The organism is Neobacillus cucumis (assembly GCF_016908975.1).
In the GTDB taxonomy this organism is placed as follows: Bacteria; Bacillota; Bacilli; order Bacillales; family Cytobacillaceae; genus Neobacillus; species Neobacillus cucumis.
Genome location: NZ_JAFBEX010000017.1, coordinates 1 through 57,070, shown reverse-complemented (window position 1 = coordinate 57,070; position 57,070 = coordinate 1). Strand labels below are relative to the sequence as shown.

Here is a 57,070-nt window from a genome sequence, read left to right as displayed (position 1 = left end):
AAAAGGACTTTTGATGCGCCTGTTTGGAACATTCTGGGGAACTGTTGTTGCAGTAGAATTGATGGATATTGCCTTTTCCGTTGACAGCGTATTGGCAGCGTTCGGTGTTAGTGAAAAGGTTTGGGTATTATTCTTAGGCGGTATATTAGGTGTATTAATGATGCGCGGTGTAGCAGGCGTGTTCTTAACACTGATTGATCGTGTGCCAGAACTAGAAACAACCGCCTATATTTTAATATTGATTATTGCCATCAAAATGCTACTTACCGTGTTTCATATTGAAATGAGCCATATTACTTTCTTTATAATTTTATTACTTACTTTTGGTGCTACTTTTATCGTTCACTTTCAGAATAAGAAAAAGGAAGGCAGCAGGGAAAATAATTCATAATGTTTATTAAAGGGTGGGGAGCTGACGATAGTCTGTTTCCCTCTCTTTTTTACCATTTATAGAGGAGAAACTGGTATGGAATTTTTTACATATTTTTATGAGGATGAGATTAAACGGTATTTCTTCCAAAGACCTAGGGCATTCACAAAATACACAAATCGTGAACTTTTGTCCTATGGTTTAGGTGCTACACTCTACATGCCCGCTACTCGGCCTAATATCCATCAGGAGATCCTTTCAAAAAAACACGTAGGTCTAACCTCGCTTGTTATTGATTTGGAAGATGCCATAGGTGACAAAGATGTGGCTTTGGCTGAAGTGTTACTCATTAAGGAATTATTAAGGTTACATGTGGAATGTAGGAAAGGCTTAATAAACCATGAGGATTTACCGTTGATGTTTATTAGAATTCGACATCTAGACCAATTGAAACAATTGTCTGAACAGTTAGGAGATGCATTGAATCTTCTAACAGGAGTAGTCATTCCTAAGTTTAGTGTGGAAAATGGTAGAGATATATTGGAAATGGTTCGTGATATTCATACGGATGCTCATCCATTTTATGCAATGCCTATCCTTGAATCCCCTAAGGTAATTCAGAGAGAGTCAAGGATGGATGAGTTAATCGGGATTAAGCAACTTTTAGATCAATACAGGAATTATATTCTGAATGTTCGGATAGGTGCAACTGACTTCTGTGGATTATACGGAATCCGGAGAAATATGGATACAACGGTTTACGATATTGCGGTTTTAAGAGATTGCATATCTGATATTATTAATGTCTTTCAACGATTTGATAGTCCCTATGTAGTATCTGGTCCTGTTTGGGAATATTTTTCTGCAAAAAAAAGAATGTTAAAGCCTCAGCTTCGGCAAACTCCTTTTTGGGAACGCTACGGGGAGGAAGGGCTCAAATGGAGGGCCAAATTGATTGATGAAAATATGGATGGGCTAATCCGTGAAATCTTAATGGATATTAGTAATGGGTTAACGGGAAAAACCATTATCCATCCCTCGCATATAAAAGTTGTTCAGGCTCTTAATGTGGTATCCTATGAAGAATTTATCGATGCTAGAAATATTGTAAAAGCAAGTGATAGCAACAATGGAGTTATGAAAAGTGATTTTGCGAATAAAATGAATGAAGTTAAGCCTCATTATTTTTGGGCCAAGAAAATATTATTAAAATCACAGATTTACGGGGTGTTACATGAAGAATGCACAAACATTGACCTTATCAGAAAAGAAGTATACGTTCAACATCCTTGAGGCCATAAAGGTGGAAATCGACCGTCTTGAAAACCCATATCATATTCCAATTAACGAACTCTTTACAATGGCAGCGAGAATCAATAAGAAGCGCTCGTTTTTATTTGTAAGCAAGGTCTTAGGCAAACATCTGCCAATCACACCGGAAAAAGGACTGTTGGTTGCTGCTCTCCTTGGGGCCAGATACATAGAAAAGATTAAAGGATTTGAATGTAAAGAAAAAGAGAGATTACTATCTTCATTTCTTAAGGGAGGCCCCTATTCTAGCTGTCCTTTTATACCTGAGAGTATAAATCCCGTTATTATCGGTTTTGCTGAAACTGCTACAGCTCTGGCACATGCCTTTTTTGATTGTTTCAAATCTGCTGAGTTTTTTCATACAACCAGAGAAGAAATTTACAGGGAAAGACCTGTGATAACATTTGAGGAGGAGCACTCTCACGCAACCTCTCATCGTTGCTATGTTCCTTTAGAAATGATTAATCATCAGCGGGAAATTATTCTTGTAGATGATGAACTAACAACTGGTAAAACGGCATTAAATATAATCCAATTTATTCAAGATAAATTTCCGAGAAAAGAATATACAATTATAAGCATTTTGGATTGGCGCTCTGAAGAATCTAAACAAAAGTTTTCAAATCTGGAGAAAGATCTAGGGATTAAGATAAATGTGATTAGTTTATTATCTGGTCATGTTAAGATCCAACAATTAAGAAAGTTAGAGGAACAACAAGTAAACGAAAGAACTGCTGAGAATGGGGTGTTTATTGAAACATTACAGTTGGATTCTTATTTTACTTCTAGCTCATATTTTGCTCAAGATGAATTAAAGACAATTCCATTCATTAAAGAAACAGGTCGTTTCGGTCTAGAGAGCTTAGAAAATATAATCATTCATGATCGAATTTCTGCAGCTGCTGAATTCTTAAGGCAGAAAAGAATCGGGGCAAGAACACTATGCCTTGGTACCGGAGAATTTATGTATATACCAATGAAATTAGCTGCTGAGATGGGAAGCGGAGTTCATTATCAATCTACAACGAGAAGCCCGATATATATAAAAAACCATACAGGCTATGGAGCGCAGTACGGTGTTGGCTTCCCTAATCCTGAGAATAGCAAGGTTCCTCACTTTGTTTATAATATCCCTCTCAACCATTATGATGAATTGTTTGTATTTTTTGAAAGGGAAGTTTCTACAAGACAGTTGCAGCCGATGCTTGAGCGTTTTGGGAAATTAGGTTTTCAATCAATTAAGATTGTTTTTCTTTCAAGAAACAGAGGTGAACAAAATGAAAAAATTACTAAATAAACCTGCGAAAATGGGAAGCTATCGTGAGGATGATGTTTTATTTTTATTAAAGGATTTAAGTGAAATAGCACTAGAGGATACTGCTCTTAACCGGGAATTAAAGATACAATCAGGAGGCCATTATAGTGAATCACTTCCAATCGAATATCAGCCCCCTAAAGAGTATGTGGACCTTTTTTGGGACACTTTGCTGCAATATAAACAAAAAGTAGCGATGTGTGTTGGGATTGTATCTGAGCAGATTTATCAATTAAAGGGCTCTCAAACCGTTTTGGTTTCACTGGCTCGGGCAGGTACACCGGTTGGAATATTAATCAAACGATACTTAATGTTGAAGTATGGAATCAGCTTACCGCATTATAGTATATCTATTATTCGTGATAAAGGTATTGATGAAAATGCGCTTCATTATATTCGTCAAGAACACCCAAATGGTGCCATTCAATTTGTTGACGGCTGGACAGGTAAAGGAGCTATTTCCATTGAATTAACAAAGGCCTGCCAAGCTTATGAAAAAAAATATGGGCTAAAGCTTGATGATACACTGGCAGTTATTGCAGATCCTGGTTGTTGCACCAAATTATTTGGGACAAGAGAGGATTTTCTAATTCCCAGTGCTTGTTTAAATTCAACCGTTTCCGGGTTAGTGAGCAGGACCGTTTTAAATCAAGCTTTTATTGGTACAAATGATTTTCATGGTGCTAAATATTACCGGAATTTACTTGAGGCGGATGTTTCCAATGATTTTATTGAACTAATCACCAAAGAGTTTTCTGCCATTCATTCGGAAGCGAAAGAGATGGCTACGAAACAATTAAATAAGAGATTCGATACTGGATTTTTAGGAATGGAAGATGTGAAAAAAATTCAATTGGATTTTTCAATCGAAAACACCCATTATATTAAACCAGGGGTTGGAGAAACAACCAGAGTTCTTCTCCGCAGGGTACCATGGAAAATATTGCTTCGTGACCCATCAAGCCCTTTTGTTAAACATATTCTCATGCTAGCAAAAGAAAAGGGCGTGGAAGTCGAACTCTATCCTGGAATGAAGTATTTATGCTGTGGTCTAATTAAAAAAGTCAAGGGGATAGAAAAATGATTTTTGCATCTGACCTTGATCGGACAATCATATACTCTCAACGAGCAATTGCTGAATTGGGAAGGCCAGAAGAATTACCCTTAACACCTGTAGAACAAAAGGATAGCAACTGGGTCGCCTATATGACCAAAACATCTCACAGTCTATTGAAAGAGCTTTCAGAAAGATGCTTATTCGTCCCCGTTACAACGCGAACAACGGCACAGTTTAGTAGGTTTGTTATTTTTAAAAAAGATATTCCCATAAAATATGCCATTACTTCAAATGGCGCAAATATTCTTTTTAACGGGAAGCCAATGAAAGAATGGTCCTTTCATCTATACAACCGTCTGAAAATGGAGTCCGTTTCACAGACAGAGTTGGTTTCAATTCTTTTAAAGGAGGGAATCCACCTCGATGGGGAAAAAAAACAGGCTGAGCAATGGTTTTTTTATTATCTGCTAAATTGCCTTCCATCTGATTCTGATAGAATAGCCATTGAACATTTAGCTGACAAATATGGATGGAGGACTTCGCTACAAGGTAGAAAACTTTACCTTGTTCCCAAAGCGATTAGTAAAGGCAACGCACTGAATCAGATCTGTAATCTTGAAGGTTTATATGCGTTTGCTGGAGCGGGAGATTCCATGCTTGATTGGGATTTTCTAAAAGACTGTCAATACCGATTTGTTCCAAACCATGGAGAACTAGCCAGACAACTGATGAGCGTCTCAGGTGAGGAGTATTCAATGATTACAACAACTAGTGGCGTTAAAGCCGGGGAAGAGATTATCCAAAAGGTTTATAAGCTATTGGATTGATTCTATTTTTTTATCATGATTTTACTAACAATAAAATAGTAGAGGCTATAAAAGAAACCATAACTCGCTAAGAAAAATAGAATTTTCATGAATAATGACGGGATGACAGGGGACATGAACATGGTAAAGATTAAGCTAAAAATAAATAAATCTAAATAGATAAACATATCAGAAACCATGACTTCCATTAATGTTTCTAACTCCTCAGAAACAGATTTAGGATTTGGTCGTTTATAAAAGAATCTCATTTGTGTCACCTACTTCGTATGTGTACTCCATTAGTATGTAGGGACATGTAAAAGTGTGAAAAATGTGATGTACAGCTGTAAAATGAAACAAATTTAGCTCTCTTCCGTATAAACAAATGAACCAATGAAATAACTGTGATATGATGATAGGGAAACCTTACATAATTTTCTAAACGTTAACAAAGCGTTGCTTTTAAAGGGAAGGGATTATGAATGTATCCACCATTAAATCAGTTAAACGCCCATCCTCTACCCCTTTCAGTTGAAAATTGGCAGGGCATGCTGAAAAAATCGCTGCCAGAACGGCCCAATTATTCAGTAGAAAATGGAGTCATTCAGATTGGGCAAGTAATTGGAAAGATTTTAGGATTACCAATAGATACGGACGAATATTATAACCAATTGTTTGATTTTGTCCATAATCCAGAATGGAATCTTGTACTATTAAGTGAGGAAAATCTGGATAAAACAATTAACAATGAACACTTTCAAGCCATTCAAAGGGTTATAAATCTTACTAATGAACAAAAGCTTTCAATTAACCGTTTTACAGCGTTTCTGGATGGTGAACAGCTTTTGTTAAAATCAAAGGTGCCGATCATTCATCGAAAACTAAGAGAGGCAATGATTAACACCCTTGAATTATTTGTAAAAAGCGAAACAAATGGATTGAAAAACCATGAACTTAGAAGGGTACTCGTCGATTTAGTTAAATGGTCGATCAATCATTTGCAACCACAGTTAGAAATTGCTGACCCGCAAATGGCGATGCCTAAATTCTTATGGTATGGCGACTTTAAAAAAAGTCATCAATACTTTTTATTTTATTTAGTCAAACTTGGCTGTGATCTGGTTATCTTTCATCCGGAAGGCCGTGATATTTTAACAGGAATAGTCACGGATGAGATATTCACCTATCATTACCCAAAAAAAGAGCCCGCTGAGTCATTTCCAAAGGAAAAACGTAGTCGGAAAACCACCATTGCATACCGTGCGTCAAAAGAAATTGAGACAATCCTAAATCAAGAGGGTTCTGGTCTTTATAAACCATGGCAATTACGGGAGTATTTTCCTTCTTCTATAACGTTAAAGACAACCTATGATGAGTTGTTTATACTTTCGAAGGAAATAGCGATGATTCGTCCTGATTTTGAGGTAAGGAATGGCGAAGTTAAAATCCCTTCGATATTTGCTAAGATCCAAGGAGTTAGTAAAAACCGCAAAGAATATTGGGACCGGCTTCAATCCTTAAGTCAATTAGAACATAGCTTACTGCTAAAAAAGCTGCCTTTGACAAGTCCATTCACTAGTGATTTTCGCTTCCATTATCGAAATGCTCTTGGTAAGGATGGTATGGTAAATGTGGAGAAGGTGATGCAATCACATTATTGGCCCTATTCCTTCTTAGCATCAGGACTGCAAAAAGGAATTGCTCATGCCGTGAGAAAAATTTGTGAAACACCCGGCTTAAAACCACTTTCCACGGAATCTAGCGAGGAAGTGAAGATATTTCTATTTACACAGGCCATGTTTATGCCCAAGAATATCATTCAGTTAATGGAGAAATTTGATTATTCGCAGCATGTTCCTAAATTAATTATTTACAATAACGAGACGACAGGAATGCTATCTAGGTCTGATGCAGCACTGCTTTTGCTTCTTAATCATTTTGGGATTGATCTCATTTTGTATAATCCACCAGGCCATAATGATATCGAAAATTTTGTCGATGAACGATTGTTTGATAAACACTGGCTTGATGAAGTAGTGTTTGACTTGGAGTTTAAAGAGCCTTCACTTTTTAAGAAAGGGCTCATTCAAGGAATCTTAAAAAATTTAAGGGGAGATTAAACAGTGAGTTTATCACCAAATCCATCAAACGGGATGACACCTGTTACAACGGATGATATTCTAACCGAAACTAAAGTATCTGATATAAAACTAGCTTTACGTAAAGAACCAGAAATTCAAAATTTAGCTCGTACAATTGATGAACGAGATCAAATACAAATATTGGAATTTGGAAAAGAGCCTGCTGTACAAATATCGCGGTTTTCTGATCAAATCTTAAGTAATATGCGGACAACGAAAGTTGAAGATTCTGGTGAACTGCTCAAACACCTAGGGCGGATAATGGATAAATTTGATGCTAAGGATTTTCAAAAGACTTCCGGAGGACTATTTGGCAAGCTTTTTAAAAAGGGAGAAAAAATAGTCGAGAAGCTATTTGGCAAGTATCAAACCATGGGTGCAGAAATCGACAAAGTTTATGTGGAAATTTCTAAATATCAACATGAAATGGTCGATGCAACCAATATGCTTGAACAAATGTATGAACAAAATTATCAATTTTACTTAACCCTTGAAAAATATATTGTGGCCGGTGAATTAAAAGTGGAAGAACTAAAAAATAACCAACTTCCACAGCTTGAATCCCGAGCGGCTCAGGGTGACCAGCTTGCCTCAATGCAGTTAGATTCACTTAAAAATGCAATCGAACTGTTGGAGCAGCGGATTTATGACCTTGAAATGGCAAAGATGGTTGCTCTTCAGACAGCACCGCAAATTCGACTCTTACAAAGAGGGAATACAAAGCTCATAGGAAAAATTAACTCTGCCTTTGTGACAACTATACCTATTTTTAAGAATGGATTGATACAAGCTGTTGCAGCAAAAAGGCAAAAGCTTGTAGCCGATTCGATGAGCGAACTTGACCGCAGAACAAATGAAATGTTACTAAGAAATGCGCAGAACATCTCACAACAGAGTACTGATATAGCTCGACTTGCGGGAGGACCTAGCATAAAAATCGAGACGATTGAAGAATCTTGGAACATTATCATTAAAGGAATGCAGGAAACACGTGCCATTGAAGAAGAAAATAAACGACTTCGTCAAGAGGGATCAAATCGGTTAGAACAGCTGCAAGAAAATTTTAAGAAATTAAAGCAATCTTAAGCTTATAAAATATTTTAATGAGGTGAATGGTATGGCAATCAATTTACAAAAAGGTCAACGCATTGATTTAACAAAAGGAAATCCGGGATTATCTAAAATCTTGGTAGGTTTGGGCTGGGATCCAGTACAAAGCAGTGGATCTGGAGGTTTTCTTGGCGGCTTATTTGGCGGCGGTTCTAGCAGTGCAAACGTCGACTGTGATGCTTCTGTTATCATGCTAGGGGAAAATGACAAATTAAAAAACAATAAAGATGTTATTTATTTCGGTAACTTAAGGAGTAATGATGGCAGTGTCCAGCATTCCGGTGATAATTTAACAGGGGACGGGGATGGCGATGACGAACAAATTTCGATTGACCTTAGCCGTGTCCCTGCGCATATCCAGAAACTTGTTTTTGTAGTTAATATTTATGATTGTATAAAAAGAAAACAACATTTTGGAATGATTCGCAATGCTTTTATTAGAGTTGTAAATCCTAATACAAACCAAGAGTTGCTCCATTACAATTTAACTGATAATTATAGCGGACTTACATGCCTGGTGACTGGCGAAATTTATCGCCATGGAAATGAGTGGAAGTTCGCTGCTATCGGCAGTGGAACAAATGCTGCAAGCTTGAGTGAAGTTGTTCGTTCTTATAGTTAACTAAAACTTGAGTGTTTTGGACAAGTACTGATTTGGACATTCTAGAGTAACTTTTCTGCGTATAACTTGAAAAAAGCTTGGCTTGAGGTGATTGATTTGGGAATTAACTTAGCAAAAGGACAAAGAATAGACTTAACGAAAACAAATCCTGGATTAACAAAGGTTGTTGTAGGTCTTGGATGGGATACAAATCGGTATCATGGCGGTAACGAATTTGATTTAGATGCGTCCGCTTTTTTAACGGATTCAGAAGGAAGAGTCAATAAAGAAGAGGATTTTATATTTTATAATCAGTTGATTCACCCCTCAGGAGCAGTTGAACATACAGGCGATAACCGGACTGGTGAAGGGGAAGGCGATGATGAGCAAGTAAAAATTGATTTCAGTAAAGTGCCGTCCCATATAAATAAGATTGCCATAACTGTCACAATCCATGATGCAGAGGCTAGAAATCAGAACTTTGGTCAAGTGTCTAATGCTTTTGTCCGCCTTGTGGACGAGGAAAACGATCGTGAAGTACTCAGATTTGACCTTGGTGAGGACTTTTCAGTTGAAACTGCTGTTGTGTTTTGTGAGCTTTATCGACATAATGGAGATTGGAAATTTAACGCAGTTGGCAGTGGTTTTGCAGGCGGCTTAGCAGCACTTTGTCGAACTTTCGGATTAGAAGTTTAGCCAATTATTAGAAGGAGTTGCCAACATTAATTGGCAGCTTTTTTTTATCATGATAGAATGAAGAAATACGAATGGCAGTAAAAGGAGTGTCTTAAATTGAAACAATATCTACAATTATGCGAACATATACTAAAAAATGGTAATGTGAAAGGTGATCGTACCGGTACAGGGACAATTAGTACTTTTGGTTATCAAATGAGATTTAACTTAGAAGAAGGTTTTCCGCTTATAACCACCAAAAAGCTGCATCTTAAATCTATTATTTATGAATTGCTATGGTTTTTAAATGGAGATACAAATGTTCGCTATCTTCAGGAAAATGGAGTAAGGATTTGGAACGAATGGGCAGATGCAAAGGGCGAATTAGGACCTGTCTACGGTCATCAATGGCGTTCATGGACAGGGGCTAATGGGAAAACGGTTGATCAAATCAGTGAATTAATTGAACAGATTAAAACAAATCCTAATTCCCGCAGATTACTTGTAAATGCTTGGAATGTGGCTGAAATCGACGAGATGGCACTACCACCATGTCATTGCATGTTCCAATTTTATGTTGCTGATGGAAAATTATCTTGCCAATTATATCAACGTTCTGCTGATGTATTTCTTGGAGTCCCATTTAATATTGCATCATATGCACTCTTAACCTATATGATTGCTCAAGTGTGTGATTTAAAACCTGGTGAGTTTATTCATACTTTTGGTGATGTACATATTTATCAAAACCATCTTAATCAGGTTAAACAGCAATTAGAGAGAGAGCCGCGGCCATTGCCAACCTTAAAAATTAATCCAAATGTGAAGGATATCTTTTCTTTTAATTATGAAGATTTCACACTAGAGGGATACGACCCACATCCTCACATAAAAGGAGCTGTTAGTGTATGATTTCCTTTATTGTGGCAATGGATCAAAACAGAGTAATCGGCAAAGAGAATGAACTTCCATGGCATTTGCCAGAGGATCTCAAATTCTTTAAAAGAGTTACAATGGGGCACCCCGTTGTAATGGGGAGAAAGACACATGATTCAATTGGACGTATCCTTCCAGGACGTGAAAATATTGTGATAACTAGGCAATCACAATATAAGTGTGATGGATGCACCGTATTCTACTCAATTGATGAGTTCTTAACGTATTGTCAAAATCAAAAGAGTGAAATTTTTGTGATTGGCGGGGCTGAAATCTTTCGAGAGACATTTCCATTTGCTGATCGCCTTTATATTACCTATATTGACGAGTCGTTTGATGGAGATACTTTTTTTCCTCCGTTTAATCCAGAAGAGTGGATGCTCACCAAGGTAGAAAAAGGAGTTAAAAATGAAAAAAATCCTTACGATTATGAGTTTCGAATCTATGATCGCAATTTAATTAAAGATGCGACATTGACTTAAGCGGTTGTAATTGTTAAATTGTCTATAGTGATAGTAAAAATGATTAAAATGCTAAATGTCACTTTCATTGAATTTTTATCAAATTTTGTGAAATAACTATGAACTATTGGGGATAATTACCGCAAAAAGTACTTTCAATACTATAATCATATTAGTAATAAACAACACCATTTAAAGGGGATGTAAATCCATGTTTTCTAATATCGGAGTACCCGGATTGATTTTAATTTTGACTCTTGCCCTAATCATTTTTGGTCCAAAGAAACTCCCTGAAATTGGCAAAGCGTTTGGACAGACTTTAAAAGAATTTAAAAAGTCGACTCGTGAATTAACAGATGATGTAATAGAAGATATAAAAGAAGAGAAGAAAATTTGACTAAATAAGGTGTGAGATTTTATCTTACACCTTTTCTTCTCGAAGTTTAAACCTATTTGAATACGTATAAACATGTTAATATCCTAATGTCTAGATATAGTGCTAAATATCTTGGATTAACAGAAGTGCTCTTTTTTAACCTTTGAAATTGGCAGGGGAAGTACATGGAAGATAAGGAATTAAACTTAGTAGATCATTTAGAAGAATTGCGCAAACGAATTATTATATCGGCTCTGGCCTTTATTGTATTTTTTATTGTTGGTTTTATTTATGTTGATAATATCTATAAATGGTTTGTTGGAAATACAAAGCTGCTTGTACTCGGCCCAAGTGACATCATGTGGATATATTTCATGCTTGCGGGAGTTGTGGCGGTTGCTGGAACTATACCTGTTCTAGCTTTGCAAATTTGGTTATTTGTTAGACCAGCATTAAGACCGAATGAACGGAAAATAACTGTTACGTATATTCCAGCCCTGTTTATCTTATTTGTTTTGGGTCTTGCATTTGGTTATTTTGTTATTTTCCCAATGGTACTGAACTTTTTAGTAAACATTGGTCAAGATATGTTTGTTACAAATTTTACTGCAGATAGGTATTTTAGTTTTATCTTGAATATGACTCTTCCTTTTGGAGTGTTGTTTGAATTACCTGTAGTAGTTATGTTTTTAACCTCTCTTGGGATTATTAACCCGTTTGTTTTATCAAAAATTCGTAAGTATGCCTATTTTGTTTTAATCATTATCGCGGTTGTGATTACACCTCCAGATTTTATGTCGGATTTTGTAGTTACATTGCCGTTGTTGCTACTCTACGAAGTAAGCATCAATTTATCCAAATTCGTTTATCGGAAAAAATTGAAAAAGCAGCAAGACGAGGAACATGAAGATGAGAAGGAAGAAGTTATAAAAGCATAAAGAAAAGTGGACCTTAAGGCTGACACCTTAAGGTCTTTTTTGTTTTAAACTTTTACTCACCTTAAGTATTGTTGTAATGTTTATTATATTAATAAATTAAAAAATATAATTTTTTTTATTTTATATAAATCCAAAACTTTGTTGATAAATGGTAATAATGTTGATTTAAAGAGGATTTTTGGAGAAAAAAACTCTTTTGATAATCATTTTGTTAATTGAGATAGAAAAAATGAGATAACGCTAGATAATGCTAGAATAATAAATCAAAATAGTCTTAAATGGGGGGAAATGCCTAAATTTGGTATTTTATATGAATTGAAAATTAACTTATACTTACTTCGAAAGGTTCTTTAAAAAGAACAAAATAAACTATTCTTAAATACTTGTGTATTGTCATTTAAAGTAACATAACTTGAAGGATTGTGAAAAGAAGGTGTATAAAATGAGAAAAATCAATAAATGGATCAGTAAAATAGTTTCTTTTACCATTTATGGATTGCTGGTATGTTTAGTAATTACTCTTATCACTTCTAAAATTTCAGGGGGTACACCCACATTTTTTGGTCATGAAATATTAACTGTACTATCAGGGTCGATGGAGCCTAATATCCAAACTGGCTCAATAATCTCTGTGACTCCAATGACTAAGATAAAAGGTCTTAAGAAGGGTGATATCATCACATATAAAGCCGTGGATGCACCGAATACATTGATTACTCACAGGATTATCAAAGTCCAAAAATCAAATGAATCCCTGCAGTTTTTTACAAAAGGTGATAACAATGATGGTTTAGATACCTTCCCTGTTCCAGCAGCAAATATTGTCGCTCAATACGACCATTTCACGATTCCATTTCTCGGATATTTACTGTCATTTGTTAAGTCCAAACTTGGGTCTGTCCTAATGCTAATTGTTCCAGGTTTTCTATTGATCATTTGGTCGATTAGTTCCATCTGGAAAACGATCAAAGTAATGGATGCTAAAAAGGATTATCCAACAAAATAAAAAGTCCAAAATGGTTGATTCTTCTTTTAAAAAAAGAGGTTCAATAAAATTAGAAACTGGCAAATAGATCAGGGATAAAGGAGGAACACTTGATGGGGATTAAACAGAAATTCGGAGGAGCCGTTCTTACATCAGTACTTGGGGCAGCATTAATAGGTGGGGGAACATTTGCTTTATTCAGTTCAACAACATCAAACGCAGGTAATACTTTTACTGCCGGTTTACTGAAAGTTGATGATGTTACTGGTGGAGCTGTATTGAAAGACTCTGTAAATATTGGAAACCTAGCACCTGGAGATAAAGACACAAAAGAATTAACTATAAAGAACACAGGAAATTTAGATGCATGGGTAAAAATTGATTCGTATTCTACTGATGCGGATGATATTGTGAACAATAATATTGGTGACATATTTGAAGGAACTAACAGCGTTAAACTAACATTTGATTCGGCTCCTATCCTTATTCCTGCAGGTGAAACCCATTCATTTAAAATTGGATACAATTTCCCTTCTTCAGCTGGTAACGAATATCAAGGTAAATCCGGAAAGGTAACTTTTAGTGTGAAAGCAGTTCAAGCACGAAACAACACAAATAATGATCAGAATGGTCCTGTAAGTTGGCAATGATCCACGGTTGCCTTAGGTTAATGATTTCCTCTAATTAACGATACAGAACGGAGAGGATTAGTGAATGAAGGTACAAAGAAAACTTATGATCCTATCATTATCTGGGATACTGGGTCTGGGCATAGCCGTTGGTGGTGTAACTTTTGCATTATTTTCAAGTAATGCAACTAATGCTAATAATCAATTTACGGCAGGAACATTAAAAATAACAGCCAATCGAGATGATGTCCCAACCTCCGGACCAATGTTTTACACTAATGTAACTGCGGACATGCCAGGTATCGATCCAACAGGGATTTGGGCTCCAGGAGATAAACAAACCCGTGGGCTTTTCTTAAAGAATGAAGGAACACTGCGAGCCAAGCTTAAAACTGTTTCTGTTACAAATGAAGAAGGCAGCAATATAGGAGAAAATGCTAAATTTTCCAATAAAGCAAAGGTAGTTATTTGGCAGGTAAAATGGTTTAACTCCGTTGGCTTAAATGGGAAACAAACGAATTTAACAGCCACGCAAATGGATAAAATAATGAACTTTCTAAATGATGGGTATAAGGAGTGGGCTACAGAAAACCCTGGGGCTGATCCAACTCAGGATTCGAACTGGAAAAGCCAATTGTTACAAGCTGAAAATTTAATCTTAATGCAGCATATCAATGACATCATGGGTACACCAGGAGCCACAGTTTCTGACGATCTCGTTAAAGTAACTGATCTCTATGGTGCTAATCTAGTAGACTTACTAAGTACAGCAGATGTAAGCAGTTTGAATATTATCGCAGAACCAGGAAAAACGGAATTGCTGGCTTTTACAGTGGAACTACCATTGGATTCAGACAATTCTTATCAAGGCATTTCTGCAAATCTTACTTTTAAAACTTACTGGGAGCAGGTAAGGAACAATTAATTGTTAATGAGCAACAAGTTTATAGAAACGTTTGGCTCGTTAAAAAATTTTTGGGAGAGATGCTGATGCGATATGTATAAGTTCAAAAAAATCAAAGAAACCGGTCGGAAAATTAATATTTGTCTGCTTGTCGGATTGCTTTCAGTAGGGATTGCTCCATTGGAAATGTATTCTTCGATAAAGGTACTTGCGGCAACGGGTGTACCAGGAGGAACTCCAGATTATTGGACAACACCTAACTATGCAAATAGTCAGCTCCCTGAATTTGATTCAACAACAGGTGAACACATTGCAGGTACGGGAATAAGAAAATTTGTTGATTCTTTACCAGGGGTAGGTGAAGCAAATAAAAATAACCTTGGGCAATATCTTCCAGTTGCAGTGCCGGATACGACTACATATCCCGGTTCAGATTACTATGAAATTTCTTTAGTAGAGTATGAAGAACAAATGCACAGTGACTTGCAGCCAACAAAGCTTAGAGGTTATATGCAAACAAATACTACAGATCCAAACGTCAGTAAACCAAATTATCTTGGACCAATCATTGTAGCTAAAAAGGATCGACCTGTTAGGATTAAATTTACAAATAAACTACCAACAGGGAGTGGGGGAGATTTATTCCTTCCTGTGGATGAAAGCTTAATGGGGGCAGGTTTGGGTCCAGATGGAGTAAATAAGTATACTCAAAACCGTGCTACTCTTCATTTACATGGGGGGGTTACTCCATGGATTAGCGATGGTACACCTCACCAATGGATTACACCGGCAGGAGAGAATACACCATATCCGAAAGGTGTAAGTGTTAGAAATGTTCCGGATATGTCTGACCCAGGAGATGGTTCTCAAACCTTCTTCTATTCAAATCAACAAAGTGCTAGATTAATGTTTTTCCATGATCATAGCTTAGGACTGACCCGTTTAAATGTCTATGCTGGTGAAGCAGCCGGGTATCTCCTCAGGGATCAGGTGGAACAGAATCTTATTGACCAAGGAGTGATTCCTAGCGGTAACAGTGAGATTCCATTAATAATCGAAGACAAAACCTTTGTCCCTTCTGATACTCAGTTGAAAGCGACTGACCCGACCTGGGATACAAATAAATGGGGCGGACAGGGTAGTTTATGGTTCCCGCATGTATATATGCCCAACCAAAATCCTTATGACTTATCCGGATCAAACCCAATGGGCAGATGGGATTATGGTCCATGGTTCTGGCCGCCAAATACAGGATTGAAAAATGGACCAGTTGCAAATCAATTGGCTGGCGATGATGGTCAAGCCCCAATGAATCCAGGTACACCCAATATTTCTACAACGCCTGAAGCATTTATGGATACGCCTGTCATCAATGGAACTGCTTATCCAACCTTGACTGTTGACCCTAAAGCTTATCGTTTCCGCATTTTGAATGCTTCGAATGATAGAATGTGGAATCTACAGTTTTATCAAGCCAAGTCTAATGGGGAGATGTGGAAAGCGGATGGTACTTTAAACGATGCAGATGCCGGTGAAGTTAAAATGGTAGATGCAGTACGCAAGACTGGTTACCCATCCACTTGGCCGACAGATGGCCGCGAAGGCGGTGTTCCAGACCCAGCTACAGTGGGACCAGAAATGATTCAAATTGGAAATGAAAGCGGATTCCTTCCAAAGCCAGCAGTCCTTAAAAACCAACCGATAAATTATGAATATGGCAGAAGGAGTATTACAGTATTAAACGTCTCTGATAAAACATTATTATTAGCCCCTGCTGAAAGAGCAGATGTTGTCGTAGACTTCAGTAAATATGCTGGTCAAACACTGATTCTTTATAATGACGCACCCGCTCCTGTACCTGCTTTTGACCCGCGTTATGATTATTACACTGGGGACCCTGATCAGTCAGCAACTGGTGAAAATACGGGTGGAGCCCCAACAACACAGCCTGGTTTCGGCCCCAATACCCGTACTATTATGCAGATTAAGGTTGCAGCAGACCCTAATGCGGTTGACACCACTCAAGCTACATTGAATAAATTAAATGCTGCCGTGCCAAATTCCTTTGCTACAGGTCAGAAAGAACTTATTTTCCCAAATCAGCCAGATGACCCAAATCGTAAGTGGGTAAATATTCAAGATACCTCAACAACTTTCACACCACCAGGAACTACTTCTTCTGTAACGATGGATCTTAAGCCGAAGGCTATTGCGGAAGAATTTGAACAAAATTATGGGCGGATGGATGCAACCCTTGGGGTGGAAATGCCAAATACGAATTTCCAGAACCAAACCACCATAATGCTTGGATATGTCGATCCTTCGACAGAGAACCTGCAGGATTCGATGACACCAATAGGATCGCCTTCGGGTGATGGAACGCAGCTTTGGAAGATCACTCACAATGGAGTCGATACACATGCCATTCACTTCCACTTATTCGATGTCCAACTCATCAATCGAGTAGGCTGGGATGGTTCTATTAGATTTCCGGATGCCAACGAACTAGGCTGGAAAGATACAGTTCGGATGAATCCTTTAGAAGATTGCATTGTAGCACTAAGACCAATCTCACCAAAATTACCATTCGGTCTGCCTGATAGTATCCGACCGCTCGACCCAACCATGCCTTTAGGGTCTACAGGTCAGTTTATGAACATCGATCCTCAGACTGGAAATCCAGTTACTGTTACAAATGTGATGACTAATTTTGCGTGGGAATATGTATGGCACTGTCATCTATTAGGACATGAAGAGAACGATATGATGAGAACGATTAGTTTTAACTTCATTAATACTAAGCCAAGTCCCTCTACTTTAAGTATGACGAGGACAAACGGAGGGCAAGTGGACTTAACATGGACCGACCCTACAAAGGTTACTGTAAATAATGATACCTATGACCAGACTACACTGGGAAAATCCTCTAATGAAATAGGGTTTAATATCATGCGCGCTCCAGTTATAAACGGTACAGTTGGTAAATTCACTAAAATTGGTTCAGTGCTAGCGAATAACACCCAATATACCGATACTACAGTAGACCTTAATACTACTTACTCATATCGAGTAGATGCATTTAATGCTGCAACTGCTGCAAACAAGTTGGACCCCAATTCTTATCTTACAGGTGGAACACCTTCTAACACTGTTAATGCACCTGGTATTCCGCTAGCACCAAGCAATTTAAAGGCTACGCAATCTGGAGCAAATGTAAATTTAACTTGGACCAATAATGCGACAAATGCAACAGGATTTGTAGTTGAGCGTTCAACAGATAGTAAAAACTTTAGTTATGTAGGAAGCTCAACTCAATCAAAGTTTACGGATACAAGCCTCATCGTTGGAACTACTTACACATACCGAGTAAAAGCAATCAATGGAACGCTTTCTTCACAATATTCAAACACATCAAGTGTAACTATAATAGCAGTAGCACCTGCGGCTCCTACCAATCTGACGGCAAGTGTTCAATCTGGACCAAGTGTAAGGCTGTCATGGACAGATCAATCTTTGAATGAGACAGGATTCACGATTGAACGTTCGATTGATGGAGTAAATTTTGCAGTTATAGGTACCCGTGGAGTAAATTCAGGCAGTGGAACAAACGCTACCTATTCCGACACCACTGTACAAGCAGGCAAGAAATATTATTATCGTGTAAACGCGGTTAATGGGAATACACCATCGAGTTATTCCAATACTGTCAACGTGACTATTTCTAATGTTCCGGCAGCACCAACAGGAGTCAGTGCAACCGCAACGAGTGGAACCACAACAGATACAATTAGAGTAAGTTGGACTGCGCCAGCCGGTACGATTAATAGCTACGATGTTCAATTTTCCACTGATTCATCATTTGCGACGAACGTTTCAACCTACAATACTGGCAGTAATTGGACCACCTATTCAAGAACTGGATTTTTGAAGAAAAAAACCTATTACGTAAGGGTTCGAGCCGTAAATCAAATAGGAAACTCTACTTGGTCAAATTCCATTAGCATTTTAACACCATAAAAGGTAGAAAAAACGAAAAATGGCTGCGACTCTATCAAATAATATAGTCGCAGCCTAAATAGAGATTCGTTAAGAATAAAGATTAATATAAATGTTTGCAATAAGGAGGTAAATAAATGAAAAACAAAAGAGTCATGCTTTCTGTCTTTATTGCACTGCTTTTGGTTTTAGCCACAGGAATAATTATATGGCATAATCAAACCGCATTTGCCAAGAGTAAAGCAAAAGCACCTTCTGTAGATGCAAAAGCGATTATGGCCCATTACTCACCGCCAACGACTAAAAATAAAGCAGAGACTACGAAAACTACTATACGAAGAAGCCGTTTAACCCAAATGAACGTGATAACTGAATCAGCAAAAGTATTAAATGTATTACCAATTCATATTATTGATGAAATGAAAAAAGGGAGAACATTAGTTCAGATAGCGAAGGAGAAAGGGTTAACAAAAGCACAATTCTTACAAAAACTAAGTGATGTTGACAGTCAAATAGTTGATAAGGCAATAAAAGAAGGAAGCATTTCGAAAGAACATGGTAATGCCATAAAAGCTGGTCAAAAAGACCGCTTAACAAAAAGTCTTACCCAAAAAGCAGTTGATGTAAGCGAACATCAATCAATGGATATGGGGAATTAACCAATAAAGCCCCGTGAAATAATTAAATGAATAAATGACTCCAGTAACTATTACTGGAGTCATTTAAAGAACGCTTTGTTATTTAAATAATTACGTATATTTTGTATTTTAAGTATCCCTCACTTAGGTAAAGGAGCGTAATGAACATGAGATATACTAGGGTAAGAAAGTTCTCCAAAAATAGAAACTACATAAATCAGCTTTCTGTTATTCAACTATTAGTATTTATTTATATTATTACATTATTAACTTCCTATTTAAGTTCGAATACAAATGCTTTTTATAATGATATAGATAACATAACGGGAAAGATACAGGTAAATACATGGATAAAACAAGAGTAGTAAAATTCTTTTCATTTTCTTTTATCATTCAATTAATTTGATTCTACGACTTCAAGACCGGATTCAACTACTTGATATCCAAGTCTATTTAAATGCTTCCGAATACCGCTTCGCTCCCAGGTTTTGAGAATCGTGTTTTCCAAACTCTTTTTAGGATAAAAGATACCTACATTAGTTAATTCCTCAAAGTTCATCCCCTGTTGTACAAATCTTGAAATCACGTCATCTCGCTCCTCAATCTTTGCAAGAAATATCTCCATAGCCTTACTAAATTCCTGTTTAGAGAAGATACCTTTCTGATGTCCAGTTATATAAGTATCAGCATCTAGAGTCAATAACCTTTTACCTGACGCTATAAAATCATCAATATTACCATCGGTTCCGTTGTACCAAGGTCCAAATGATGTCATGTCATAATCGCCAGTAAAGACAATCCCTAATTCTGGAAAATACGGACAAGATAAGCCGCTCGTATGTCCAGGCGTGTGTAAAAAACGTACTTTTATCGCACCAAATTGATATTCTGTTTCATAATCATAAACACCAGAAATTTCTCCAAGATTATTGACCCATTCTTTTGGTATTGTAGATGTCCACATTTCAACCCCTTTTTGCCCCCATTCCTGATAAACACCGTTCACCCTGGCAACACCTTCAATAGTAAGCGATGTTTTAAACTCAATGGCATTAATTAACTTGTTTACATTTCGGAATAAATGGTTATGCAATGTATGATCAGGATGGTAATGTGTGTTTATTATTAATTGGACTCCATATTCTTGATTGATTTTTTTAAGAATATTTTTTTCAGCACCAGTGTCAATTAGTACCTTTTCCGAACAATCTAAATAAAGACTTCTAGAATAGGGAACTTTACTGAAATTGGCACCTTCAAGGATGATTATTGGACCAATTCGATTCATTTTTCTCACCTCTCATGAAATCATAGTAATAATCATAATCGAGTGAACGCTCATTCATAATACCATAATTTTCTAAAAATTAAAAGGCATGGTTATTCTACATTTCATAATCTCCTAATCTAGAGAGACAGTTTACTTTCAACACGCCCTTAACTTTGCTAAACTATAATAAATGGTGAAATGAAAAAGGTTGTAGGTGATTGAATGAAACCACGCTTTCTGTTCTTATTTGTCCTAATTTTAACTCTCTTTTTAACTGCATGTGGAAAAGAAAAAATTGAAAATGAAGTGAATTGGCCGATTAAGGATTTTTCTGCAACAACACAGCAAAATAAATCAATGGGGCTAAAAGATTTGAAAGGAAAGGTTTGGGTTTCAGCTTTTATCTTTACAAGCTGTGCAGATGTTTGCCCACCAATGACTTCAAATATGGTAACGCTTCAAAAAAAATTGAAAGAGGAAAAGCTAACGAATGTTGAATTAGTTTCCTTTAGTGTTGATCCAACTGTTGATACACCGGAAGTGTTGACGCACTATGCAAAACAATTTGGGGTAGATTTTACTAATTGGACATTCCTAACAGGATATTCTCAAGAATTTATCGAGAAATATGCTGCTGAGAGCTTTAAGACTATTGTGAAGAAACCAAAGGATGGAAATCAGGTGATTCACCAAACATTTCTTTACCTAGTTGATAAAGAGGGTAAAATTAAAAAGACTTATAGCGGTTATAAAGATGTTCCGTATGATGAAATAATTCACGATATTAAAGCATTACAGTAGACCTTAATATGGTCTCTTTTTTTTCAGGGATAGACTAACGCATATATGATTTGAAATTTATTGTCGTGTTATAATAATAAAAAGTAATGGGTTTTAGTCACTTTAGAAGGCAGGTGAATATAGTTGAAAAAGGTTTTCCCCCTTCTAATTCTTTCAATGATGTTTTTATGTTCATGCAGTCAATCCAATTCATGGGTGCTTCATTCTGAAAAGAAAGTGGCTGCACAAGTTTTTGAACCAATTCCTGCTGATTTTATTCCACGAAAGTTAACGATACTATCTGCAGGTGACTCTCTAACACAAGGTGTAGGAGATAGTACTGAGCAGGGCGGTTATTTGCCGTATCTTAAAACCATGCTCGAAAAAGATAAAGGGATACAAGAGGTTGATTTTTACAACTACGGAGTAAAGGGCAATCGGACGACACAGCTTTTTAAGAGACTGAAATCCCCTGAGATGAAGCCTATCTTAAAGCAGTCCGATTTGGTGATACTCACCATAGGCGGTAATGATATCATGAAGATTCTTAAAGAGAATATTTCAGATTTGCAAGTTTCCGATTTTCTAAAGGAAAAAGAAAATTATCGAAAACATTTATCGCAAATTTTTGATGCTATTCTCAATGAAAATCCGAATGCTTACATCGTATTAGTGGGTGTATATAACCCTTTTTCAAAATGGTTTTCCGAAATTGAAGAAATGGATCAAATTGTGTCCGAATGGAATCAGGCAGGTCATAGTGTGGTAAACCAATATTCAAACTCTTATTTTGTTGCTATAGAAGACCTTTTCTTAGGAACAGAAGAAAATCTTTTGTATACAGACAATTTCCATCCTAATGATAAAGGATATGAGCTAATTGCCAAAAGACTGAACACGACATTGGGTAAACAGGTATTACCAGACCTGGTAAATAGGGCTTACACAGTCAGTACCGAGGAGAATTAAATGAAAAACAAATGGAAAATGGGTTTCCTAATCTTAGCGGGGTTTAACCTGTTAGTGGCAATTATCATTTTAACTCTTGTTTCAGCTCCAATAAATGAAAAGAAAATAGAAACAACAGAGGTTTCAAAAGGGGACTATGTATCTTTTCATTTAACATCAAACAAGTATGACCTGAATAGAGTTATAAACCATTATTTAAAACAAGAAGCTTCTGATTCCCCGATTGATTATAAGGTTTTATTAGGGGATGAGGTAGAATTGTATGGAATGCTGCCTTTTTTTAGCGAGAAATTAAATTTGAAATTGAATTTTGAACCCTCTGCGCAAAAAAATGGTGATTTAATTTTAAAGCAAAAATCAATGTCAGTTGGAAAGCTACATCTTCCGATTTCGTATGTACTAAACTTTATTAGTGAAAATTATAAGCTGCCAAAAGGGGTTGAAATTAGACCCAACCGTCATCTTGTCTATATTCATATGCAGCAGTTAAAACTTAAAAGTGATTTGAAAATAAAAGTAGATAAATTTAATTTGAAAAAGGACGATATTGCTTTTACGATATTAGTTCCTGTAAAATAGGTGTCCAGTTGAGGACACCTATTTTTATTCCTCAATACTAATGTATTGTAATTCTGGTTTCTCTGTGGAAGACCCAAGAAAAACAATGGTGTAGCTGACATTTGGTTTAAAATGAGCTTTTGGAAGTGAAAGTAGAATTTCTCGACTGCCCGCTGCCCTTGCCTCTAAATCAACTGTCATTGGAGTTAATCCTAAATATTCAGTAGCTTGTTTATACGAAACTTTAGGAAAAATGACATCGCGATCTTTGACCGCAATATCGAGTTCGGGTGTGTCAGGTGATAAATGAATAAAACGGACCTTTGCTTCATTTACTGGGACTGCTGGGTGGTTTAAAAACACCAACAAGCGCATCTTTTTAACTGAATCAATAGTGGTTAAGGTGTAAGACATTCCTTCCTCTACCGTAATATTTTTATTTAAGACACTATCGACCATATTTCCAGAAGGGTATATATCGATATGGTATTTACCGGCCTTTAACCGTAGGACCTGACTGATTTTTTTAAAAGGTAAATCTTTAATCACACGGTTGCCATTTACATAAATATCGACGTTTGGGGAATCAGGGGAGGTATGAAGGAAACGGATTTGCGCTTCTCCATGTCCAGACTGAACAGGTGAGCGCATAAGGGATAATGCTTTGTTCATATATTTATAATGCTTTAAATAAAAATGCATATGCAGGCTGGGATTCGTATACTTATAGTACTGCGCCAGTAAATCGTAAATCAACGCTTTTTGGAAATAATCAGTTTGATTCCTTTTCTCGGACATGGTATCTACTCCTTACATGGATTACACCATAATTTATTCATCCTCCTATAGGTAGGTGTCTATATTAAAAATCTTAAATCAACATGATGAAAAGAAAATAATCGCATTTTGCAATAAAGTTTATTTTTAAAAGGACATTCGGTATACTTTTATTTAAACAAAAAAGGGGTGGGAAAATGGATAACAATCATCAATTAGCTACGTTTGCAGGCGGCTGTTTTTGGTGTATGGTCAAGCCTTTTGATGAACAACCAGGAATCATTAGTGTTGTCTCAGGTTATACCGGGGGAACAGTTGAAAACCCAACTTATCAACAGGTGTGCTCTGATACAACTGGGCATTATGAAGCTGTTCAAATTACGTATGAGCCAGACATTTTTCCGTATGAAAAATTACTGGAATTATTTTGGCAGCAAATTGACCCTACAGATCCGGGAGGCCAGTTCTATGATCGAGGTCAATCTTATCAGACAGCAATCTTTTACCATACTGAATCACAAAAATCGCTTGCCGAAAAGTCAAAGCAAGCATTAGCCGAAAGCGGTCGTTTTTCTAAACCCATTGTGACACCTATCCTGCCGGCAAAGACGTTTTATCCTGCTGAAGAATATCATCAGCATTACTATAAGAAAAATCGTGCCCATTATGACTCCTACCATGTAGGCTCAGGTCGTGCAGGGTTTATTGAAAGACATTGGGGGGAGAAGCATGCAAAATAAAGATTTGAAAAAAGAATTAACACCCATTCAGTTCGAAGTAACGCAAAACAATGGGACAGAGCCGCCTTTTAGAAATGAATATTGGAATGAAACAAGAGATGGGATTTACGTAGATATTGTATCTGGAAAGCCGTTATTCAGTTCGCTTGATAAATTTGATGCCGGCTGCGGCTGGCCAAGCTTTACGAAACCGATTGAAGAAGAGGAAGTCATTGAAAAGGAAGATTATAGCCATTTTATGATTCGGACCGAGGTTCGAAGTAAATCTGCTAATTCTCACCTTGGACATGTCTTTAATGATGGTCCGCTGCCAACGGGCTTACGCTATTGTATCAATTCTGCAGCACTTAAGTTTATTCCGAAAGAAAAGCTCGAAGAGGAAGGATACGGAGAATTTAAAAAACTGTTTGAAACAAAATAAGAAGCCGCTAATCTAGCGGCTTTATTTCAACAAATAAGAAAATATAAATTTCGACTTCGGGAATTGTCCAGCTCCAGCGCCTAGCCCCTCGAGGTCATAAGCCACTCCCAAAAGGAAGGCAAAAAGCGCCTGCCTTTTGGGAGCGTCTTATGCTTGTCGGGGCTAACCAAGGCGCTTACGCTTTTCTTATTCACTTTTTTCTTTCTGTTTTGAGGATGAAGTCATCCCTCCAGAAAGGACAAATTTCATTGCGTCCTCGGGTTTCACATCGATAATCTCTACTTGTTCCTTAGGAATTAAAAAGGTAAATCCTGCAACCTGGAAGGTTTGAGGGACATAGACAGCAACATGATCCTTTAATGGACTATAAAAATCCTCTACTTGCTCAGAAGTAATAAAGCCAACACTTCTCATCTCCGTCCCCGGAATCACTACTAAAGCCACTTTTGAAAAAGATTTTTTATCACCTAGGAAGGATTGGACGGTATCCTTAATGACGGAATAAATCGTTTTGACAACCGGAATTTTTTCGAGGAGATGGTCAATTAGCTTAATCATTTTCCCTGTAACGTATTTAGTCGACATCCATCCTAAGAGGGTAATTAGGATAACTGTTGTTAAAAGACCAAATCCGGGAATGTAATCATCCTTAAGATAAGGTCTCAAGGAATTCCCTAATAGACTGTCCAAAAAAATAAAGGTTTTGTAAATAACATAAATTACGAGAATAATTGGCACAATGGTTAAAATTCCATTTAGAAAATTCTTAAAAACTGCTTTCATTTTTATCACCTGCAAAAATATCATTGTCTATCATAATATAGGCGAATGCACATACAGGTCAAGCGTCTAGTTCATACAGTACTTATGAAAAGAAACAAATTTATGAGGAGTGAATGTTTATGTATCATGGTTACGGTTATGGAGTTGACGGATGTTGTGGAGGCTATCCTGTAGGCGGATTCGGTTACGGTGGAGTCGGATTCGGGTTTGGAGGATTTGCGCTAATTGTTGTTTTATTTATTTTGTTAATCATTATCGGTGCAAGCTGGACCTATTAATAAAAAAACAAAAGGCTGATCCAAAGCGGATCAGCCCTTTATTTTTTAAAAGTTCAATTTTTTCTGATACAATAGTAAAACACGAACATTAAAATAAATAAAACTTAAAAGGTTCGTATTTATCGTTGACGCTAACCGGAATCTCTGATATATTTACCAATGTTGAGTAAAACGATTTTGGAGGTATGGGATAATGGATACGAAATATGATGTAATTGTAGTGGGTGCTGGGCCTGCAGGGATCTTTACCTGCTATGAACTTACACTAAAAATGCCGAACGCAAAGGTGCTGTTAGTGGATAAAGGACATGATATTTATCGGAGAAATTGTCCCATTTTACAAAAGAAAATAGAAAAATGCCCTCCGGCTGCAGGGAAAAAAGATTTCGCAGGATGTTTGCCGGCTTGTTCCATTACAAATGGTTTTGGAGGAGCAGGTGCTTATTCTGATGGAAAGTTTAATATCACAAGTGAATTTGGCGGTTGGATGACTGATTACTTATCAGATTCACAGGTTGTGGAGTTAATCAGCTATGTAGATGAAATTAACTTGCAACATGGTGCAACAAGAAGTATTACAGATCCGTTAACAGATCAAGTAAAGGATATCGAAAGGAGAGGGTATGCTGCAGGACTCAAGCTGTTGCGCGCACAGGTACGCCACCTTGGGACAGAGCAAAATCTCGAAATCTTAAAAAGTATTTTTGAATATTTAAAAACTAAAATTGAGATGTCTTTTAAGACAGAGGTTGATGATTTAATAACCGAAAAAACACCTAACGGTCATGTTGTAAAGGGAATAAAACTCAAAGGCGATCAAATGGTCTACGCTGAAAAGGTAGTGATTACACCTGGTAGAGATGGTTCGAAATGGTTAACTGATTTATTAAAATCTCGTAGATTGCGGATGATTTCCAATCAAGTAGATATTGGTGTACGGGTTGAAACCTCTAATATTGTCATGCAGGAAATTAATGAGCACTTGTATGAAGGGAAATTTATTTTTAATACATCAGTTGGGACTAGAGTAAGGACCTTCTGCAGTAATCCATCTGGACATGTAGTGGTTGAGAATCATTCAGGTATTATGCTGGCAAATGGTCATGCCTATAAGGATCCAAAGCTCGGAAGTCCAAACACAAACTTTGCTTTGTTGGTTTCACATACCTTTTCAGATCCGTTTGATAAACCAAATGAATATGCTCATGAAATTTCCCGTCTTGCAAACAGTCTATCGAATGGCGGACTTATTGTTCAAACGTATGGTGACATTCTAAAAGGCAGAAGATCAACGGCAAAGAGAATTAAGGAAGGTTTCTTAGAACCAACATTAAAAGAAGCTGTACCAGGCGACCTTGGTCTAGTGCTTCCGTATAATACATTAAAAAGCTTAATAGAAATGACAGAGGCATTAAATCAAGTTACTCCGGGGCTTGCTTCTGAACATACTTTGTTCTACGGTGTAGAAGCTAAATTCTATTCTGCAAGACCGAAATTAAATGACCGGTTTGAAACAGAAATAAACGGGCTTTATGTTGGAGGAGATGGAGCAGGAATTACCCGTGGACTTGCACAGGCAAGTGCGTGTGGTGTTTGGATTGCCCGCGATATTATTGAAAAAACAACTAAAAAACAGGATAAAGAAACAGTTTTAATTTAACCCGCAGCTCCTTGCGGGTTTTTTTCTTGCTAAGTTGGAGAATTATTTCATGCCAGACCTAATGGAAATAAGATGATAGAATCAAAAGCCACTTCATACAATGGAATATAACTATTTATTTTGACAAAGAAAGTGGTGTCCGTTGTGGAGAAGACATTTCTAATCAAACCAATGCTTGATGAAACTTACCCAGTCATTGATTATGGCAAAGGGGTCTATTTATATGATATGGACGGAAAAAAATACTTAGATGCCGCTTCAGGTGCCGTGACCGCTAATATTGGTCATGGAGTACCGGAAATCGTAGAAGCAATGATGGAGCAGGCAAAAAAAGTCTCCTTTGTATATCGCTCGCAATTTACAAGCGATGCCGCAGAGAAGCTCGCCCAAAAAATCGCGGAAATGACTCCTGCTGATCTGAATTGGAGTTTTTTCGTGAACAGTGGATCGGAAGCAACCGAAACTGCTATGAAAATGGCCATTCAATATTGGCAGGAACGAGGGGTGCAAACTAAAACTAAAATTCTGTCAAGATGGGTTAGTTATCATGGTATTACAATGGGAGCCCTTTCGTTGTCCGGTCACACTGGAAGAAGGGCCCGTTTTGTTCCTCTCTTAGAAGACTTTCCTTCCATAAACCCACCTTACTGTTACCGCTGTCCATATAATTTAGAAGCACCTTCCTGTCATTATTTATGTGCACAAGAACTAGAAACGGCCATTAAACGAATTGGGGCAGAACAAATCGCTGCATTCATTGCGGAGCCGGTAATTGGGGCCGCGGGCGGAGCAATTGCTCCGCCAAAGGATTATTTTAAAACAATAAAAAAAATCTGTGAAGACAATGACATACTGTTTATTGCTGACGAGGTTATGACTGGTTTTGGACGCACAGGTACCATGCTTGCCTGTGAACAATGGGGAGTGGTACCTGATATCGTGGCATTGGGGAAAGGAATGGGGGCTGGTTATGCGCCAATTGCTGCAGCTGTTGCAAGTGAAAAAGTGATGGAGCCGATTCTAGCCGGGTCAAAGTCGGTCATGAGCGGACACACTTTAAGTGCCAACCCACAATCCTGTTCGGTGTCATTGGCTGTCCTTGATTACTTAGACAAAAACAAGATTCTCAAGGAAGTAGATAATAAGAGTGTGTATTTGAGAAATCAGCTTAAAAAGTTAAAGTGGCAGTTCTCTTTTATAGGGGATATCCGGGGTAAAGGCTTGCTGCTGGGTATTGAATTCGTCATGGACCCCCATACAAAAACCCCATTTGATAGAAAGTCCTCGGTTACACAAAAGATAATCACAATGGCAAAAGACAAAGGTCTCCTCGTATATCCTGCCGGTGCGGGGATAGATGGAGTAAATGGTGATGCCATAATCATCTCACCTCCATTAACTATAACGAAAAGGGAAATGGAGGAATTAGTTTTACTGTTAAAAGAAACATTTACTGCTTTTTCCAATGAAATAAATGTAGGATTGGATGGTGAACATTAATTGGAAAATACATTTGGGAAAATAACAACATTAGATAATGTCATGGATTTTTTTCATGATGGAATGACTCTAATGTTCGGTGGATTTGGAGGTGTAGGTTCCCCTCCGACCTTAATTGAAGGCATTTTGGAGAAAGGGGTTAAAGATCTTACGCTAATTGGAAATGATACAGGTTTCCCACATATTGGCATTGGTAAAATTGTCAGCCGTGGGCGAGCAAGTAAAGTAATTGCCTCCCATATTGGCTCTAACCCTGTTGCAGGTCAGCTTATGAATGCTGGAAAGCTTGTGGTTGAGTTCTCACCCCAGGGAATCTTAGCAGAAAGAATCCGTGCCGGGGGAGTAGGACTCCCAGCGATTTTATCTGATATTGGTGTGGACAATGAAATTGTTTCAAAGGATAAACCTTACTTTAAGTTATCCGGAAAAGATTACCTTGTAGAAACGGCCTTAAGCGCGGAGGTTTCCATTGTCTATGCCAAAAAAGCCGATATATATGGCAACTTAATCTATGATAAAAGTGCCCGCAATACTAATCCGCTAGTAGCGATGGCTGGAAAAATTACAATTGCTGAGGCAGAAGAAATCGTGCCGTTGGGCAGTCTTAACCCAGAAGAAATCATTACACCAGGAGTTTTTGTTGACTATATAATCTCTTCGCAAGGGGTGAATTGGAAATGGGCATGGGAGTAGACATCAGAAACCAAATGGCAAAACGGGCTGCCGAGGAAATTCAGACTGGTATGGTGGTGAATCTTGGTATTGGAATACCCTCCCTTGTCCCCAACCATTTATCTCAAAAAATACAAGTAATGTTTCATGCAGAGAATGGGATTACCGGAATGGGACCAAGTCCAATTAAAGGGAATGAGGACGAAAATTTGTGTAATGCAGGCGGTTTTCCGGTTACGTTAACAAATGGAGGTTCCTATTGTGACAGTTCCATTGCTTTTGGGATGATTCGCTCTGGAAGAGTAGATATTACAATCTTAGGGTCACTTCAAGTGAGTCAAGATGGTGATTTGGCTAATTGGATTGTTCCTGGAAAAAAAGTGCCCGGTATGGGTGGAGCCATGGAACTGGCCCAGAAAGCCAAAAAGGTCATTGTTGTAATGAATCATTGTGATAAACATGGTCATCCCAAAATTGTTAATCGCTGTACACTCCCCTTAACATCCTCTCGCTGTGTTGATGTCATTATTACAGAATTAGCTGTTTTTAAGATTGCAGAAACAGGGTTAATTTTGACAGAATTATTTGCCCCATACAATCTTGAAATAGTTGAAAGTAAAACAGGTTGTGAATTTAAGGTTAGTGAAACGATTCGGAACATACCATACTGATGGTAAATCGCTTAAAAGGGGGAAACCCAATGGAAAAATATAAAATCTTAGTAAAGGAATGGTTGAAGGAAAATCGTGCTCGTGCCGCAAGACTCTTACAATTACTTGTCCGTGAAAACAGTACGCGCGGAAATGAAAGCAGCACACAAGCAATAGTAATAGAGAAATGTCGTCAACTTGGATTAACATTAGATATTTGGGAAATTGGCGGTGATGAATTAACAAACCACCCTGCCTTTTGCTGTGATCGCAAAAGCTTTGAAGGAAACCCCAATTTGGTCGCCGTTTTAAAAGGATCAGGTGGAGGCAAATCGATTATTTTAAACGGACATATTGATGTGGTGCCGGTCGGGGATAAAGCAAATTGGGAGCATGATCCATTTAGTGGGATGATTGAGTGTGGCAAACTGTATGGCCGAGGAGCTACAGATATGAAGGGAGGGAATGTCGCCCTGTTACTGGCAATAGAATCGATTATTGCATCGGGGATTAAACTTAAAGGTGATGTTATTTTTCAAAGTGTGATTGAAGAAGAGAGTGGTGGAGCTGGGACACTTGCCGCCGTATTAAGAGGATATCAAGCAGATGGAGCCATCATCCCCGAGCCGACAAATATGAAATTGTTTCCTAAACAACAGGGTTCTATGTGGTTTCGAATTACTGTAACCGGTAAAGCAGCACATGGGGGAACAAGATATGAAGGGATTAGTGCAATCGAAAAATCTCTCCTAGTCATTCAAAGCCTACAACAATTAGAGAAAGATAGAAACGCTAAGATAACTGATCCTCTCTTTAATAAAATTCCAATCCCCATCCCAATAAATATTGGCAAGATTACCAGCGGAGAATGGCCTTCTTCAGTACCTGATACGGCAATCATTGAGGGAAGGATGGGGGTTTCACCTGATGAAACGATTAAAGCTGCACAGGTAGAAATGGAAGAATGCTTGAAAAGACTTTGTCAGCAAGATGAATGGCTTCAAGAGCACCCACTCAAACTGGAATGGTATGGCGGCAGATGGCAGCCAGGAAGCCTTGAAACCAATCATCCATTAATCCATGAATTAACGGAAAGTTACCTTGAGATAACGGGTGAACCGCCAGTTATTGAAGCAAGTCCATGGGGCACAGATGGCGGAATTCTTTCAACTGTGGGTCAAACTCCCGTTGTTGTTTTTGGCCCAGGCATAACTGAAATTGCCCATGATGCAAATGAACATATCGTCCTTGAGGATTTATTTACTGCAAGTAACATTATTGCTCTGACAATATTAAGATGGTGCGAAATCGTTGAGGAGTGATAATAATGACTCAAAAAGCATTTACCATTTATGTTAAAGAGATAGATTATTATATTGAAATTTATCTAGACCCTTTTAATCAACGGATAAGGGTTGATGATTATCGCGGAAATATAAAATTAATGTTAGCAAAAGTAGAGGAGATTGTGAAACAGCAACAGGCAGAAAAACTAATTATCAAAGGTCGCAGTGAAGATTTTATAACATTTATTGAAGCAGGGCTCCAGCCTGAAACGGTAGTGGATCGTTACTTTCTTGGATCAGATGCCTATTTTTTTTCTAAATTCTATTCTTCTGAGCGCAAAAGAAATGACCAGTGGATTACCGAAGATGGAATTTTACAACGTATCTATCAATCAAAATCATCTATTGATAAAACAATCCTTCCTAAAGACTATGAACTAAGGAAGGCTGATGAGAAAGATGCTGCCGGCTTATCAGACTTATACCAACAAGTATTTCAAATTTATCCGACTCCGCTGTATAAGCCGGAATATGTAAAAAAAATGATGGGGGATGGGACGGTCTACTATGTTTTTTTGTATCAAGGAAAAATAGTCAGTGCAGCTTCTGCAGAAATAAATTCTATTTATAAAAATGCCGAATTAACAGACTGTGCAACGCTCTCGGAGCATAGGAAATATGGTCTCATGAAAATAATCCTCCAAGAACTTGAAAAGGATTTAAGGAATAATGGTATTTTTTGTGCCTATTCGATTGCTCGTGCCTTATCATTTGGCATGAATGCAGCCCTATTTCAACTTGGCTATTCCTATAGAGGCAGGTTCATGAATAATTGTTATATTTATGACAAACTTGAAAATATGAATATGTGGGTGAAAAATCTGGCAAACTGCTAAAAATTCGGCATTAGCTGCCAATTTTTCAGCAACCAGTATTAGGGGGGCAGGTGAAACAAATAGGACAATTAACAGCATTAACCCAAGAAGTGTTAACAGCCATTCTTAAAAGCATCGATGAAGGAATTCATGTGGTTAATCCGCAGGGAAGAACGATCTTTTATAATGAAGTGGCAGCCAAACATGATGGGATGGCTGTAGAGGAAGTCTTAGGTAAACATCTATTAGAAGTATTTCCTTCCTTAACAGAAGAATCGAGCACCCTCTTAAAAGTTATGAAAACAGGTAAACCAATTTATAATCAAACGCAAGTATATGTAAACATGCACGGGGCAAGCATAGACACCATGAATACGACGCTGCCAATATTCCTTGATAAAAAAATGATTGGCGCTGTGGAGATTGCGAAAGATTATTCTCGAATGAAATTGCTTGCTGAAAGGCTTTTAGACTTACAAAAAGGTGTTATCAAAAGCAGCTTTAAAAAGGGTGCTAAACAGCAGGTAAAGTATACGCTAAACGATTTAAAAACCATGAACCCTTCTTTTAAAAATATTAAAGCAGAGGCGAGGAAACTAGCGAAATCAGATGCTCCGATTCTTGTCTATGGGGAGTCGGGAACCGGCAAAGAGTTATTTGTCCAGGGGGTTCACCATGACTCGCATCGTTCAGAAAGGTCATTTATCGCTCAAAATTGTGCCGCTATCCCTGAAACTCTGCTTGAGAGCATTTTATTTGGAACGGCAAAAGGTAGCTATACAGGGGCTGTTGAACGTAAAGGTCTGTTTGAATTGGCAGATGGAGGCACCCTCTTTCTCGATGAACTTCATTCCATGCCAATGGAACTGCAGGCAAAGCTGTTAAGGGTTTTAGAAGACGGGATGGTCCGAAGAGTGGGCAGTTCTCAAAATATCTTCGTTAATGTTCGTGTTATTGCAGCTATGAATGTACACCCAGAAGTGGCCCTACAAGACAAAATGATACGTCCTGACCTATTTTACCGCTTGAATGTTTTTACCTTTTCCCTCCTGCCATTAAGGGAACGGAAAGAAGATATTTTATACTTAGCAGACTATTTTATTCAAAGTTTTAATAAGCAGTTAAGAAAGACGATTCAAGGCTTGGAAAAGAGTCTAAAGATATTTTTAACCGATTACCACTGGCCAGGAAATGTCCGGGAGCTCAAACATACACTTGAATATATGATGAATGTTTGTGAAGGGGAGTTTCTCGGTGAGGAAGACCTGCCTGTCATCCTAAAGCAATACCAATCTCCAACAAAGGAACATCAGCAAAAGAACTTATCTTTAAGAAAAAATCTCGAGGAGGTGGAGAAACAGCTCATTATGAATGCCTTGGACCAAGCGAAGGGAAATATCAATCAAGCTGCCAAGCTTCTAGATCTTCCAAGGCAGACTTTGCAATATAAATTAAAAAAAATTCCCTATTAATACCGCCGAATTTTCGGCGGTATTTTATTGTTATTTAAGACTGAACTCAACTAGCATCAGCTTTAAGATGGCACTGTAGAGTTGGCACGAATCTTGCATATTATTTAGTAAAGCAAGTTAGGAGGAACTCAAAATGAAGCCATTTTTATATAAACCGGATAGACATTGGAAAGATATAGAGCTTTGGAAAGATGTGACTGAAGAACAGTGGAATGACTGGCTGTGGCAATTAACGAATACCATTCGAACTTTAGATGATTTAAAAAAGGTCATCCATTTAACTCCTGATGAAGAAGAAGGAGTTAGGATTTCGACCAAAACCATTCCCTTAAATATAACACCATATTATGCTTCTTTAATGAATCCCGATGATCCGCGATGCCCGATCCGGATGCAATCGGTTCCTATCTCAAAAGAGATACACAAAACAAAGTATGACCTGGAAGATCCACTGCATGAAGATGAGGACTCTCCAGTACCAGGATTAACCCACCGCTATCCTGACCGTGTACTTTTTCTTGTAACCAATCAATGCTCCATGTATTGCCGTTATTGTACAAGAAGGCGCTTTTCCGGTCAAATTGGCATGGGCGTGCCTAAGAAACAGCTTGACGCTGCTATTTTATATATTAGACAAACACCTGAGGTTCGTGATGTATTAATTTCCGGCGGTGATGGTCTGTTAATTAATGATAATATTCTAGAGTATATTTTGAAAAATTTACGCGAAATTGATCATGTGGAAATCATTCGAATTGGAACAAGAGCACCAGTGGTATTTCCTCAGCGAATTACCGAAAATCTTTGTCATATTTTAAAAAAATATCACCCAATCTGGTTAAATACACACTTTAATACCTCCATTGAGATTACAGAAGATTCAAAGAGGGCTTGTGAAATGTTAGCAAATGCTGGGGTGCCAGTGGGAAATCAATCTGTTATTCTAGCAGGAATTAATGACAGTGTTCCAATCATGAAAAGGCTCATGCATGACCTGGTAAAAATTCGTGTCCGCCCATATTATATCTACCAATGTGATCTTTCAGAGGGAATCGGCCATTTCCGAGCACCTGTATCCAAAGGACTTGAAATCATTGAGGGATTGCGTGGACATACAAGTGGTTATGCAGTCCCAACTTTTGTCGTGGATGCCCCAGGAGGCGGCGGGAAAATTGCCTTGCAGCCAAACTATTTAATATCGCAAAGTCCAGAAAAGGTAGTGCTTCGCAATTTTGAAGGAGTTATTACTTCCTATCCAGAACCTGAAAACTACGTACCTGGCAGGGCAGAAGAATATTTTGAAATGGTTTATCCTGATATGGCTGAGAAAAAATCACTTTCTGGGATCTCGGGCATTATGAATGATCAGCACTTTAATTTAGTACCGGAAGGATTAACAAGGCTCCATCGCCGGAAAGAATATAATCAAGATCCTGCGCACAGTTCATTAAAAGATAAGCGGAGTAAACGAGATGAATTAAAGGAAAAGAAATTTAAAGCATTGACAGAGAAAGAAAAGGGCACAAACACTGGAAAAAATCCAAAGCAGGAAAATGAGCCAATTAAAGACTAAGAAGAGGAGTGTGGGTCGTGAAAGTGGCATGTGAATGGTGCAATAGTCTAAACGTCAAAATGACAACTGGCTCTGTTTTCTGGGAATTACCTGACGGATCGAGGGCCATTGAAATTGAACAAACTCCCACGCATGAATGCTCTGACTGTAACATGATTTATCAGAGCGAGAGGATTGTTAAAGAAATCGAAGATCAATTATTTTTGATTGACTGTAAGCAAATTAGTAAAGTGATTACCTATGAAGAATTAATGAAGATTCCTAGATTATTAAAAAAGAATTATTTTGATTTCTCAACCTAACAAAAAGCAGCCCACTCGAGGCTGCTTTTTCCATGATCCAAATTCTAATATCCAACTGGACGTGATGGACGCTATCCGTTATAGTAGTGCATAAGTAAAATGTGTGGTTTCCGATATGGACAAGAAAGGCGTTTAAAGTATGAGAAAATCATTTTATCATTTTTTAATGAAATATAGACACCCCGCTCCAAAGGAAGATATTAGTACCTTTGCAAACGATGCGTTTTTGGATCATAGTTTTCCGAAAACCTCAGCAGATTACCAAGAAATAAGTTCTTACTTAGAAATGAATGGACAATACTTGAAATCGATGACGGTCTTTGATGAAGCGTGGGAAGATTATATAAGTTCTGAAAGTTAATATTAATAATTTTGATCGCCCATAATAATGAGGCGATTTTTTCATTTCTTAAATGACATGCGCGTTATTTTTTAGCGTGCATATACTATTGTAATCAAAATAAACGACTAATCCATTTGAGGGGATGGGAGGATATGGCAAAGAGGAAAAAACCAAAATATAAGATCGGTGATACTGTCGTCATCACCATCTATGGTACGGTTGGTAAAGTGACCGATATTAAATTATTAGATGGCAATTATGTTTATGAAGTAAATAAGAGTGAGGGACTTTTTATTGAAGAAGCCCTGCAATTACTTTCGGAATATGATGGTACAGTGGTAGAGCAAGAACAGATTGATATTGAGTATAAATTCTTTTTCGGTGACTTAGTTCAAGTTAGTGGATATGGTGCTGATTTGTTTAAAGTGGTTGGTTTCAGAACAGAAATTTGGCGCTATAAAGAAGATGCCTGGGAAGATGTTATCTACGAGCTTTCTCGAGTAAGTGATGGAGAATGGCTCGAAGCAGGTGAAGAAGAATTGACACTAGTCGCTGATGCTGAGAATGCAGATACCTTTATCCAAAAGCTAGGTCTTTTATACTTAGTTAATAAACAAGAAAAAACGGAAAAAAAACCAAAAGTTCAAAACACGGTCCGTAAAGCAGAATTTGAAGAAATAGAACGAAAAAAAGAAAAAAAGGAATTAATTGACAACTTATTGGACATATTTAATGATTACCGGATTTTATATGAAATGTTTCAGGACCAAGAATATTATCAAGTAATGCGTGTTATCCTTAGGAAATTAGAAAGTGTGGTAAACAATGATGGCAAAAGCCATGTATAGCTACCATCTGGAAATCTCAATCAATAAATAGATGACAAAGGGTATTCCTAACCATTTAATGAAAGAAAACATGGAGTTAGTCAATTTCTCAAATAGTTGGAGGGTGTATCCATCCTCCTGGTTAACATCAGCAATAAAGGCCTCTAACTTCAATTGTAATTTTGACATTTTAATCCACCCCTGATACAAGTTCTTTTTTTTTCATACTATGCTTGTCCACATAAAAAAAGACATCCTATCTTGTAGAAATATTTTTAAAGTTCATGCAGTCTAAAGTAACTAGCATGAAAAGGTCATGTACATCATACATTCTCTAAAAAGGGGGCGATGCTATGAGAGAAATCGAAGTGTTTATTGATACAGAAGAAATTGCCGAATTTTTCTTTCATGAGCTGGTGAAGCGGGGTTACGTTCCTAGCGAAGAAGAATTAGAAGAACTCGCAGATATAACCTTCGAATATCTTATCGAAAAGAGTATTATCGATGAAGAAGTAGAAGATGACTAACAACCTTGTAAATAAAGGTTAGGAGAGTCATCCTCTTAATGATAGATAAGACAATAGACGAGCAGGTATGCTCGCCTTTTGTTTGTACTTAACATAGTCTTTAAATCCTATGTCAATTGAATTAAATATTTTAAAGGTTTGACGAAACCTTTATTTGTTTACCTCGTATATATGGATACGAACCTAAGGAGGGGTTTATATGTTAAAGAAAATCCTTAAATCTCTTATTAACAGTAAACTAAACCATCACCACAAATACACTTCTTCAAGCGATGCCTGGAAGAAAATGAATCAGCATAAACACAGCCACTATGGGCACCATCACTACAAAAAGAAACATAAAAGTGGAAGCTTTATGTCTAGTTTCTTCAGCAGCTAAAAGGGGTTTACATGTTAAAAAGGTCTGTATTATTCTTTTCAAATTTACTTGAAAAACCTTTATCGCCTGAACTAGTAATTGCTGATAAATACAAGGTGGTTAAACATCTTGGTATGGGCAGTTATGGGCACAGTTATTTAGTTATCGATCTCTCCACCCAGCAAAAAAAGGTATTAAAGGCCTTAAGGCTTCACAAAAGAATCACAAAGTCTGGTCGGAGAAGTTTTGAGCTGGAAAAGGAATTATTAAAGTCGATTGACCATCCCGGATTCCCCAAGTATTTTGAAACGGGATTAATCAAAGAAATACCCTTTTATACGATGGAGTATATTGAAGGTAAAAATTTTGAACAGCTTATTTTTTCTGAGGGCTGGACCATAACTGAGCCAGAAGCATTTAAAATTGCGGATGAATTACTAACCCTAATTGAACATCTTCATCACATGAATATCATCCATCGAGATATTAGGATTCCGAATGTCATTTATGATGGGACGAAGATAAGGCTGATAGACTTGGGATTGGGGAGATATTTATCACACGACCTAGAAGTTGAAGCTGTAACTAAAAAGGTGGATGTACGAAAAGGGGTTAATTTTCAAGTGGACTTTTATGGGCTAGCCCATTTTTTGCTGTTTTTATTGTATACGAACTATTCCTTTGACCCCCATGAAAAGGAAAAAAGCTGGGAAGAGGAATTAAATATTTCATCTAGCGCCAAGCACATTATCAGAAGGCTCCTAGAGATTGACATTAAATATGACGGCTGTTCTCAGATAAGAGAGGATATTAAAAAGCTACTAATTTAGGAGGAGAAATCGATGTCATTTTTTAATAAAGTTTTTGCCAGTATTGGAATTGGATCCGCTGGAGTCGACACTAGGCTTGAAAAAGATACATACATGCCAGGAGAAACCGTTCAGGGTGTAGTAGTGATAAAAGGAGGTAAGATAGATCAGCAGATTGATGCGATTTATCTTGCCTTAAATACGACTTATTTAAGAGAGTCAGATGACAAGAAATACACCGTTACAGCCACCATTGATCGGTTCCAGTTAACCACTCCGTTCACCATTCGAGCAAATGAGAATAGGGATATCCCTTTCTCCTTCCAGCTCCCTTTTGACACACCGCTTTCAATTGGTCGTTCAAAAGTGTGGGTTACTACAGGTCTTGATATAAAAGGTGCCGTAGACCCAAGTGATCAAGATAACTTAAAAGTAGTTCCAAATCCCTTAATGTCTGCTGTATTTCATGCAGTTGACCAGTTGGGATTTAGAATTCGTGAGGCAGATTGTGAGGAGGCACCTCGCCGATTACGCGGTCGATTGCCATTTGTGCAAGAATTCGAATTTGTTCCTGTTTCTGGATTGTTTCGTGGAAAGTTAGATGAATTAGAGGTAGTTTTCTTCCCTTTAGCTAATGGTACACTTGAGATGATGTTCCAAGTTGATCGTCGTGCCAGAGGTTTATCAGGCTTGTTTTCTGAAGCACTGGGAACAGATGAGACAAATGTAAGGCTAACGGTAACCAACCAAGATATTCCACATTTACAACAAAAAATTGAAAATGTTATCCAAAGATATTCGTAGTGAAGGACAATAGGGTCTTGTGACTCTATTGTTTTTTTTACCTTTCTGAAGTAAATCGAATCAATATTCGTCAATAAATGCGTAAAACCTAAGGAAGGACCTTAGGTTTATTTTATGGGAGACGTTAATAAACAGTTTTGCGCTTTTGGTATTAACTTTTGCGGTCTGCTGCACTATTTTCTTTAGCATGCGCTTCATGCTCTGCTACAATGGCTTCTGGTGGGATGTGATTATTCTTCTTTTGCCCACGTATACGTGCCCGATGTTTTTTACCCATTACTACCCCTCCTTTTAACCTAATCATATGTTCCCACAATTTCAAAAAATCATGTCATCGTTTTTCAATAAAATACGTTTATGTTATAGTGTCTATGGTACAAACTTATTTCTGTATCTACTTTAACTTTTTACTTGGAGGTTTATCAATGAGTGTACATATAGGGGCAAAGGAAAATGAAATTGCGGAAACCGTATTACTTCCAGGGGATCCACTTCGGGCAAAATATATAGCAGAGACTTTTTTAGAGGATGCCAAATGTTATAATGAAGTTCGTAACATGTTTGGTTACACCGGTACATATAAGGGAAAAAGAATCTCCGTTCAAGGTACTGGGATGGGCGTTCCTTCGATCTCTATTTATGTTAATGAATTAATACAAAGTTATAATGTTCAAAACCTTATTCGTGTGGGCACTTGCGGTGCCATTCAAAAAGACGTAAAGGTTCGTGATGTCATTTTGGCGATGTCTAGCTCTACTGACTCCAATATGAACCGACTGACCTTTGGTCATGTAGATTTTGCCCCAACAGCAAACTTTGAATTATTGAGAAGAGCTTATGAGGCTGGAGTGGCGAAAGGACTTAATCTAAGAGTAGGAAATGTTTTCACTGCTGATTCATTTTATAATGATAATGCAGAGCTTGAAAAGTGGGCAAAATACCAGATCCTTGCCATTGAAATGGAGACCACTGCACTTTATACATTAGCTGCCAAATTTAACCGTAAAGCCCTCTCTGTTCTTACTGTTAGTGACCATATTCTAACAGGTGAAGAGACAACGGCAGAAGAAAGACAATTAACCTTTAATGAAATGATTGAAGTGGCATTAGAAGCTGCGACTAAAGAATAATTTGTATGAGCCTCTTCCAAATCGGAAGAGGTATTTCTTTTTTGAAAAAGGAACTTTGCAAAAAAAAGAGAATTTAATTAGGGAGGTGAACGAAATGAAGGAGCAGCTCAAATTAGATATAACCGGTATGACTTGTGCAGCTTGTTCAACCAGAATTGAAAAAGTACTGAATAAAATGAATGGTGTCGAAGCCAATGTTAATTTAGCAATGGAAAGTGCAGCAATTTCCTATGAAAAAGACAGAGTAACAAGTCATGAGATCATTTTAAGAATTGAAAGCCTCGGATACGAAGCGAAGGAAATGGAGAAGAGGGAATCAAAACAACAACATAAGGAAGAGGAGATTAAGCAGAAGAAACAAAAATTTTTTCTTTCAGTTATTCTTGCAAGTCCCCTATTGTATACCATGTTCGCTCATATCCCAGTTGACATCGGCCTACCAATGCCATCTATTTTAATGAGTCCATGGTTTCAATTCTTATTAGCCACACCGGTTCAGTTTTATATTGGCGGTCCGTTTTATATTGCAGCCTACAAATCACTTAAGAGCAAAGGGGCTAATATGGATGTTCTTGTTGCATTAGGGACATCTGCGGCCTATTTCTATAGCGTGTCAGAAGGCTTAAAAACGATTCGAAATCCTAATTATTTGCCGCATCTTTATTTTGAAACGAGTGCTGTTCTGATTACGTTGATACTGCTAGGGAAACTATTTGAAACCACGGCAAAGGGCAGAACTACGGTTGCTATCTCTAAGTTGTTAAATCTTCAGGCAAAGGAAGCCACTGTAATTATAAATGGAAAAGAACAGCGAATCCCAATAGAAGATGTAAGGGTATTTGACCGATTATTAGTCAAGCCCGGTGAAAAAATTCCCGTTGATGGAAAGGTCATCTTAGGGCAGTCTTCAGTTGATGAATCAATGATAACAGGTGAATCTATACCAGTTGAAAAATCTGTTGGGGATAAGCTTATTGGGTCAACCATGAACAAAAATGGAACGCTTACAATGGAAGCGACGAGAGTAGGAAAAGACACAGCCCTTGCTGGCATCATAAATATTGTCGAGGAAGCACAGGGAAGTAAGGCCCCAATACAACGCCTGGCAGATTTAATCTCTGGCTATTTTGTTCCAGTCGTTGTGGGAATTTCCATTGTGACGTTTGTTATTTGGTATCTTTTTGTTAATCCTTACGATTTTCCAGCTGCATTAGAAATTGCTATTTCTGTACTTGTCATTGCATGTCCATGTTCTTTAGGTCTTGCAACCCCAACCTCTATTATGGTTGGGACAGGAAAAGCTGCTGAAATGGGAATTCTTTTTAAAGGTGGGGAACATCTTGAAACTGCTCATAAAATCAAGGCGATCGTTTTTGATAAAACTGGTACGATTACAAAAGGACAACCAGTTGTTACGGATTTTATTGCCTATCAGGAGGAGAAAAAAGTTCTTCAATATCTTGTTTCAGCTGAAAAGTCCTCAGAACATCCCCTTGCTGAAGCGATTGTGCGATACGGAGTTGAAAAACGATCGAGTACCATGCCAGTAAAACGATTTAGGGCAATTCCTGGATATGGAATAGAAGCAAAAATAGGCAATGATGAGGTCTTTGTGGGAACACGTAAATTAATGAATTTAAAAAGCATTTCTTATCATAATTGGGAAAATGATCTTCTTCGCTTCGAAATAGAAGGGAAAACCGCGATGTATATTGCAATCAATGAAACGATAATGGGTATTGTGGCAGTAGCGGATACAGTTAAAGAAACAGCTGTACAAGCCGTTAAGCAACTCTCAGACTTAGGTATTGATGTATATTTACTAACTGGAGACAATGAACGGACCGCAAAGGCAATTGCCGACCAAGTAGGTATAACTAATGTAATTGCTGAGGTGCTTCCAGAAGAAAAAGCAAATCATGTGAAGGAATTGCAGTCTAAAGGTTTAAAGGTTGCAATGGTGGGGGATGGAATCAATGATGCTCCTGCTCTTGCGGTTGCCGATATTGGAATTGCCATAGGCACAGGAACAGATGTCGCCATAGAGGCAGCGGATATTACCATACTTGGGGGAGAACTTACCTTGATTGCCAAAGCGATTTCCTTAAGCAAAAAAACGATGCAAAATATCAAACAAAATCTTTTCTGGGCTCTTATTTATAATAGTGGAGGAATTCCGGTCGCTGCACTCGGTTTACTTGCGCCTTGGGTGGCAGGGGCAGCGATGGCTTTTAGCTCAGTATCTGTTGTGTCTAATTCCCTTCGTTTGAAGAGAGTTAAAATTTAAAAAAGACTAAAGATATTGCCGGAAATGAAGCGGTGCTTTCACTAGAAAGTGCCGTTTTCTATAGAAAAAAGGGAGTTGAGTGTAATTCTTATTATATTCATTAACTTTTCTTTGTTAATTTTATATAAAAGATGTTATTCTAATCACTAAGGGTTTACTTTTTAGCATAGACCTTTAAAAAATATGAATATAATCCAGCTACAAGTTGGAGTATTAATATTTATGGTAATGAAAGTGGTGAAGTCTTTGGAAGAAAAAAATCAAGAAAAAGTGAAAGTTGAGGAAGAAAAAGTAGGACAAGAACAAGTGACCGAAAATAAGTCTAGTTACATACGCTTGAAAAAGTTTCATTTTATTATGCTTTTATTTTTCCTTGTTTTCTTATCGGCTGGGATTACAACGTTTGCTCTTGCATTTGGAAAAGAAAAGGTAGTGACAGTTACACCAGACAGAACGGAATTTAATAAACTTTATGAAGCCTTTGATACTTTGAAAAATGGTTATTATCAGAACGTCAATGATAAAAAATTGATTAATGGTGCCATTGATGGCATGGTTAATTCACTTGACGACCCCTACTCAGACTATATGAGTAGTGATGCAGCAAAGAGCTTCCATAACAGCATTTCCTCTTCATTTGAAGGTATTGGTGCCGAGATTCAGGAAAAGGATGGACATATCGTCATTGTTTCTCCTATTAAAGGCTCTCCTGCAGAAAAAGCAGGTATTAAACCGAATGATATTGTTGTTACTGTAAATGGAAAAAGTCTTCAAGGGAAAAATTCAACAGAAGCTGTCACAATGATTAGAGGTAAAAAAGGAACAAAAGTGGTCCTGTCAATTCGACGACCTGGAAATGCAACCCCTATGACGTTGTCAATTGTTCGAGATACTATTCCAATTGATACCGTTTATGGTGAAATGGTTGATAATTCCATTGCAAAAGTTCAAATTACAAGCTTTTCAAGCAACACTTCAAAAGAATTAGTAAATACCTTAAACGACCTTAAGAAAAAAGGAATGAAAGGTCTCGTATTAGACTTGCGTCAAAATCCAGGTGGATTACTTGATCAAGCAGTAAGTATTTCAAGTATGTTTGTTCCTAATGGAAAAGTTATTGTGAAAGAGGAAGACCGAAACGGAAAAATAAAGGAAATTACTTCACAGAATGAGGGAAATCCAGATCTTCCACTAGTTGTATTAATTGATTCAGGAAGCGCCAGTGCATCTGAAATAACTGCAGCTGCTTTAAAAGAATCTGCAGGAGTTCCTCTAATTGGTGAAAAGTCCTTCGGTAAAGGTACAGTTCAAACCGCAGCTGATTTTGATGATGGTTCTAATTTGAAATATACGATCGCAAAATGGTTAACACCAAATGGTAACTGGATTCACAAAAAGGGAATAACCCCAGATGTAGTAGTGGCATTACCGGAATATGCGACATTACCTATTATTGATTCAAATAAAGAATTGAAACTTTCGTCTTCATCCACAGAAGTTCAGACGGCACAAAAAATGTTGAAGGCAATAGGGTATGATCCAGGACGGGAAGATGGGTTCTTTGATGAAAAGACGAAACAAGCTGTGATTAAATTCCAAACAGCACAGAAGCTCCCTGCAACTGGTGTGTTGAAAGGTGATACTACTATAAAACTTATGACTGTTTTAAGTGGAAAAATAAAAAACAGCGATACCCAATTACAAAAAGCGGTTGAGGTTCTAAAAAGCAGAATGAAATAATAATGATGACCCGATTCCAGATGGAGTCGGGTTAAACTATATCTTAAGAACTTTTATAAACAAGAAGGGGAAGAAACATGAAAAAAGCAGAGGTATACATATTGTCAGGATTTTTAGGAAGTGGCAAAACCACATTGTTAAAACGGCTATTGGAGGACGAGCGTCTTCTTGGAAGAAATGTAGCTGTCATAATGAATGAACTGGGGCAAGTTTCCATTGACTCTGATGCTGTAGAAGAAGATGTATTGTTAAAGGAGTTATTAGGGGGCTGCATTTGTTGTTCTATTCAGGATAAACTTGAAGCACAGCTGCAAGGATTACTAATAAATGAGCAACCAGATGTTATTTATATTGAAACAACAGGTGCAGCTCATCCTGTTGAAGTATTAGATTCCATCCTTTCTCCTTTGTTTGCGGATCAATTATTGATTAAAGGGATTTTAACGGCAGTGGATGGATTGAGGTGGAGAGACAGAAAAGCGTTAAGCCCGCAGCTGCAGCAATTGCTTCTTGAACAAGTGAAAAATGCAGACCTAATTCTAATCAATAAAATTGATATGCTAAAAGAAAGTGAAAAGGCCCAGCTTATTTTTGAAATTCAGGGACTAAATCCTCATGCACATTGTTTACTAACTAATTATTCGAAAGTTCCCATAGAACGACTCAGAGGGTTATCTCAAGTTGGAAATAAGGAATCCAGACATATCCATTTAAATCTATCTACATACGTTTATCAGTTTAAGAATGCAATATGCGATACCAGTTTTGAAGAATTTTTAAAACAATTACCTAATACCATTTACCGGATAAAAGGCTATGTTAAGTTTCAATATTCAGAGTATCCATTCCTTTTCCAATACGCTTACGGAATGCCGCTTTATATGAAAGAGTACATGAACATGCCGTTGAACTTAGTTTTTATTGGTGAGAATGTTGATTGGGATATCATACAGGCCCAGCTTTCATCACTTGAAAGAGAAGATGCAGCTCGTTAATTTAGTGAAAATTTGTGAATAATGAATGATACTTTCTAATTCAGGTAACTCTTTTAATGTAGCAAAAACCATTAAAGGAGGAGCATCATGAAGAGGACAGTAGGATGTTGTTTAATAGTTGCAATTTTCCTCCTAAATGGATACGGAGTACATGCCGAAAGCGGGAAAAGGAGTAGTATTGAAATGCCGGAATGGAATAAGGCTGATCTAATATTACCCAAATACACAAAGTTTACGGTTCAGGATATGGAAACAGGGAAAAAATTTGAGGTACAAAGACGGGCAGGCAGTCATCATGCCGATGTACAACCTCTTACTTCAAAAGATACAAAAATCATGAAAAATATCTATGGAGGTAAATGGAGTTGGAAACGGCGCGCTATTTATGTCATATATAAAAAGCACAAAATTGCCGCATCCATGCATGGTATGCCCCATGGAGGGGGAGCCTTACAGAATAATTTCCCCGGCCATTTTTGCATTCATTTTTATGGCAGTACGACCCATCGAACCAATTCAATGGACTTGTCACACATGCTAATGATATATAAGGCATCTGGCTACTTAAATAATTACTTAGCAAAAGCAGATCCATATCAAGTAATAAACGCTTATATCGCAGGATATAAACAGCAGGATTCTCACATTGTCTCGAGCATATCGTTGCAAAAAATAACTTGGTCACCTATTTTAAATAAAGTCGAAAATGTAAGGATTTCACGTTTAGAAATGTTGCCCCCTGAAGATTTGAAGGAAGAAATCAGGTTAGATGTTCCTTTAGTGATTGACTGGTACATTAAGGATGTAGGCAGGCAAACGTTTCGGGGAGAAATTCACTTAATTAGATTTTCACCTGTTGATGCTTGGAAAGTGGATTCCAAGCCATTTCTACAAGAGAATCATCTCTAAAAAGAAAACACCTTTAGCGATTTGGCTAAAGGTGTTTTCTCATGTTAACAAATAGGAAAGAATAAATTTCAAATTCGAGAATTGTCTAGCTCCAGCGCCTAGCCCCTCGAGGTCACAAGCTTATCTAGTTTCGGCTCCTTGGGACTCAAGACATAAGCCGCCCCCTGAAGAAGGCAAAGAGCGCCTTCTTACAGGGTGCGTCTTATGTCTTCGTCCCAGAACAGTCGCCTCCACATTTAGGTCAATCCGTCCAAAAGGTTAAAAGGCAACCTTCCGGCCGGCTTGTCTTGTGCTTGTCGGGGCTAACCAAGGCGCTTGCGCTTTTCTTATCGCTGTTCACCAAATTTAATAAAGGTCAATTCATCCTCAATTAATCCACAAGCACCACATTGCACTCGATAACCCGGTCCATTGTAGGGGAGATGAAAAGGTTCTAGCTCATTTTGACCATATTCGCGAAGCACATCTCCGGATTGTGGATCAAGCTTAACTGAATGTGAAACTTGCTCAATTATATTAAAACGAGTTCGATTGGTTTTGCAATTTGGACATTTATAAGGGGTTGACATATCTATCTCCTCACTAAGGTTATTTAATCAATATTTTTTGCAAAAATATTGGTAAATATGTAACAATGCAAGTAAAGGAAAGGTTTACAAATTTAGAATGATAGATGACAGGTAGGGGAGAAGATACCATGAAAAAGCTAGTATTTATGTTAATTGCACTGTTGTCGGTGATAGCTGCCGTATCTTGTAGCAAACAGAATGAGGAATCAAGTAAAATGCCTGAAATGGTCAATGTAAGTTTGTCAGTAAATCCTAATCCGGGTCAACCAAATAAGCCCATCACATTTGAAGCAAAGGTTACACAAGGAAAAGAAAAAATCAATGATGCTGACGTTACCTTTGAAATTTGGCGATCTAAAGATGATAGACATGAAAAAATTTCCATCAAACATGCAGAAGCTGGTGTTTATCGCCTAGAAAAATCATTCCAACAAGAGGGAACTTACTATATTATTTCCCATGTTACAGCCAGAGATATGCATAACATGCCCAAGAAGGAATTTACTGTTGGAACACCAAGTGAAAAGGAAGATTCCACTTCCAGTAGCTCAATGGACGGAATGGACATGAATGACAATAAATAAACAAAGAAAAAAGGCAGCCTTATTGGCTGCCTTTAATCCATTGGATTGAATTAAAGTTTAGCAAATATTATTCCTCTTTTTTGGCCTTAATATTAACGGTAGCTTCTTTCCCTAGTTTTTGTTTAACGATTTCATTGACCTTTTCGGATATATCTCCTTCATAACTCGAGCCAATATTTAACCTGCCAGATAGTTCCTTTATTCCTAATTGACCAAAATTATTTGCATAATCTAAGTGTTCAATAACTATTTGGTCAACCTGTAGGTGGTTAATTTGAATAGCTGGAGAATCATCATGTTCCTTTGCAGCAACAGGAACAGGAATGGATTTTACTTCTGTTTTAACATCATTAATGGTTGATTCTAAGGAGGAAATTTTTTTTTCCAATTCCGATATTTTTTTCGTAAAAGTTTTATTTGAAGTGAACAAGCGAAAGAAAAATCGCATAAAAACCCTCTATTCAGAATTGGTTTTGTTCAAAAACCGCCCAAGATGCTTTCCTTAGTTAATCTTATTTGTAATTACCAGAAACATGCAAAAAAAATCGACGTTTACAGAATTTCTGTGACGTCGATTTGTGAGTATTGCATATCAATATTTTTGGGAATTTTTATTTCGAGAATTCCATCTTTATAATTAGCAGTAGCACCTTTCTTTTTAACAATGGCCGGAAGGGTGATTGTATTTGAATCCTCTCTCTCGGGGATATGTTCGACAATAAGCTGATTAGAAGTATGATATAAACGAAGCTGGTGAAGCCAGTCTTCATTGCGAATTGGAATTCTGACAAAAACATAATCATGTGTCTCAAAAGCCGTGGAATTTAATGCATTTGTTGTTTTTTTTATTGGATCAGATGTTTGAAAACGATTGAAGATATCCTGACCACCCATCATATCGCCCATATTCGGTATCATCTTACCTATAAGGTCTTGAACATAATTGTTGATTTCTTCCGGTTTCATTTTTTGTAAAGAATCTTTCATATCCTTTGTAAAAGGAAACATATTCCAAGGAAACATTTCTTTCAACCTCTCTAAATCTAAAATTGATTTGCAATTGGCGTAGATGGATTGGCAATTTGGTCTTGATCACTAATATCTGTATCTCCGAAGCCATTGAGAGAGAATGAACTCGAAGGAGATAAATCCCCTAGAGCAAAATTTGAGCCAATCCATTTTTGGTTCGCTGTATGGCTATTTTGTACAGAGGGTCCTAGCGAAATATTTGCATTATTTGCAATAGAATTCGTCTTTATATTAAAAATGTTTATTTGAAAAGGCATTTTATTTCAGTCCTTTATTTCGAATTACTAAAGACGTTTGATGGATTTGCGATATCGCCCATATCATTGATGTCTGGATCAATAAAAACATTCTCCATAGCCGCAGTTGGCGGTGCAAAATCTCCATAGGATGAATTTTGGCCTTGAGATTTTGTATTGGCTGTATGGGCGTTATGAAGGGCTTCGCCGATGTTGACAGACCCGTTGTTCGATACACTGTTGATTTTCAGGCTGAAGATATTAATTACAGTCTGCATCCTGTCACATCCTTTATTGTTGTTATCCCATCATATGCAATCAATCGCCCATCCGTTATCAAAACTTCAAACCAAGTAAAGGGCAATTGATAAAATTTGCATATATAATCATTTGTTTTTAACATATATATAAAGAAAGAAATTTTTTTTAGAGAGGTAATGATGGTGAAAAAGAAAACGGCTTTGATTACAGGAGGAGCTTCTGGTATTGGCAAAAAAACGGCAGAACTGCTTGCGGAAAACGGATATCAACTTGTGATCAACTATCGAAAGAGTGAGTCAGAAGCTGTTTTCTTAGGAAAGCAATTAGGAGAACGATTCGGGATAAAAACAACAGCAATTCAAGGTGATGTGGCTAACAAAGAGGATTGTGAGCGTATTGTCAATGAAACCCTCTCAGAATATTCTAGTGTAGATGTCTTAATTCATAATGCAGGTCCTTACATACATGAACGAAAAAAGCTGACGGAATACTCTTTTGAGGAATGGAATTATTTAATTCAAGGGAACTTAACAGCTGTATTTTATTTGTCAAAATTGATTATTCCGGTTATGCGCAAACAAAGCTGGGGCAGGATTATCACGTTAGGTTATGATCGGGTTGAAACTTCCCCTGGGTGGATTTATCGATCGGCATTTGCAGCGGCAAAAACGGGTTTAGCCTCTTTGACAAGAACGATTGCTATGGAAGAAGCGGCACATGGGATTACCGCCAATATGATTTGTCCTGGTGATATTACTAACGAATGGAAAGAAAAAGACATCATAGAAGCTGTCATGGCAAGAGGGGAAAAAAACACGATAGGAAGACAGGGAACTGGTGAGGATATTGCTCGTGTGATTCGTTTTTTAACAGATAATCATTCTGATTTTATTACTGGGAGTATAATTCCTGTAACCGGTGGAATAGATGTCCTTGGAAAAACATTTAGAAAGTAAATAAAATTTTAAAGTTTTTTGAACAATTTGTTTTTGGGGAATGAAAATGGCTCTCTTTGTAGATAATAGAATTTATTCATCTATGAAAGGAGCAAAGAAAATTATGAGTTTTAACATTAACCGAATTAATCCTAATCAAACACAGGTTTTTTTTCATGACGGACGCTTTGAAACTTTAACAAATGAGGAATTAGATGAATTTTTGCTCCATATGGGACTGAGTGAAGTAAACAATGAACAAAACTTATTGGAATAATATATTATATATAAATGAAAAAGCAATCGGCAAAACCGATTGCTTTTTTATGCTTCTAATAAATGGGAATCTGTTTGATCTGTTCCAGAGCGTAACAAATGGAATGTATATAAATCTTTCGGAATTTCATATAAGTCATAAACATCTCCACTTGCATTCAATCGTTCGTAAAGAGCTAACCTAGTTTCATTTGATTTTACAACATATGGAAGTTTTTCGGCGGCTTTTATCGAGCGGATATTTTCTTTTCGAATTCTCATAAAAACCGTCTCAATTCCTGTTTCGTAAAAAAGTTCATGAAAAAAAGCTTCCTTTGCGGGGGCATTATACCCCTTCCCATGATAAGGTTTACCTAGCCATGTTCCTAAAAATCCAGCACCATCCTCGATGTCAAATAAATTAATGGTCCCAATGGGATTACCCCATTCATCAAGAATGGTCCGTGAAACTAATTCACCGCGTTCTTCTGCTTCAATAGTTTGCTTGGTGATAAATAAGAATTCTTCATACGAATCAGCTTTTTGACGTACAAAAGGGAAGACATCTGGATGCGTCATAAGTTCGTACAGTGCCTGGCTGTCGTGTAAATCACGTTTTTTCAACATGAAAATCCCTCCATTAGGGCATTCCGATCCCATGTCAAAAGAAGCGGTCCACCCTCGAAATTTTTTATAAAGTTACGTAAAAAATTTCGGGGTGGGAATCGAACCCACTAGAACCAGTAAACTGGTGGCGCACCATTTGCCTTCCCTATTTCATTTTTTTGTTGCAGTTTAATCCATAAACCCCCAAAATAGCTGCTAAATTATTTTCTTAGAGTATCATACTAGAAAAATAATAAAAAAGAAATAGGTTTTTTGCGGTTTTTCGCACACATTTTTTGCCAATTTTCTACACGAATCTACGTTTCCAAATAAACAAATTCCCCTCCAATCATCGTCCATTTTGGTTTGGCTAAATAATGGAACGGATGATGGGTCCACAGTACCAAATCGGCATCCTTGCCTTCCTCAATACTGCCCACTCTATTGTCAATTCTTAAATTTCTGGCTGGAAGAATCGTAATCCCCTCAAGTGCTTTTTGCTCGGATAAGCCTTCTCGAACGGCTAGGCTGGCGCAAATATTTAAATATTGGATCGGGGTATAGGGATGGTCAGTTATAATGGATACTTCCAAACCCTGGTTGGTCAATTCTTGATACGTTTTCCACGTTTTATTTTTTAATTCTACTTTCGATCTTCTTGTAAGTGTTGGTCCAACAGAAACCTTTAACTGATGTCCTGCTAATTCATTGGCAATAAGATGTCCCTCTGTACAATGTTCAATACGCAAATCAAGCTGGAACTCTTCTGCAAAGCGAAGCGCTGAAATGATATCATCAGCACGATGTGCATGGATCCTTACCGGTATTTCCCTCTTCAATGCCATCACAATCGGAGCAATTCGTAAATCATCAGGATTATCAGTATGAATGGCTTTATAAAATGCTTCCCTGAGCATTCCCATAATTCCCATTCGAGTGATGGATTCACTATTCCCATGACTGTGAATTCTTTTTGGATTTTCCCCTAATGCCATTTTTAATCCAGCTATTTCTTGAATAATCATTTTTTTGATGTTTTTTCCAGTTGTTTTAATAACAGATGTGGTTCCTCCAATCACATTAGCACTGCCGGGCATAACATGAACAGTGGTAATTCCGCTTTTAATGGCGTCGGTGAACGCCTGGTCCAATGGATAAACTCCATCAATAGCTCGAATATGGGGTGTAAGTGCTTCGACAGTTTCATTTGCATCGTTCCCGGCCCATCCAGTCCCCTCGTCATATAAACCTAAGTGTGTATGAACATCAATAAAACCAGGAAATAAATAAGAATTTGAGCAATCAATAATGGTTACTGTTAAATCTGATTTTAAATTTTTACCTATTTTTTTTATTGTTCCATCCTCTATAAGGAGATCAGTACTTGGGGCCGGTTTAGCGGTTACAGGATAAATATTTGCATTTTTTAAAAGTATTTTATTCATAATAATACCTTTCTTTAAGTAGTTAATAGTATTTTATCTATTTATACTCCATATATGTCTATGTGAAAGATTTCAGGTTGTAATTTATTTTCCATATTTTCAAAAAAATCACGAAACCTTTAAACGAACAGAGCGTAAATATTATCGTAATGCATAAATATATTCCTTGGAGGGAAGATGGAAATGATTAAGAGCGAGGAAAAGTTATTAGCAGCAGGTATTTATGTCTTAAGCCTATTTTTTCCAATCATAGCTCCACTTATTATTTGGTTGTTAAAAAAGGAAGAATCATCGTTTATAAATTTCCACGGTAAGGAATATTTTAATTTTTTTATTTCTTATTTCGTTTATTCCGTCGTGGCTGGCATTTTGACCTTTGTCATTATTGGGATTTTTCTGTTATGGGCGCTAGGGATTGCAGCACTTATATTTAGTATTATCGCAGCCATTAAAGCATACGAAGGTCAAGAATATCATTTCCCATGGATATTTAGATTAATAAAATAATAGGTTGATAAAAAACCCGACAAAAAATATGTCGGGTTTTTTGCAAGTGTTTCCAGTTGTTTTGTAACAAAATAAACGGAAATGCCAAGTCACATAAGAATCGTATTATTTTCTTTAAGGTTATGATTATTTTATAATATGGAAGGTATAAATGAATGAAGTGTTAGGGGTGAGGCAGTGTGTTTAGCCAAACAGGTTTAGTTTTAGAAGGCGGCGGTATGCGGGGTGTTTATACTGCCGGAATCCTGGAATATTTTTTAGAACAAGATTTGTTTTTTCCTTATGTTATTGGTGTTTCGGCAGGTGCCTGTAATGCCGCTTCCTATCTATCAAAGCAAAAAGGAAGAAATAAAACGGTTACGGTAGATTATGCAAGTGACCCTAGGTATATCTCATGGCGAAATTACTTTAAGAACAGGCAGTTTTTTGGAATGGATTTTATTTTTGATGAAATTCCTAATCAACATGTACCGTATCATTACGATGTTTTCTATAACAGTCCATCAGAGTTTGTCGTAGGGACAACGGATTGCTTAACGGGTATGCCTGTGTATTTTAAAAAGCAGGATTATGGTCAGGAGTTGTTAACAGTCCTAAGGGCATCTAGTTCTCTGCCATTTATCGCACCGGAAATCAGGTACCAGGACAAAATTTTACTAGACGGCGGCATAAGTGATCCCATTCCTATCAAGAAAGCACAACAGGATGGCTATAAGAAAAATATTGTGATTTTAACTAGAAATAAAGGTTATTTAAAAAAACCGTCCAAATTTCACTTCCTTGTTGACCGGAAGTATCCAAATTACAAGGGTTTACAACAGTCTTTACGAATGAGATATTGTCTTTATAACGATACCATTGATTATTTAGAAAAGGAAGAAACAGCCGGCAATGTGCTGATTATTCGTCCGTCTGAGCCTTTAAAAGTGGGAAGGATGGAAAGAAACCCACAAAGGCTAGGAGAGTTATATAACCAGGGTTATAGTGATGCAAAGGAATCCATGACCAAAATTATTTCCTATATTGAAAGGTAGAGAAGAGTCTTAGCAGGCTCTTCTCTTTCTTTAGGCAGTGTTAATGATAATTGTTTATTTTGAAACAATGTTGATTGGAGCGGAAGGCGCTCGACTCCTGCGGGAGTACGGGGCCGGGGAGACCCCGCAGACGCTTTTGGCGTCGAGGAGGCTCCCCGGCACGCCCGCGGGTTTGCTGAGCGCCTGGAGGGAAATCAACATTCAAGTCTAACACAGCCTTCTTTTAAAAAGTGAAAATCTTCTATCATTTTTTTTAACCCTAGTAAATACACTGTTAGTAGAGGATTTGATAAGGGGTTATCATGATGAAAATAAATGAATATTACCGGGATACAGCTCATATGCACTTAAATGGTAGTATTGCTTCACTTGTTCCAACTATTATGATTGTTATAGGGAATCTATCTGTTTTAAAGAATAATAATATCATGTTGCTGACAATTCCATTTTTGATTTATAGCTTCATTAGTTTTCAAATCTACCTTTTTAGAATGAGGCAATCAATTGCGATTAGAAGGAATTTGCAATCTTCTAAAAGAACTGCCAAATCGATTTTTGATGCACGTCATCTTTTAGTGCTTTTCAGGAATTCCCAGTCCTCATGTTTATTTCTCTATTTTCCTGATGGCCATTTAGCAGGGCAAATAAAAAAATATAAAGGAACAGGTTTAAAAAGATTTAAGCTTTCCAGGACCTACGCCTTATATAATATGGAAGATCAAGTACAGGGTTTTTTTAAACTTACAGGAAAAAAAGTATTAAAGATTGAGGTCTATGATAATAATCGGACCTTTTTAGGAGAATTTGAAAAAAAGAGTAAAGGTTTTTTGCAAGACAAAAAGGAACTGATGGACCAATCCGGAAAGTATATTGGCATGGTGGAAGGTGCAAAAGCCTTCATGGACGTACATGTATATGATCCAAAAAATCAAGAGGTGGGAAGGCTGCGCAGGGGATGGATGCCAATGGAGTGGAGCCCCTTGTTTCCAGAACCCAATACACCCGTACTATCAATAAGGGAGAGTATGTCAGAAAGTGAAAAGCTCCTTAGAATGTCGTTTTTAATTAATGAATTCTTTGTAGAAAGATAACAGCAAGATTGTTTCCTTCCAGTATAATGTTTGATATGATGAATTAAACATAGTTATTGTGGGGGTAAATCTTGTGCAAATTGATTTAATTAAAGGTCATGGGTCAGGAAATGACTTTCTCATCATTGATGAAATTTCAAATGAATATACGTTTACAGAAGAAGATCGAGCAACTCTTGCAAGGGTTTTATGTAACCGGAATTCCGAACTTGGAGCAGATGGGATTCTGTTTGTGATGAATAGTGAACATGCTGTTGGTAGAATGCGAGTTTTCAATGCAGACGGTTCAGAAGCTTCCATGTGTGGAAATGGTCTGCGTCTGGTCGCAAGATATATTTGCGAGTTAAAAGGTTTGAATAAGGCAGTCATCGAAACCATGAAAGCAAATCTTAAGGTTAGTAAACAGGAGGACATCTTTCCTCAGGTCCATACCTACCAGGTTGAGATTTCTCCAGTCCTGTTTGATTTAAAGGCACTGCCATTGAACTTAAATAAGTCTTCCGTTTTCAATGAGAAAATTGAAGAATTGTCACCAGAGCTAAAATTTACCGCCTTAGCCGTACCTAATCCACATTTGATTTCAATTGTGGAAACAGAGCAGCTAAGCAGTAATCTTCAAAAACAGCTTAGTGAGAAAGTGAACGGTCCCAATCATTTATTTCCAGATGGTGTAAATGTAAGCTTTGTAAGTCCGCTTCAAAAGGATTCTATCTATGTTCGAACCTTTGAAAGGGGAGTAGGATTTACAAATGCGTGTGGTACAGCAATGTCAGCTTCTTCTCTTGTCACTTGTTTACTTGATATAAATGAATATGAAAAAGGCATTAACGTCTATAATAATGGTGGTCGAGTTCAATGTGTTGTCCATAAACTAGAGGATACTTATTCGATTGACCTAATTGGAAATGCTACGTATCTTTATCAAGCTTCCGTATCGTTAAATCTTGAAGAAAAAACATTTACGGTTTCCTCAAGGAAAAATCTAGCTGAACAAGCGACATATGAGAAGCTTCAAGAAGATGCACAACAAATGATTAAACAAACAATATTATTTTATCAATTATTTTAACAATTTACCGCGTAAATTTGTTATTAATTATTAATTTCGGCTACCAACAAGTCTGTTGATTGGCGCTCCAGGCACTTCGCTTTCCGCGGGCGTGCCGGGGAGCCTCCTCATCGCTTCGCTCTTGCGGGGTCTCCCCTGCCCCGTACTCCCGCAGGAGTCTTCGTGCCTTCCGCGCCAATCAACAGAGTGTTTTCAATAAGGATTTCAGCTATACTAAATATTAAAGAGACTTGGTGAATTCAATGTTTAAACCAAAAGAGTCTAGCCAAAGTGAATATTAATTTGGATCTATAGATGAATTAGTTCAAGGTGGACAACCTTCTTAGTAATTTAGTAAAGAAAAAATTGAGCGATGCATAGCAGACTCGGGAAGGCTGCACAGGCTCGCTATTGCCGGTTTCAGGGATTAAAGAGTGCAAGTGAACAGGCATTTCTTACTGTAGCCTGCCAAAATATTAAAAAGATTGCAACACACTTGGAAAGGTTAGAAAAAGTGAGTTGCAATACATTAGGTTGATATGCCCCCCCTGTTGAATGGAGCGGAGGGCACTCGACTCCTGCGGGATAGAGAGGTCACTGGAGACCCCGCAGGCGCCTAAGCGAGGGCACTGAAAAACTTACGTTTTTTAAACTTTTCATTTTGAGCTAATAAAAAAAGGTGACATTCCGTCTTAAATTTGATGAAATGTCACCTTTTTCTTTGTCTTCTTTTACACTTTTTCATTTAGGAGCTTTAGAATCCGCTTAATATTCACTGCGAATATCGCTGTTGCCCCTTGAATTTCCATGCCAAATAGACCCGAGGAATTTGCTATTTTAAACCCGTGCCTATGTTTAAGTTCGCTATTTTTGGCTTCAATTTTATAGCGAGTTTTTGCTAGTTGTTTGAATCTTTCTGTTTCTTG

The 57,070-nt window shown here is 37.4% G+C and carries 65 protein-coding genes and 1 pseudogene (1 of these 66 cut by a window edge); 52 read left to right on the top strand and 14 right to left on the bottom strand.

Features of this window, described 5'->3' with window-relative positions; all coding sequences use genetic code 11:
• The 5 genes from JOC76_RS20735 to JOC76_RS20715 form a co-directional block, all read left to right on the top strand.
• A protein-coding gene (locus tag JOC76_RS20735) for a TerC family protein (RefSeq protein WP_205180691.1) crosses the window boundary here: on the top strand, positions 1-391 show its 3' portion. 386 nt of this gene lie to the left of the window's left edge; 391 of the gene's 777 nt are visible here — the last part of the coding sequence; its start codon lies beyond the left edge, outside the window; it ends in the stop codon at positions 389-391.
• 75 nt (positions 392-466) lie between these two features.
• Positions 467-1,663 carry an HpcH/HpaI aldolase/citrate lyase family protein gene (locus tag JOC76_RS20730; protein WP_205180690.1) on the top strand — a complete coding sequence of 399 codons (1,197 nt, stop codon included), beginning with the start codon at positions 467-469 and terminating at the stop codon, positions 1,661-1,663.
• Entirely contained in the window at positions 1,605-2,978 is a 1,374-nt protein-coding gene (locus tag JOC76_RS20725) for a phosphoribosyltransferase family protein (protein WP_205180689.1), read from the top strand. Before JOC76_RS20730 ends, JOC76_RS20725 begins: the two co-directional genes overlap by 59 nt.
• Entirely contained in the window at positions 2,959-4,080 is a 1,122-nt protein-coding gene (locus tag JOC76_RS20720; protein WP_205180688.1) for a cysteine protease StiP family protein, read from the top strand. The genes JOC76_RS20725 and JOC76_RS20720 overlap by 20 nt, the downstream gene beginning before the upstream one ends.
• Positions 4,077-4,880, top strand: a complete 804-nt coding sequence (locus JOC76_RS20715) for an HAD family hydrolase (protein ID WP_205180687.1) — start codon at positions 4,077-4,079, stop codon at positions 4,878-4,880. The genes JOC76_RS20720 and JOC76_RS20715 overlap by 4 nt, the downstream gene beginning before the upstream one ends.
• A gap of 2 nt (positions 4,881-4,882) precedes the next feature.
• Here the strand turns inward: JOC76_RS20715 and JOC76_RS20710 are convergent, their stop codons facing one another.
• On the bottom strand, positions 4,883-5,128 hold the full coding sequence (locus tag JOC76_RS20710; RefSeq protein ID WP_205180686.1) for a hypothetical protein: 246 nt from the start codon (positions 5,126-5,128) through the stop codon (positions 4,883-4,885).
• A 213-nt stretch (positions 5,129-5,341) separates the two neighbouring features.
• Here JOC76_RS20710 and JOC76_RS20705 point away from each other — a divergent pair, with 213 nt between their 5' ends.
• The 14 genes from JOC76_RS20705 to JOC76_RS20640 all read left to right on the top strand — a co-directional run bounded on the left by JOC76_RS20705 (position 5,342) and on the right by JOC76_RS20640 (position 19,614).
• Positions 5,342-6,979, top strand: a complete 1,638-nt coding sequence (locus tag JOC76_RS20705) for a YceG family protein (RefSeq protein WP_205180685.1) — start codon at positions 5,342-5,344, stop codon at positions 6,977-6,979.
• Positions 6,980-7,012: 33 nt separating this feature from the next.
• Complete coding sequence (locus JOC76_RS20700) at positions 7,013-8,086, top strand: toxic anion resistance protein (RefSeq protein ID WP_205180748.1); 1,074 nt, start codon at positions 7,013-7,015, stop codon at positions 8,084-8,086.
• Between the two features lie 31 nt (positions 8,087-8,117).
• A complete protein-coding gene (locus JOC76_RS20695; protein WP_205180684.1) occupies positions 8,118-8,732 on the top strand; it encodes a TerD family protein in 615 nt (204 codons plus the stop codon).
• 96 nt (positions 8,733-8,828) lie between these two features.
• Positions 8,829-9,407 carry a TerD family protein gene (locus JOC76_RS20690; protein WP_205180747.1) on the top strand — a complete coding sequence of 193 codons (579 nt, stop codon included), beginning with the start codon at positions 8,829-8,831 and terminating at the stop codon, positions 9,405-9,407.
• 96 nt (positions 9,408-9,503) lie between these two features.
• Entirely contained in the window at positions 9,504-10,298 is a 795-nt protein-coding gene (locus tag JOC76_RS20685) for a thymidylate synthase (protein WP_205180683.1), read from the top strand.
• Positions 10,295-10,804, top strand: a complete 510-nt coding sequence (locus JOC76_RS20680; RefSeq protein WP_205180682.1) for a dihydrofolate reductase — start codon at positions 10,295-10,297, stop codon at positions 10,802-10,804. Before JOC76_RS20685 ends, JOC76_RS20680 begins: the two co-directional genes overlap by 4 nt.
• A 190-nt stretch (positions 10,805-10,994) precedes the next feature.
• A complete protein-coding gene (gene tatA / locus JOC76_RS20675; RefSeq protein ID WP_205180681.1) occupies positions 10,995-11,180 on the top strand; it encodes a twin-arginine translocase TatA/TatE family subunit in 186 nt (61 codons plus the stop codon).
• Positions 11,181-11,344: 164 nt separating this feature from the next.
• Complete coding sequence (tatC, locus tag JOC76_RS20670; RefSeq protein WP_205180680.1) at positions 11,345-12,097, top strand: twin-arginine translocase subunit TatC; 753 nt, start codon at positions 11,345-11,347, stop codon at positions 12,095-12,097.
• Between the two features lie 442 nt (positions 12,098-12,539).
• The gene (gene sipW / locus JOC76_RS20665; RefSeq protein WP_205180679.1) at positions 12,540-13,103 is read left to right on the top strand and encodes a signal peptidase I SipW; all 564 of its coding nucleotides are present in this window, start codon (positions 12,540-12,542) and stop codon (positions 13,101-13,103) included.
• Positions 13,104-13,195: 92 nt separating this feature from the next.
• On the top strand, positions 13,196-13,732 hold the full coding sequence (locus JOC76_RS20660; RefSeq protein WP_205180678.1) for a TasA family protein: 537 nt from the start codon (positions 13,196-13,198) through the stop codon (positions 13,730-13,732).
• A 64-nt stretch (positions 13,733-13,796) separates the two neighbouring features.
• Positions 13,797-14,636, top strand: a complete 840-nt coding sequence (locus JOC76_RS20655) for a TasA family protein (RefSeq protein WP_205180677.1) — start codon at positions 13,797-13,799, stop codon at positions 14,634-14,636.
• 72 nt (positions 14,637-14,708) lie between these two features.
• Complete coding sequence (locus JOC76_RS20650) at positions 14,709-18,632, top strand: fibronectin type III domain-containing protein (RefSeq protein ID WP_205180676.1); 3,924 nt, start codon at positions 14,709-14,711, stop codon at positions 18,630-18,632.
• A 116-nt stretch (positions 18,633-18,748) separates the two neighbouring features.
• Positions 18,749-19,270 carry a hypothetical protein gene (locus JOC76_RS20645; RefSeq protein ID WP_205180675.1) on the top strand — a complete coding sequence of 174 codons (522 nt, stop codon included), beginning with the start codon at positions 18,749-18,751 and terminating at the stop codon, positions 19,268-19,270.
• A gap of 146 nt (positions 19,271-19,416) precedes the next feature.
• Complete coding sequence (locus JOC76_RS20640; RefSeq protein WP_205180674.1) at positions 19,417-19,614, top strand: hypothetical protein; 198 nt, start codon at positions 19,417-19,419, stop codon at positions 19,612-19,614.
• A gap of 32 nt (positions 19,615-19,646) precedes the next feature.
• On the opposite strand, the gene JOC76_RS20635 is transcribed toward JOC76_RS20640, so the two are convergent.
• A complete protein-coding gene (locus JOC76_RS20635; RefSeq protein ID WP_205180673.1) occupies positions 19,647-20,537 on the bottom strand; it encodes an MBL fold metallo-hydrolase in 891 nt (296 codons plus the stop codon).
• A 204-nt stretch (positions 20,538-20,741) separates the two neighbouring features.
• Between JOC76_RS20635 and JOC76_RS20630 the strand changes: the two genes are divergently transcribed.
• The 3 genes from JOC76_RS20630 (at position 20,742) to JOC76_RS20620 (ending at position 22,847) form a co-directional block, all read left to right on the top strand.
• Entirely contained in the window at positions 20,742-21,320 is a 579-nt protein-coding gene (locus JOC76_RS20630; protein ID WP_205180672.1) for an SCO family protein, read from the top strand.
• 156 nt (positions 21,321-21,476) lie between these two features.
• Positions 21,477-22,268, top strand: coding sequence for an SGNH/GDSL hydrolase family protein (locus tag JOC76_RS20625; RefSeq protein WP_239557860.1), 792 nt, complete (start codon positions 21,477-21,479; stop codon positions 22,266-22,268).
• The gene (locus tag JOC76_RS20620; RefSeq protein ID WP_205180670.1) at positions 22,269-22,847 is read left to right on the top strand and encodes a YpmS family protein; all 579 of its coding nucleotides are present in this window, start codon (positions 22,269-22,271) and stop codon (positions 22,845-22,847) included. It abuts the gene before it with no gap.
• Between the two features lie 24 nt (positions 22,848-22,871).
• On the opposite strand, the gene JOC76_RS20615 is transcribed toward JOC76_RS20620, so the two are convergent.
• Positions 22,872-23,624 (bottom strand): DUF4397 domain-containing protein, encoded by a 753-nt coding sequence (locus JOC76_RS20615; RefSeq protein WP_205180669.1) that lies wholly within the window; start codon positions 23,622-23,624, stop codon positions 22,872-22,874.
• A gap of 176 nt (positions 23,625-23,800) precedes the next feature.
• Between JOC76_RS20615 and msrA the strand changes: the two genes are divergently transcribed.
• On the top strand, positions 23,801-24,343 hold the full coding sequence (gene msrA / locus JOC76_RS20610) for a peptide-methionine (S)-S-oxide reductase MsrA (protein WP_205180668.1): 543 nt from the start codon (positions 23,801-23,803) through the stop codon (positions 24,341-24,343).
• Positions 24,333-24,764 (top strand): peptide-methionine (R)-S-oxide reductase MsrB, encoded by a 432-nt coding sequence (gene msrB / locus JOC76_RS20605; RefSeq protein ID WP_205180667.1) that lies wholly within the window; start codon positions 24,333-24,335, stop codon positions 24,762-24,764. The genes msrA and msrB overlap by 11 nt, the downstream gene beginning before the upstream one ends.
• Before the next feature lie 186 nt (positions 24,765-24,950).
• Here msrB and JOC76_RS20600 read toward each other — a convergent pair whose 3' ends face one another.
• Positions 24,951-25,547, bottom strand: a complete 597-nt coding sequence (locus JOC76_RS20600) for a DUF502 domain-containing protein (RefSeq protein ID WP_205180666.1) — start codon at positions 25,545-25,547, stop codon at positions 24,951-24,953.
• 119 nt (positions 25,548-25,666) lie between these two features.
• Here JOC76_RS20600 and JOC76_RS20595 point away from each other — a divergent pair, with 119 nt between their 5' ends.
• The 12 genes from JOC76_RS20595 to yodN all read left to right on the top strand — a co-directional run bounded on the left by JOC76_RS20595 (position 25,667) and on the right by yodN (position 37,006).
• On the top strand, positions 25,667-25,825 hold the full coding sequence (locus tag JOC76_RS20595; RefSeq protein ID WP_205180665.1) for a YjcZ family sporulation protein: 159 nt from the start codon (positions 25,667-25,669) through the stop codon (positions 25,823-25,825).
• 193 nt (positions 25,826-26,018) lie between these two features.
• Entirely contained in the window at positions 26,019-27,485 is a 1,467-nt protein-coding gene (locus JOC76_RS20590; RefSeq protein ID WP_205180664.1) for an NAD(P)/FAD-dependent oxidoreductase, read from the top strand.
• A gap of 144 nt (positions 27,486-27,629) precedes the next feature.
• Positions 27,630-28,985: an aspartate aminotransferase family protein gene (locus JOC76_RS20585; RefSeq protein ID WP_205180663.1), complete on the top strand. Its 1,356-nt coding sequence runs from the start codon at positions 27,630-27,632 to the stop codon at positions 28,983-28,985.
• Positions 28,986-29,678 (top strand): CoA transferase subunit A, encoded by a 693-nt coding sequence (locus JOC76_RS20580; protein WP_205180662.1) that lies wholly within the window; start codon positions 28,986-28,988, stop codon positions 29,676-29,678.
• On the top strand, positions 29,663-30,328 hold the full coding sequence (locus JOC76_RS20575; RefSeq protein WP_205180661.1) for a 3-oxoacid CoA-transferase subunit B: 666 nt from the start codon (positions 29,663-29,665) through the stop codon (positions 30,326-30,328). The genes JOC76_RS20580 and JOC76_RS20575 overlap by 16 nt, the downstream gene beginning before the upstream one ends.
• Before the next feature lie 29 nt (positions 30,329-30,357).
• Positions 30,358-31,629: a peptidase gene (locus JOC76_RS20570; RefSeq protein ID WP_205180660.1), complete on the top strand. Its 1,272-nt coding sequence runs from the start codon at positions 30,358-30,360 to the stop codon at positions 31,627-31,629.
• Positions 31,630-31,634: 5 nt separating this feature from the next.
• Positions 31,635-32,489 carry a putative beta-lysine N-acetyltransferase gene (gene ablB, locus JOC76_RS20565; protein WP_205180659.1) on the top strand — a complete coding sequence of 285 codons (855 nt, stop codon included), beginning with the start codon at positions 31,635-31,637 and terminating at the stop codon, positions 32,487-32,489.
• 59 nt (positions 32,490-32,548) lie between these two features.
• Positions 32,549-33,940: a sigma-54 interaction domain-containing protein gene (locus JOC76_RS20560; RefSeq protein ID WP_205180746.1), complete on the top strand. Its 1,392-nt coding sequence runs from the start codon at positions 32,549-32,551 to the stop codon at positions 33,938-33,940.
• A 133-nt stretch (positions 33,941-34,073) separates the two neighbouring features.
• Positions 34,074-35,513 (top strand): lysine 2,3-aminomutase, encoded by a 1,440-nt coding sequence (gene kamA / locus JOC76_RS20555; RefSeq protein WP_205180658.1) that lies wholly within the window; start codon positions 34,074-34,076, stop codon positions 35,511-35,513.
• Between the two features lie 23 nt (positions 35,514-35,536).
• Positions 35,537-35,815 (top strand): YokU family protein, encoded by a 279-nt coding sequence (locus JOC76_RS20550; protein WP_205180745.1) that lies wholly within the window; start codon positions 35,537-35,539, stop codon positions 35,813-35,815.
• A gap of 139 nt (positions 35,816-35,954) precedes the next feature.
• Positions 35,955-36,176: a YozE family protein gene (locus JOC76_RS20545; RefSeq protein WP_205180657.1), complete on the top strand. Its 222-nt coding sequence runs from the start codon at positions 35,955-35,957 to the stop codon at positions 36,174-36,176.
• 134 nt (positions 36,177-36,310) lie between these two features.
• On the top strand, positions 36,311-37,006 hold the full coding sequence (gene yodN, locus JOC76_RS20540; RefSeq protein WP_205180656.1) for a germination protein YodN: 696 nt from the start codon (positions 36,311-36,313) through the stop codon (positions 37,004-37,006).
• On the opposite strand, the gene JOC76_RS20535 is transcribed toward yodN, so the two are convergent.
• On the bottom strand, positions 37,007-37,174 hold the full coding sequence (locus JOC76_RS20535; RefSeq protein WP_205180655.1) for a hypothetical protein: 168 nt from the start codon (positions 37,172-37,174) through the stop codon (positions 37,007-37,009).
• Positions 37,175-37,338: 164 nt separating this feature from the next.
• On the opposite strand from JOC76_RS20535, the gene JOC76_RS20530 reads away from it, so the two are divergent.
• From JOC76_RS20530 to JOC76_RS20515, 4 genes are all read left to right on the top strand, one after another.
• Positions 37,339-37,512, top strand: a complete 174-nt coding sequence (locus JOC76_RS20530) for a YozD family protein (protein ID WP_098529412.1) — start codon at positions 37,339-37,341, stop codon at positions 37,510-37,512.
• 199 nt (positions 37,513-37,711) lie between these two features.
• Entirely contained in the window at positions 37,712-37,891 is a 180-nt protein-coding gene (locus JOC76_RS20525; protein WP_205180654.1) for a hypothetical protein, read from the top strand.
• An 11-nt stretch (positions 37,892-37,902) separates the two neighbouring features.
• Positions 37,903-38,700 carry a serine/threonine protein kinase gene (locus JOC76_RS20520; RefSeq protein ID WP_205180653.1) on the top strand — a complete coding sequence of 266 codons (798 nt, stop codon included), beginning with the start codon at positions 37,903-37,905 and terminating at the stop codon, positions 38,698-38,700.
• 12 nt (positions 38,701-38,712) lie between these two features.
• Positions 38,713-39,483 carry a sporulation protein gene (locus JOC76_RS20515; RefSeq protein ID WP_205180652.1) on the top strand — a complete coding sequence of 257 codons (771 nt, stop codon included), beginning with the start codon at positions 38,713-38,715 and terminating at the stop codon, positions 39,481-39,483.
• Positions 39,484-39,634: 151 nt separating this feature from the next.
• Here the strand turns inward: JOC76_RS20515 and yoyE are convergent, their stop codons facing one another.
• The gene (gene yoyE, locus JOC76_RS20510; RefSeq protein WP_309526930.1) at positions 39,635-39,760 is read right to left on the bottom strand and encodes a protein YoyE; all 126 of its coding nucleotides are present in this window, start codon (positions 39,758-39,760) and stop codon (positions 39,635-39,637) included.
• 148 nt (positions 39,761-39,908) lie between these two features.
• Between yoyE and deoD the strand changes: the two genes are divergently transcribed.
• The 5 genes from deoD to JOC76_RS20485 all read left to right on the top strand — a co-directional run bounded on the left by deoD (position 39,909) and on the right by JOC76_RS20485 (position 46,544).
• Positions 39,909-40,613, top strand: a complete 705-nt coding sequence (gene deoD / locus JOC76_RS20505) for a purine-nucleoside phosphorylase (protein WP_205180651.1) — start codon at positions 39,909-39,911, stop codon at positions 40,611-40,613.
• 94 nt (positions 40,614-40,707) lie between these two features.
• Positions 40,708-42,900, top strand: a complete 2,193-nt coding sequence (locus JOC76_RS20500) for a heavy metal translocating P-type ATPase (protein ID WP_205180650.1) — start codon at positions 40,708-40,710, stop codon at positions 42,898-42,900.
• Positions 42,901-43,122: 222 nt separating this feature from the next.
• A complete protein-coding gene (locus tag JOC76_RS20495; RefSeq protein WP_372441985.1) occupies positions 43,123-44,640 on the top strand; it encodes a lmo1851 family serine protease in 1,518 nt (505 codons plus the stop codon).
• 77 nt (positions 44,641-44,717) lie between these two features.
• Positions 44,718-45,635 (top strand): CobW family GTP-binding protein, encoded by a 918-nt coding sequence (locus JOC76_RS20490; RefSeq protein WP_205180649.1) that lies wholly within the window; start codon positions 44,718-44,720, stop codon positions 45,633-45,635.
• 87 nt (positions 45,636-45,722) lie between these two features.
• On the top strand, positions 45,723-46,544 hold the full coding sequence (locus JOC76_RS20485; RefSeq protein WP_205180648.1) for a hypothetical protein: 822 nt from the start codon (positions 45,723-45,725) through the stop codon (positions 46,542-46,544).
• Positions 46,545-46,870: 326 nt separating this feature from the next.
• Here JOC76_RS20485 and JOC76_RS20480 read toward each other — a convergent pair whose 3' ends face one another.
• Positions 46,871-47,113, bottom strand: a complete 243-nt coding sequence (locus JOC76_RS20480) for a DNA alkylation repair protein (RefSeq protein ID WP_205180647.1) — start codon at positions 47,111-47,113, stop codon at positions 46,871-46,873.
• Positions 47,114-47,241: 128 nt separating this feature from the next.
• Here JOC76_RS20480 and JOC76_RS20475 point away from each other — a divergent pair, with 128 nt between their 5' ends.
• Positions 47,242-47,697, top strand: a complete 456-nt coding sequence (locus JOC76_RS20475; RefSeq protein ID WP_205180646.1) for a FixH family protein — start codon at positions 47,242-47,244, stop codon at positions 47,695-47,697.
• Between the two features lie 67 nt (positions 47,698-47,764).
• Here the strand turns inward: JOC76_RS20475 and JOC76_RS20470 are convergent, their stop codons facing one another.
• From JOC76_RS20470 to JOC76_RS20455, 4 genes are all read right to left on the bottom strand, one after another.
• Positions 47,765-48,085 carry a hypothetical protein gene (locus tag JOC76_RS20470; protein WP_205180645.1) on the bottom strand — a complete coding sequence of 107 codons (321 nt, stop codon included), beginning with the start codon at positions 48,083-48,085 and terminating at the stop codon, positions 47,765-47,767.
• A gap of 164 nt (positions 48,086-48,249) precedes the next feature.
• Positions 48,250-48,684 (bottom strand): Hsp20/alpha crystallin family protein, encoded by a 435-nt coding sequence (locus JOC76_RS20465; protein ID WP_307784748.1) that lies wholly within the window; start codon positions 48,682-48,684, stop codon positions 48,250-48,252.
• Positions 48,685-48,740: 56 nt separating this feature from the next.
• A complete protein-coding gene (locus JOC76_RS20460) occupies positions 48,741-48,983 on the bottom strand; it encodes a spore germination protein (RefSeq protein WP_205180643.1) in 243 nt (80 codons plus the stop codon).
• Between the two features lie 14 nt (positions 48,984-48,997).
• On the bottom strand, positions 48,998-49,240 hold the full coding sequence (locus JOC76_RS20455) for a spore germination protein (protein WP_205180642.1): 243 nt from the start codon (positions 49,238-49,240) through the stop codon (positions 48,998-49,000).
• A 165-nt stretch (positions 49,241-49,405) separates the two neighbouring features.
• On the opposite strand from JOC76_RS20455, the gene JOC76_RS20450 reads away from it, so the two are divergent.
• A complete protein-coding gene (locus JOC76_RS20450; protein ID WP_205180641.1) occupies positions 49,406-50,179 on the top strand; it encodes an SDR family oxidoreductase in 774 nt (257 codons plus the stop codon).
• A gap of 103 nt (positions 50,180-50,282) precedes the next feature.
• Positions 50,283-50,435 (top strand): hypothetical protein, encoded by a 153-nt coding sequence (locus JOC76_RS20445; protein WP_205180640.1) that lies wholly within the window; start codon positions 50,283-50,285, stop codon positions 50,433-50,435.
• A 47-nt stretch (positions 50,436-50,482) separates the two neighbouring features.
• Here the strand turns inward: JOC76_RS20445 and JOC76_RS20440 are convergent, their stop codons facing one another.
• Entirely contained in the window at positions 50,483-51,040 is a 558-nt protein-coding gene (locus JOC76_RS20440) for a GNAT family N-acetyltransferase (protein ID WP_205180639.1), read from the bottom strand.
• Between the two features lie 296 nt (positions 51,041-51,336).
• A complete protein-coding gene (locus JOC76_RS20435) occupies positions 51,337-52,464 on the bottom strand; it encodes an amidohydrolase (RefSeq protein WP_205180638.1) in 1,128 nt (375 codons plus the stop codon).
• Between the two features lie 183 nt (positions 52,465-52,647).
• On the opposite strand from JOC76_RS20435, the gene JOC76_RS20430 reads away from it, so the two are divergent.
• The 4 genes from JOC76_RS20430 to dapF all read left to right on the top strand — a co-directional run bounded on the left by JOC76_RS20430 (position 52,648) and on the right by dapF (position 56,165).
• The gene (locus JOC76_RS20430; protein WP_205180637.1) at positions 52,648-52,971 is read left to right on the top strand and encodes a DUF4870 domain-containing protein; all 324 of its coding nucleotides are present in this window, start codon (positions 52,648-52,650) and stop codon (positions 52,969-52,971) included.
• A gap of 179 nt (positions 52,972-53,150) precedes the next feature.
• On the top strand, positions 53,151-54,005 hold the full coding sequence (locus JOC76_RS20425) for a patatin-like phospholipase family protein (protein ID WP_205180636.1): 855 nt from the start codon (positions 53,151-53,153) through the stop codon (positions 54,003-54,005).
• A gap of 305 nt (positions 54,006-54,310) precedes the next feature.
• The gene (locus tag JOC76_RS20420) at positions 54,311-55,096 is read left to right on the top strand and encodes a hypothetical protein (protein ID WP_205180635.1); all 786 of its coding nucleotides are present in this window, start codon (positions 54,311-54,313) and stop codon (positions 55,094-55,096) included.
• Positions 55,097-55,169: 73 nt separating this feature from the next.
• Positions 55,170-56,165, top strand: coding sequence for a diaminopimelate epimerase (dapF, locus tag JOC76_RS20415; RefSeq protein ID WP_205180634.1), 996 nt, complete (start codon positions 55,170-55,172; stop codon positions 56,163-56,165).
• A 710-nt stretch (positions 56,166-56,875) separates the two neighbouring features.
• On the opposite strand, the pseudogene JOC76_RS20410 reads toward dapF, so the two are convergent.
• Positions 56,876-57,070, bottom strand: a pseudogene (locus JOC76_RS20410) (IS5/IS1182 family transposase); the annotation flags it as partial.

Excerpts from the sequence above, each read along its gene's own strand:
- JOC76_RS20730 (WP_205180690.1), top strand. The coding sequence starts at position 467 with ATGGAATTTTTTACATATTTTTATGAGGATGAGATTAAACGGTATTTC.
- JOC76_RS20725 (WP_205180689.1), top strand. The coding sequence starts at position 1,605 with ATGAAGAATGCACAAACATTGACCTTATCAGAAAAGAAGTATACGTTC.
- JOC76_RS20720 (WP_205180688.1), top strand. The coding sequence starts at position 2,959 with ATGAAAAAATTACTAAATAAACCTGCGAAAATGGGAAGCTATCGTGAG.
- JOC76_RS20715 (WP_205180687.1), top strand. The coding sequence starts at position 4,077 with ATGATTTTTGCATCTGACCTTGATCGGACAATCATATACTCTCAACGA.
- JOC76_RS20710 (WP_205180686.1), bottom strand. The coding sequence starts at position 5,128 with ATGAGATTCTTTTATAAACGACCAAATCCTAAATCTGTTTCTGAGGAG.
- JOC76_RS20705 (WP_205180685.1), top strand. The coding sequence starts at position 5,342 with ATGTATCCACCATTAAATCAGTTAAACGCCCATCCTCTACCCCTTTCA.
- JOC76_RS20700 (WP_205180748.1), top strand. The coding sequence starts at position 7,013 with ATGACACCTGTTACAACGGATGATATTCTAACCGAAACTAAAGTATCT.
- JOC76_RS20695 (WP_205180684.1), top strand. The coding sequence starts at position 8,118 with ATGGCAATCAATTTACAAAAAGGTCAACGCATTGATTTAACAAAAGGA.
- JOC76_RS20680 (WP_205180682.1), top strand. The coding sequence starts at position 10,295 with ATGATTTCCTTTATTGTGGCAATGGATCAAAACAGAGTAATCGGCAAA.
- tatA (WP_205180681.1), top strand. The coding sequence starts at position 10,995 with ATGTTTTCTAATATCGGAGTACCCGGATTGATTTTAATTTTGACTCTT.
- tatC (WP_205180680.1), top strand. The coding sequence starts at position 11,345 with ATGGAAGATAAGGAATTAAACTTAGTAGATCATTTAGAAGAATTGCGC.
- sipW (WP_205180679.1), top strand. The coding sequence starts at position 12,540 with ATGAGAAAAATCAATAAATGGATCAGTAAAATAGTTTCTTTTACCATT.
- JOC76_RS20660 (WP_205180678.1), top strand. The coding sequence starts at position 13,196 with ATGGGGATTAAACAGAAATTCGGAGGAGCCGTTCTTACATCAGTACTT.
- JOC76_RS20655 (WP_205180677.1), top strand. The coding sequence starts at position 13,797 with ATGAAGGTACAAAGAAAACTTATGATCCTATCATTATCTGGGATACTG.
- JOC76_RS20650 (WP_205180676.1), top strand. The coding sequence starts at position 14,709 with ATGTATAAGTTCAAAAAAATCAAAGAAACCGGTCGGAAAATTAATATT.
- JOC76_RS20645 (WP_205180675.1), top strand. The coding sequence starts at position 18,749 with ATGAAAAACAAAAGAGTCATGCTTTCTGTCTTTATTGCACTGCTTTTG.
- JOC76_RS20640 (WP_205180674.1), top strand. The coding sequence starts at position 19,417 with ATGAGATATACTAGGGTAAGAAAGTTCTCCAAAAATAGAAACTACATA.
- JOC76_RS20635 (WP_205180673.1), bottom strand. The coding sequence starts at position 20,537 with ATGAATCGAATTGGTCCAATAATCATCCTTGAAGGTGCCAATTTCAGT.
- JOC76_RS20630 (WP_205180672.1), top strand. The coding sequence starts at position 20,742 with ATGAAACCACGCTTTCTGTTCTTATTTGTCCTAATTTTAACTCTCTTT.
- JOC76_RS20625 (WP_239557860.1), top strand. The coding sequence starts at position 21,477 with ATGATGTTTTTATGTTCATGCAGTCAATCCAATTCATGGGTGCTTCAT.
- JOC76_RS20620 (WP_205180670.1), top strand. The coding sequence starts at position 22,269 with ATGAAAAACAAATGGAAAATGGGTTTCCTAATCTTAGCGGGGTTTAAC.
- JOC76_RS20615 (WP_205180669.1), bottom strand. The coding sequence starts at position 23,624 with ATGTCCGAGAAAAGGAATCAAACTGATTATTTCCAAAAAGCGTTGATT.
- msrA (WP_205180668.1), top strand. The coding sequence starts at position 23,801 with ATGGATAACAATCATCAATTAGCTACGTTTGCAGGCGGCTGTTTTTGG.
- msrB (WP_205180667.1), top strand. The coding sequence starts at position 24,333 with ATGCAAAATAAAGATTTGAAAAAAGAATTAACACCCATTCAGTTCGAA.
- JOC76_RS20600 (WP_205180666.1), bottom strand. The coding sequence starts at position 25,547 with ATGAAAGCAGTTTTTAAGAATTTTCTAAATGGAATTTTAACCATTGTG.
- JOC76_RS20595 (WP_205180665.1), top strand. The coding sequence starts at position 25,667 with ATGTATCATGGTTACGGTTATGGAGTTGACGGATGTTGTGGAGGCTAT.
- JOC76_RS20590 (WP_205180664.1), top strand. The coding sequence starts at position 26,019 with ATGGATACGAAATATGATGTAATTGTAGTGGGTGCTGGGCCTGCAGGG.
- JOC76_RS20575 (WP_205180661.1), top strand. The coding sequence starts at position 29,663 with ATGGGCATGGGAGTAGACATCAGAAACCAAATGGCAAAACGGGCTGCC.
- JOC76_RS20570 (WP_205180660.1), top strand. The coding sequence starts at position 30,358 with ATGGAAAAATATAAAATCTTAGTAAAGGAATGGTTGAAGGAAAATCGT.
- ablB (WP_205180659.1), top strand. The coding sequence starts at position 31,635 with ATGACTCAAAAAGCATTTACCATTTATGTTAAAGAGATAGATTATTAT.
- kamA (WP_205180658.1), top strand. The coding sequence starts at position 34,074 with ATGAAGCCATTTTTATATAAACCGGATAGACATTGGAAAGATATAGAG.
- JOC76_RS20545 (WP_205180657.1), top strand. The coding sequence starts at position 35,955 with ATGAGAAAATCATTTTATCATTTTTTAATGAAATATAGACACCCCGCT.
- yodN (WP_205180656.1), top strand. The coding sequence starts at position 36,311 with ATGGCAAAGAGGAAAAAACCAAAATATAAGATCGGTGATACTGTCGTC.
- JOC76_RS20535 (WP_205180655.1), bottom strand. The coding sequence starts at position 37,174 with ATGTCAAAATTACAATTGAAGTTAGAGGCCTTTATTGCTGATGTTAAC.
- JOC76_RS20530 (WP_098529412.1), top strand. The coding sequence starts at position 37,339 with ATGAGAGAAATCGAAGTGTTTATTGATACAGAAGAAATTGCCGAATTT.
- JOC76_RS20525 (WP_205180654.1), top strand. The coding sequence starts at position 37,712 with ATGTTAAAGAAAATCCTTAAATCTCTTATTAACAGTAAACTAAACCAT.
- JOC76_RS20520 (WP_205180653.1), top strand. The coding sequence starts at position 37,903 with ATGTTAAAAAGGTCTGTATTATTCTTTTCAAATTTACTTGAAAAACCT.
- JOC76_RS20515 (WP_205180652.1), top strand. The coding sequence starts at position 38,713 with ATGTCATTTTTTAATAAAGTTTTTGCCAGTATTGGAATTGGATCCGCT.
- yoyE (WP_309526930.1), bottom strand. The coding sequence starts at position 39,760 with ATGGGTAAAAAACATCGGGCACGTATACGTGGGCAAAAGAAGAATAAT.
- deoD (WP_205180651.1), top strand. The coding sequence starts at position 39,909 with ATGAGTGTACATATAGGGGCAAAGGAAAATGAAATTGCGGAAACCGTA.
- JOC76_RS20500 (WP_205180650.1), top strand. The coding sequence starts at position 40,708 with ATGAAGGAGCAGCTCAAATTAGATATAACCGGTATGACTTGTGCAGCT.
- JOC76_RS20495 (WP_372441985.1), top strand. The coding sequence starts at position 43,123 with ATGGTAATGAAAGTGGTGAAGTCTTTGGAAGAAAAAAATCAAGAAAAA.
- JOC76_RS20490 (WP_205180649.1), top strand. The coding sequence starts at position 44,718 with ATGAAAAAAGCAGAGGTATACATATTGTCAGGATTTTTAGGAAGTGGC.
- JOC76_RS20485 (WP_205180648.1), top strand. The coding sequence starts at position 45,723 with ATGAAGAGGACAGTAGGATGTTGTTTAATAGTTGCAATTTTCCTCCTA.
- JOC76_RS20480 (WP_205180647.1), bottom strand. The coding sequence starts at position 47,113 with ATGTCAACCCCTTATAAATGTCCAAATTGCAAAACCAATCGAACTCGT.
- JOC76_RS20475 (WP_205180646.1), top strand. The coding sequence starts at position 47,242 with ATGAAAAAGCTAGTATTTATGTTAATTGCACTGTTGTCGGTGATAGCT.
- JOC76_RS20465 (WP_307784748.1), bottom strand. The coding sequence starts at position 48,684 with ATGAAAGATTCTTTACAAAAAATGAAACCGGAAGAAATCAACAATTAT.
- JOC76_RS20460 (WP_205180643.1), bottom strand. The coding sequence starts at position 48,983 with ATGCCTTTTCAAATAAACATTTTTAATATAAAGACGAATTCTATTGCA.
- JOC76_RS20455 (WP_205180642.1), bottom strand. The coding sequence starts at position 49,240 with ATGCAGACTGTAATTAATATCTTCAGCCTGAAAATCAACAGTGTATCG.
- JOC76_RS20445 (WP_205180640.1), top strand. The coding sequence starts at position 50,283 with ATGAGTTTTAACATTAACCGAATTAATCCTAATCAAACACAGGTTTTT.
- JOC76_RS20440 (WP_205180639.1), bottom strand. The coding sequence starts at position 51,040 with ATGTTGAAAAAACGTGATTTACACGACAGCCAGGCACTGTACGAACTT.
- JOC76_RS20435 (WP_205180638.1), bottom strand. The coding sequence starts at position 52,464 with ATGAATAAAATACTTTTAAAAAATGCAAATATTTATCCTGTAACCGCT.
- JOC76_RS20430 (WP_205180637.1), top strand. The coding sequence starts at position 52,648 with ATGATTAAGAGCGAGGAAAAGTTATTAGCAGCAGGTATTTATGTCTTA.
- JOC76_RS20420 (WP_205180635.1), top strand. The coding sequence starts at position 54,311 with ATGAAAATAAATGAATATTACCGGGATACAGCTCATATGCACTTAAAT.